Source organism: Photobacterium sanctipauli (assembly GCF_003026495.1).
GTDB lineage: Bacteria > Pseudomonadota > Gammaproteobacteria > Enterobacterales > Vibrionaceae > Photobacterium > Photobacterium sanctipauli.
Genome location: NZ_PYMA01000003.1, coordinates 1 through 57,671 on the forward strand (window position 1 = coordinate 1; position 57,671 = coordinate 57,671).

Here is a 57,671-nt window from a genome sequence, read left to right on the forward strand (position 1 = left end):
CAACGGCAATCTACTACTGTAAGCCTGATTACTTCCTCGTACGGTTTCACCACTCAGTGCCCTGTTCCCAGTTTACCAAGCGGGAATACCCCGGTAGCTAGCCGGCTTGTGTACCATGAAAAAAAAACATCTGTTCATCACAGACTTAAAACGTACTTCTTCCCTTCGCAACGCAGTGCGCTTTTGGCAACGCTGCGCTCCACCAGACATGATGCTGATGGTCTGCCCGGTTTTGTCCTCCACACCATTACTGGGCTTCGCTGGCCGGGCCTTACTCACTACTACGGATTCATCTGCCACCTCACACCAACATCATTCTTGAATCACTTCTTGAATGATGCTTCCAAGTTGCCTTGGACTTGATGCCAGGCTTCCCCAGTTATTGCACTGGCTCCCTGTAAGGTATTCCACCCTCAAGCACACCGTTGGTCTGACTAAGTATCGGGCTTCGCGATATTTTGCACGCTTACCCACCAACAGTGCCGAAGCAGGTTACGGTTAGTTGTGTACACCTTACTTCCTATGGCTTCCTTCAGACCCTACCGTTGGCCAATAACGCCCTTGCCATTCGGATTATCTTCCCCTTAGTCGGGGCGATTCAGGTTTCTTTCAACCTGACGGGTTTGCCAGCTTTGCTGGGCAAACAAAAAAGCCCCGTCATTTCTGACGAGGCTTCGTTGTAATGGCGGAGCGGACGGGACTCGAACCCGCGACCCCCGGCGTGACAGGCCGGTATTCTAACCAACTGAACTACCGCTCCAATTCTGTATAAAAGCAGTATGCATACTGCTGTTTAGAATGTGGCGGAGAGATAGGGATTTGAACCCTAGATACGCTACAAACGTATGCCGGTTTTCAAGACCGGTGCTTTCAACCACTCAGCCATCTCTCCGTAAGTGCGAGGAATATTACCGATCAGTACCAAGGCTGTAAAGCAATATTTCAAGCAAAACAGCTCAAATGCTCACTTTTCAACCTTTACTGTCATAATTTCAATATTTATAATTTTTTGCTGACTCTTTTCAGATGCTTAACCACTTCACACTGACAAAAATTGATAACTAGCGCACATTTTTACCTTCTTCCCCAACGTCTTCTAACTAGTCATAAATCAACAAAATAAATTACACCTGGCAAATTTGGACATCAAAAGCACTGCTCAAGATGATAAAGACAAAATAATAAACCAAAACACAATCACACGTTGAACGTCATAACGACAATTGTTGCCTTCACATAAGTGATGAGTTGAGTATAGTGAATTTATGCTCACTAAGTAATCACACAAAGATTTGCTCTCTGTGAAGCAGCATGAAGTGCCGCTGCTTAATGAGTTAGGAATTAGTCTACAGTCAATTTTCTTACAAGGAGTTTATTATGGCTAAACGAGTATCAAACAAGCGCATCAAAGAAATTCTAGACAATGCAAAATCTAAAAAATAACTCTTAAAGCCTCCGCTTAGGAGGCTTTCTTTTTTGCCTCTAGTAATTTTTGCTACTCCTCCCACAATTACAATCCAAGTACCTGCCAAAGCGCTACCTTCATCTAAGCTGCACTATAGTTTAACCAACTACTATCCTCATCGAATAAGGTGACATCATGGCACGTATTTTTCTCGTATTACTACCCTTTCTGCTATTTCCGCTGAAAAGTATGGCTAAGCCTACTGATATTGATGGATTAGAAGTGGTCAGTAGCCCGTATACCGTTGAGCAAACAGTCGAAAACTTAGTCAAGGTACTGGAAGAGAACAACATGTCGATTTTTGGCCGTATCAATCACGCCAAAGCAGCGCAGGAAGTCGAAATTGATTTAAGGCCAACCGAACTCGTTATTTTTGGTAATCCAAAGGTCGGTTCAAAGCTTATGCAGTGCCAGCAAAGTATGGGCATTGACCTACCGCTGAAGGTACTTGTTTTCGAAGATGAGGACGGCAAAGTATGGCTAAGCTATAACGCGCCAAGCTACCTAGAACAGCGCCATAAGCTTGTTGGCTGCAACGCTTTAGGTAAAAAAATTGCCACCAGCCTGGCTGAATTCTCTGAACAAGCTACCAAGAAATAACAAAAAAGCTGGTGCATTTAGAATGTACCAGCTCTCTCCTACTCTTTAGGCTTTTACTCTTTAGGCTAACTTCAATTTTCCGACAGCTTAAAGCCCTTTTCGATACTGTGCTTTTGTTGTTGGCGATAGCACCGTCGAAAGTTGCTCAGTATTCGCTTGTGGCTCGGTAATCGCCAACTTAAATGCTTCAACCAAGTCTGCTTTGCTCACTGATACTTTCGTTTCAGTTTTGATATCGCGTAAATCAATGAACATGCCATCAAACAGCGCTGGAAGATCCCGCACTACATCCGTATTCAAGAAATTCTCTTGGCTATAGAGGGCATTGTGATCACCGCGCTGTTTATCAACGACAAATGACGACGCTTTCATACTCAGGATAGAGGCTGATTTATCACATTTTCTTAAGCACTTGTCATCAAAGCGCTTCTTCTTACAACCAATCGTTTGATGGAACAAGCATTGGCGGCTCGTAAGCAACATAATTGGATGGTAGATACTGTAGAAAAGCTCAAAACCCTCAGGTTTCCCCAGGCGCTTCATCTGCTTCTTATTAATTTCATTAGAAACGAATGCACCGATACAGTTAAACTCTTCTTTAAGGCATTGCAAGCTATATGAGTTGGTTACGTTCATTTGTGGGCCAGCAATCCAACGAATACCAAGTTCATTGGCGGCAAAACCAATACCGCTATTGTTGGTGACAATACACGCTGGCTGCACTGTTTGTAAGAATTCAATTGCAGCCTGATAGTTATCACTAATAAGAATGGCAGGGAACCATGGGATCAGTGTGTCATTAGCCTCAAACAGCGAGATCATTTTCGCCAAATTCGCTTTCATTGCTTCAGGCAACTGGAAGTACAGATTGGTCCCCGCCGATTGTGCAAGGCTTAGATCTGTCTCATTGGCAATCAATACGTTCAAGCTGGGTGCTTTTTCTAACGCCCCCATACTAGCCTGAAGCTTAGGTAGCTCTATTGGCTCAACTAACGGCTTAGAGCCATTTAGCACAAAGGCTATTTGGTCTTTTAAAGCTGTTTGCTCTTTATAGGGAATGTATAAGCCATCAGTAAGGCCGTTTAAATCAACATTAACGATCTTATGGTCGGCATTACCCAAACCAAGTGCCCATTTCTCGAGGGTCGCTTTCTCAAGCTGTAGCTTATGATGCTTTACCAATACCTGCTGGCTGCTAAAGCTAACGGTTCGATGTGGTAGCGCTAAGTCGACGACCAACGGCTCCCCTTCTGTACCGCGAACACTCACTGACACGGCATGAATATCAGTATCAAGATCTTTCGTCTTCGCTTCTACATCCTGAATAATGACGGTTTTGTCATCATAGAGCTTTTTCTTAACTTGCTTATATTGCTCAGGTGTCGTGCAACTGTAGATCTTAGAGAAATGAGTAGCGGAGTAGTCACGCGGGTTGTCGATAAACATCCCTTTGTTGATATCCCCTTGCAAATAAGCATTGGAGAAATCGCGGTTAAATACCGTATACAAACCCGTAGTATCAGTCAGAACCTGTCCCGAATCGCAAAAACTATCAATCTGCTTGCGCCAGCTGTCGACGACAGTATGCACATAGTGGGCCTTCTTAATCCTTCCTTCGACTTTTAAGGAATACACACCAGCATCAGCCAATGCCGCCATATCTGAGTAAGCAGAGTTATCCTTCATGTTTAACGGATAATCTTTTCCGGCATCCGTGGTGTGATATTGATCGCGGCATGGCTGGCTACAACGGCCCCGGTTACCTGAATTGCCGTTATGGACCGAGCTGATATAACAAAGCCCAGAGAAGCCGATACAGTACGAGCCATGCACAAACACTTCCATCAGCACATCATGCTGATGACCAAATTGGGCAAGGTGCTTGATCTCATGAATGTTCAACTCACGTGACAAGTTAACGCGACTTGCCGTTAACTGCTTCAAGAACTGGATTTGCCCTTCATTGTGGGTATTTGTCTGGGTAGAAGCATGGACATCGAGCGTTGGGAAGTGCTTTTTCAAGATATAAAACAAGCCCAGATCCTGCACGATTACACCGTCAACCTTGGTATTGACCAACTTGTTAAGCAAGCGGATCAATGCAGGGACCTCACTCTCAAGAATAATAATATTCAGGGTTAGGAAGATTTTGCAGTCATATTGATGGGCAAGTTTGATGATCCCATTCAACTTCTCGAAAGTAAGATTGGTTGCTCGGTTTCGGGCATTGAAGTTGTCCAATCCGCAATAAATAGCATCGGCCCCAGCAACAATTGCCGCCTTGATCGACTCAATATCACCACCCGGTGCTAACAGCTCGAATTGATTTTTGTTCACAGCAATACCCACTTACCCATGCTTCGTCAAAGGGGGCGTATTCTACGTGGTTCAACTTTATTTTTCCATACGGTTTATAAGGCTAATCGGGTTTGAGGCAGAGGTTAATATTGAGACAGTTCCTAACAACACAGTAATTATTTGTTTTAAGAAACTAAGACAGAAAATCATACCTAGTATTTTCTTGAACCACGTTATGGGGAACCGGAGAAGTAATATATGGTTAGGTATAATAAAAAATTACCAGTCATTGGCGCCCTATTAGGGCTCGCAGTGGCAGGTGGTGCCCAAGCTTCATCAAAATATTTACTCCCACCAGTGCAAACCAATGACATGTTTGCACTGGAAAAAGACTGTGACTGTGTCTTGAGGATCACGCCTGATAAGTACATCTCAGTAGAAATCAAAGAAGATGATATTATCTACGCGATTAAGAAAGACACCTATGATGAACTGGAAGATATCTCTTTTGGTAGTAAAGCCATTGTTGCGTTAGATGACGGTACATTGCTATTTACCGTTGGTGATGGAGTGACAATGGGTGATGATAATGATTTTGACTCCAGATCCTATGTAATGAAGCGCAACCCGTACGGTAAGCTTTCAGTGTTATTGTCTAACTACGACATCCTCAATTTAACTTATGAAACTGCATCCTCACTAGAAGGCCTCGTTCAAGGCGGTGATGGTTATTTTTATACCGGTGACGATATTAGCGACAGCATTATTCGCATTGACCCTTATAGTGGCTACGCTAAGATTTTCATTGAACAAGAAGATATAGATAAATTGGGCGAAGATTTCCAATTTGATGTGCAGCCAGCTATGGCAGCTGATAACCGCTACCTCTATCTAGCATCAGACGACTCACCGAACCTTGTTTTTAAGGTTGATTATACTTTTGGTAAGCCAGAAATTTTTGCCGCAGGCCCAAACGTCGACCCGTTTAACTTATCAAAAGAAAACTACATTTATCTAGTAAATGACTATAAAAACCCACCGCGTGGCTATGATAGCTACTATGGTTTGAAAGGTTACGATTACCCTAAAAAGCCAACCAACATTTCTGGTAAGTTCAAGATCAACATCGATAAGTACAAATATTACAATCACGAATACAGTTATTCACATACCATTTCAACGGACCCATTACAGTGGGATGCCAGCCCTTACGACGTTGCCGCTGCTATCAAAAAAGCAATTGGCGTAAAAGTTGAAGTCACTGGTGTTGGTACTATTGGTAAACCTTGGGAGTTTAATTTACCTGATGGTTTCAAATTCACTGGTGTTACCGAGTACTATTTGGAAGGCGCTAGCATTGAAACAATCTCTAACAATAGTACCGGTGGAGATGATAAAGAAGCTATTGAGTCACAAAACCATATTGAGGCACTTAGTACCAGTAAGAAATATGGCAAATTATCCGTACGCTTTGAAGCGCGAATCACAAGCGGCTCTGACAGTGAAACTGAAGACTTAGGTACAATTTCATGGTACGTAGGTGATAGCCCAGCCAAAATTAAAGAGCTGTTAGTAAAATATACCCACCTAACCGAAAAAGATGTCCATGTGTCAGGTACAGGGTCATCCTATAACCCATGGGTATTCTCATTTAAGGGTGGCTTTGAAAACACCAGAATCGCCTTAAAAAACGGTTCATACGGTCATGATGATACTATTGACTCGGACTATATACTGGTAGGTACGATCCAAAATGCCCGCGCTTTTGATGACCCAGATGGTTTCATGACGAGAAAGTATAATGGCGTTATCACCGTTCAAGATGACTCGAATGGCCACTTCATCTATGACATCAGCCTGCTCGGAGAAGTGAGCAAAGTGCTTTCAGAGTGGGACTTTGTTAGCTTAAACAAAGGCAGTGTCGACATTGAAGGAGGGATTGCTTATGACCAAGACAAGAACCTCTTCATCAGTAGCCATGGTGATAGTGATTCAAATGATTTTGGTAAAGATCAGGATGCCAGTATCTTCAAATACAGTAAAAACGGCAGCCTATCTATTTGGATAGATGCAGAGGACATTGCTAAGGTCACTTACGGTGACGAAGGATCAATAGAGGTTGAAGGAATTGCTTTTGAGCGTAAGCGACAAAGTAAATCTAACAGCCGTTATAAGCCTGAACCTTCACCTTCTCCGTCATTTCCATCATCATGGTTTTGATAGGATAAATTAACCAAGCAACCAATGTTAGTTGAAGCGTCTTATGGCGCTTCACTTTTTTAATCATACTCGAAGCATTGCTGCTTCAACCAACGCCCCAAGGTTTTAATTTCAAACTGCTTCGCCCTCGATTTTTTATAAACAAAATACATATCATCACCGGTCGGTAAATCATGCATCGGAATACGCACCAAGTTTTGTTGGTGGTCTTGGTCGTTAAGAAAATAGTCATTCAAGAACGCGATGCCCTGATGGTATTTTACCGCCTCTGCAGCAAGCACCATGTGGCTGAAGTGGCTGATCTTCACATCACTTGGCAAGCTAAACCCGCCTCGCTCGCACCATTTGACCCAGTCTTTCGCTTCATCACCTTGCTTAAAAATAGAGTGTACCGACAACAGTGGTTGCTCCCATAAAGCCTCTGGCAAGGGTTTGTCTTCTATTTTCTGCCATACTTTTTGGCTACAAAACGGGTACAGCAGCTCTTTGTATAAGAAATCGCTGACATAATTTTTCTTTGGCGGATAAGCAGTAATAAAGCAGTCTGCAACTTGATCGGAGAACTCGGGTTCATCGGCAAACATACTCAGCGTCAGATCGATTTCGGGGTGTTGTTGGCGCAGATTTTCAAGCCGGGGGACCAACCATTTCACTGCCAATGAACTGTACATTGCCAATCGAATCTTACCGCTTTCACCTTCGCGAATTTGCTGGCTGGCTTGCGCTATGTTCTGAAGCGAATGGGACACTTCCTCGTAATAGCGCTCGCCCATTGGGGTCAACGACAAACGCCTTCCCTGCCGTACAAATAAAGTTTCACCTAAATATTCTTCGAGCAAGCGCACCTGATGGCTCACCGCACTTTGAGTGACATTCAGTGCCATAGCCGCCTGAGAAAAGCTGTTTAAGCGGGCGACCGACTCGAAACATTGCACGGCTCGCAATGGTGGTAATTTCATTATTAGCTCAGCTCATACTTAATGAATATTTATCATTATATATGAAGGTTATTTATAGATTAAGCTTACCCCATCACAACTCACCACTTTCTTTTTGCACTAACACTGAACACGCGTCAGTCAATGACAGGAGCTTCGTCATGCCTTCAATGTCTGTTGGAATGGCAATGGGTTTACTCATTGTCGGCAACATTATTGCGGTTTTCTCTGATGCCTTAATTAAAACCTTGGGTGAAGACACGGCCGTATTTCAATTCGTCTTTTTTAGGCAATTGACTGCGGTATTGATCCTCTTGCCCTTTTGCTATGGCGTGAGTAAAAAGAGTTTCACCGACGGACTTAAATGGCATGCCTTGCGTGCGCATATCTGGCTACTAGGTGCGATCTTCATGGTGTTTGCCATCAATGCAATGCCATTGGCGACGGCCAACGCCATTTTCTATGCAGCACCACTGATGATGCTGCCCTTGGCGTTAGTGTTTTTCAAAGAGCAACTCACCCGCTACTCCATTGCTGCTGGCGTATTGGGCTTTCTTGGTGTGCTAGTGATTATTCGTCCAACCGAGGTCGACTGGGCAGCCATTGCAGCGCTAATCGTGGCACTCACCATTGCGAGCAATAACTTATTGATCCGCAAGTTGCCAAAGCATCAAACCGTGGCACAAACGCTGTTATTAACCAACTTGGCAGGCATTCCGGCCTCACTTGGGCTGGCGCTATGGGAAGGTCGCGAGTGGGATTGGTCACCGCTAGTCACGGCAGCTGGCTCAAGCAGCTTTATTTTAATTTATGCGGCGATATGTGTCATTGCATACCGCTCGGCAGAAAGTAATAAAATAGCCAGTGCCGAATATAGCGGCCTGCTTGGCGCCGTCGGTGTTGGCTTGGTATGGTTTGGGGAAATGCCTGACTTAGCCATGATCATTGGCACAGCCATGATTGTACTCCCGCTTATATGGCTGGCTCGAATTGAAAAAAGAAAAGCAGCATCGAATACAGAATTAACGGAATAACCTATGTCAGCTTTTGTGCTTTCTCAAATAATAATCGGCATCGCAGTCTGCTTCGATCTGGTCTCCTTCCAGTTCAAAGAAAAGAAAAACATCATCAAGTGTTTTGTTTGTGCGGTGACCTTAATTGGTATCCACTTTGCCCTACTCGAACAATGGACAGGGGCCGGCTTGATGGCATTAGGCGCGCTGCGCTACATCACCAGCCTCTATACCACGTCGAAGAGAATGGCACTGCTGTTTTGTATTAGCACCTTGGTGATCACCTTCTTCACTTATGCAGGTATTGCCAGCATCATTAGCTGTACAGCAGCCTTGGTTCAAAACATCGCCGCATTCAGCAAGAATGACCAACGTCTCCGCCAGTTAATGATTGTTGGTACCAGCTTGTGGCTTGCCCACAATATTGTGATTGGCTCTCCCACCGCTGTGGCGCTTGAGGCATTGTTCCTGTCAAGCAACTTGATTGGCTATTACCGCTACTACATTAAACCTAAATCTGAGCAGGCCAACCCTGCTTAAGCTAAGCAACGCTGAAGTTTGGAGATGGTGAGTGCAGCCATACAACAAGGGGGCTAACCAGCCCCCTTGTATTATTCTGCTACCTTCGCCAATGGCTGTTTTTCTTTCAGTTTGTCTAGCAACACCGAAATCGGAACGATTGGCCCCATCATGTTCACCCTTAGGTTGTCATTGCCCGATGAATAGTGCAATTCGGAAGAGTCTGACGACGAGTAATTGTATTTGTAGTTAAACTTCCCGGTTGCCATGTGCAACAGATCAAAGTCTTTGCGATGGCAGGAAATATAGGCACGCCAATACATCGCATCCAAGATCTCACTTGGTTGATCGGCTCTGATGATGAAGCGCCAACTGCCATCTTCACCATAAAAATCGAGCGGGAATGTGTTTTTTATTTTTCTTTTACTAAACAATGTAAACAATCCAGTTAGCCAGCCAGATATACCCGTGTCATTTGGGCATAGCGTCGATTATGCAAGGATTAAATAAGAATGGAAGATGTTCAGAGCAAAAACGAATAATTTTGACATAACTGTACAAATTTCGACGGAATGATTTATTAAACCCTAATCAAGTGCTCTAACACATCCACTTCTTATAAAACTGAAGTCTGCCTAATCATGATCTCGTGTTTACCAGGACTCAGTGTATAACCGCCCTTGTGTCAGTATAATGACCAAGGTTGAAATCAATAAGGGCTTGACGTGTCTCATCAAATACTCTCTAAACAACTTCCCAAAGGCGAACCCGTTTGTATTGATACCATCGGTAGTGGTTCTTCGGCCTTCAGCCATCCACATCGGCATGACTACTATGAGATTGTTTGGGCATTGGAAGGCGAAGGCACCCATAATATTGATTTCGTCCAATACCCTTTAAACCAAGGCCAAGTTTACTTTATCTCTCCCGGCCAGGTGCATAGCGATGCCCAAACCAACGGCAAGGTCTGCTTTATCACCTTCCAGCCTGATTTTATTGAACATAATTATCGGGGCCAGTTAACCATCGACCGGACTTTCTACCACAATAAAACCTCAGCCTCGATGGTCAATTTGGATCAACAGGGTGAAACCGATCTTACCCATATCACCCAAATCATGGCTCGGGCCCTTAATGAGAAAGACCCCGATTGGGATCTTGTTGGCTCGATGCTCAGTGGCTTTTTACACTATTCACAGCGCTACATACCCCAAGAGCAACAAACCCAATCTTTGATTCAACAGCGCATGTACGCCCTGTACGTGCTCATTGATAACCACTATGCCGACGAGAAGAAAACAGATTTCTACGCCAAGCACTTATCGGTATCTAACAAGCGAGCAAATGAGATTGCACGGCAACATTGTGGCAAAACGATTTCAAGGTTGGTACATGACAGAGTCATGCTTGAAGCAAGACGCGATTTAGCCTTTACCACAAAAACAGTAAAACAGATCGCCCATGATCTCGGCTATGACGACGTGGCCTATTTTTGCCGCTTCTTTCGCAAAATGGCCGATGAATCGCCATTAGACTTTCGTCAACGCGTGTTCAAATAGTCCTATCATTTGGTCAGTTAATCCATTTCGATTTCAATGTCAGTACCAGATAATACCCACCTAACCGAATAATAATGAATAAACATGCTATGCCGTCAGGTTAGCGACATAGCGAGGTGGAACATGGCAACAACACATATCGATCTTCATTACACCCCGATCAAACGGTGCTTCAAACATTATTTATTACCCGCTATTACCGGCTTGATCATCAAATCGCTCTTTATTATGGGCGACACCATCATGATAGGCCGTGGTACCGGCCCCGATGGTTTGGGCGCTGTCGCCCTCACTATTCCTTTCTTCTCGTTCTTTACCGCCATTGCCATGATGCTGGGTATCGGTGGTTCAGCAATGATGGCGATCCAATTTGGTAAAGGACGCTTTGAAGAGGGGCAAACCTTATTTGTTCAATCGCTATTGCTAACGCTCATCCTGGCGGGTGGCTTATCAATGGCTGGCCTCTACTGGCTTGATGAGATGTTGGCGCTAATGGGTGCCCAAGGTAACACCGCGGCATTAACGGGCGACTTCCTCAGCATCATGCTGCAGTTTTTCATTATTTACGCGCTAGGCTGGGTACTTTCTTGCTTTATTCGAAATGACGGCAACCCTCGCCTAGCCATGTATGCAATGGCTGGTAGTGCGCTCCTTAACCTTGTGCTGGACTACTTCTTCATTTTCCACTTTGGTTGGGGGATCAAAGGGGCTGCCTATGCGACAGGCATTGCCCAATCACTGATGCTGCTGTTTTTGCTGACCCACTTTTTCAATCCGCGCAGCAAGCTAAAGCTCTCGCTTCGTGGTTTGGGACTCAGCAAAGCACCGAAGATTCTCTCGATCGGATTACCGATTTTCTTCATCGAATCTTCCATGGCTGCCACTACCCTTATCTACAATGTAGTGCTACTTGATTTAGGGGGAGAGCTGTACCTGAATGCGTTTAGTATCGTGATGAACGTCGGTATCTTCGTGATGTTTATTCTGGTTGGTATTGGCCAGGCATGCCAGCCCATTATCAGCTTTAACCATGGAGCAGAATCAGTCGAGCGAGTGCGTGAAACATTATTTATCGGCTTGAGATTTGCCGTAATCACTGGTGTGGTGGCGGTCATTTTATCCCAGTTGTTCTCTAAACAAATCTCAGGGCTCTTTACGGTAGATAACCCAGAGCTAGTGATGCTATCTGCCAGTGCTTTGGTATTCTATTTCTTGGCATTCCCATTCATGGCTATCAACTTGGTCACAGCAACCATGTTTCAATCCATTGGTAGCCCGGCAAACGCCAATATTATTTCACTATGCCGCGGTTTTTTGTTCGTGGTTATCGGTTTGTTTGCCCTGCCGAAGGTACTACCGGAATCTGGCGTTTGGCTAAGTCCACTATTTGCAGAAACACTGGCAGCCCTCATTAGCGTGGTATTGTTGGCTCGTTTGCTCAAGCAGATGAAAAACCAAACACCTGCTGTTGTCGAACAAACATAGCGATTGCTCCCTACTAAGATCTCATGAAATAGAAGCAAGAAAGCCGCACTGTTAAAACAATGCGGCTTTCTTTTTCATGGGGTGGTATTAGCTGAAGCCTAAATTAGCTTTGAGCAACTAGCTCTTCTTTTTCTTGCTGGCTTGGTGCAATGAGCTTATAAGACATGATACCGATAACCATACACTTAATGATCATCATTTGAGTGTTACCGAAGTAAGCACCAAGGCCGACGAAGCCAGAAATTAGCATCAGCGTGCGGTATTTCTTCAGCGTAGTCATGTAAAGCGCCGCAACAATCAAGCCCAGATCCATAAACTGAAGCGCTACAGGCAACGTTGGGTCAGCAATGAAACCAGTAACGGCCACATACACAATGTATAGGATCGCAGCAGCCATAATTGCAGCAAGCGTATTTACCACAACCTTGGCAGCTTTTGTAAAATCGTTCACGTAACGGTAGGTATTAATCGCAGCGACTGAAAGGTTCAAGATCAGCTTCGGCCACCAACCCATCAGAATCGACCAGATGATATCGTTCGCTGCAGAACCAAAGGCTGCAAAACGGGTAAACTTCATGCTGTTAAACACAGTGATGGAGATGTAGAACGCGACAGAGGTCCATCCTAACACTTCAGTAATTAGCTCTAGCAAAACAATATCTCTTCTATATTACGTTTATCGTACAGTTAAGGGTGATGGTCAATATGAAACACCAATCACTAATTATTTTCCAGCCCATTCCATTAGTAGAGACCAGAAAACGTAGCGGATAATATCGTAACAATGAAAGATTATGCAAAGCACATATGTAAGGAAAGCTTATAAATGTGAAGACAAACTAGTATGGTGATACAAACTGGGTAAGATGTAAGCGAAGATAGGCAGTATCACTTATATAAACGAAAAAGCGATGCCAATGGCACCGCTAGTTGGCTCAATATTGATAGAGAATGATATCAAATCAACACTTACCGCAGGCGTTTTCTTTCTCTTGGTAATCCATCACATTGCCGTGAGCATCAAGGGATAAGTCACAGCACTCCTGAAACATGTTATGCATTTTTTCTCTGCTTTTTTGCACCCGTGACTTAAGGGTTGAGTACTTGATGCCTTTCTCTTGGGCGTATTCTTTTTGTGACTGACCATTAATTTCGATGGCAATCAGCATATCAGCGTCTTCTTCAGGCAACGCTTGCAGCATAGGCACGACACACTCAGACAGCTCCTGATGGATGGTCACGTCATCTTCTTTGTACCAAAGATCGTCTTCATTCAAATCTTTGGCTCTCGCCTTCTTACGGTAGAAATCAATGATCGAGTTGTTAGCGATCTGAAACAGCCAAGGTTTTACCTTGCTGCGCTCTTTTAAGTTCCCCAAGTTATGGTGCGTTTTTATTAAGATATCTTGTAGCAGATCGTCAACATCATCACGATCTGACACTTTTGAATGCAAAAACGCTTTCAAACTCGAACGGTACTCATTCCATACAACTTCAACATTCATGTTTTTTCTCTGATCTCTTATACGACAATAAGCCACTAAACTTAGTGGCTTATCAATTGTGCTTATTGGCTATATAACAGCTTAGTCAATCAAGGTAATAGAATCTAAAATTCCCTTACCACTGTGAATACCACCCTCGTTTTCCTTTGCTGGCTTACTGCGCACCAAATACCCAGCATAACCACCCAGTTCCGTGACGGGCTCACCATTAAAATAAGCCGTAAATAAGCCAATCTCGCTGACAAGATCATCCACCTGAGTCAACTCACCATCACGTACAGCCAACGTTGGGCGATCGCGCTCATGTGGATACAAACGCTGCATTAGCGCCCATGCGTCATACTCTTCCGGCTTAAGTTGAGCAAGCCGCCCACTGATGTCTTCGCCAAAGACACAATGGCCACCACCTTCGCCTTGGTTCTTCAATACCCACTCGTGCTTGTCAGCTTCCGAGTTAAACCAGTCTATGGTCTCGCTGTTAATTGCTCGCATATCGGCCAACACACTTTTCACCAACTTCGCTTCTTCGATGCTTAGCCCCCAACGCGCGAACTCGTGCTCAGGCATCATGGTTAAAAGCATCTGCATCGTTTTACTGGTTGCCAGTTGTTGGCTTATGGTCGCATTCAATGCCACCTTATGCTGTTCTATGAACACGCGAGTTTGGCTTAACGTATGGCAACAGATCTCTTCACGTAGTTGTGGCGCACAATAATCTTCATACTGGTAACCGGCACGAAGATAAACCACATCAACCGCACCAATACCTTTTAGCATCAAACGGTTAGCTTCACCACTATAAAGCTGATTAGCAAGTTGATCAAAGGTGCGCCTTACTGTTCTCACTCCCTGACGCTGAAATTCAACTTCAAGCAGGTGTTGGTCATAAACATTATCTTCGTTCTTTTGAACCACCATGAGAAACGTTGGCTGCCCACCATCGTTAAATTCAGCTTGGATCTTCCTTGCTGCAACGGCAATGCCATACGCCAATTGCTCAAGGCCACGGTTCTCGGCTGGTGTCGCATTTGATTCTTCAATCCAATCAGCATAAGTCTCAGGCCACTGGTTCTGCATATATTGGTGCAACTGGGCAGCACGCTGACCAAATGGCCCCATGCCCGCGGCAATACCATTGAACTCGATAACTTTCGCCCCTTGTTGGCGATCGTCCATATAGTCGGTGCGCATCAACAACAATGGCTGACGTGCAGCGGGTAATGCCTTTTCTTCGCAATGATCATCACATTGACTAATCCCGTGCACTTGCTGATGCAAAGACATCAACCGGCCAAAGAAAGGATCCGCCTGTGCCATTTCCTTCAATGACGACTGCAAAAAACCGTGATCCTCAGAAACATGGCTGATCAATTTAGTGATGACGGGGGTGACTTTGAGCAGGTGCTGATAAACATCTCGCTTCATCGACATTGGTGCAATGCTAAATGGACAATGCCTTGCCGTGCCATCTGAGTTTTTGATAGCCACACCATGCATGATCGCCCATTCGCAGGCTTCATCGCTGATCTGCTTATCAAGCCATTGCCCTTCAACGGATTGCAAAACTTGAGTATTTTTTTCTGATGTCATAATCGTGCCTTTATTCGATGAAGGATCAAGCGGCTGATGCGGCTGCCAAGCCAAGGTTGATATTTTCATGTGCGTTTTCTTCTTTCGTCTTCTGAGCAAGGTACAGCTCTCGGTAATCGCCTGGCTGAGAAACAAGTTCATCGTGAATACCACTTTGAACAACCTTGCCCTTGCTCATTACCAGAATTTGATCGGCGTTTTGTACCGTAGACAAACGGTGTGCCACAGCAATAACTGTTCGGCCTCGTTGAATATTCGCCAATGCCGCCTTCACCGCTTCCTCCGTTTCACTGTCGATATTGGCGGTTGCTTCATCCAGTAGGAAAATTTGCGGATCATGCGCTAAGGCACGTGCCAAAGCCAATAACTGGCGCTCACCCGTCGACAGTGATGAGCCCCCATAGCCCGGCTGGTGATCATAGCCATCAGATAATCGTTCAATAAATTTTGCCGCTTTTACTTGCTCGGCAGCAACTTTTACCTTGGCCTTATCTGCATTACGGTGCGACAAGTCGATATTCTCCAATATAGAACCGCTGAAGATATAAGGATCTTGTGAAACTAGGCCAAACAAACGGCGCAACTGGGCGTCGGGCATGGCCTGAATAGGTTTACCACCAACTAAGATTTCCCCTTGCTGGTGTTGATAAAAGCGCATAAGTAAGTTGATCACTGAGCTTTTACCGCTACCACTATGGCCGACTATGGCTGTAAATTTGCCCCCCTCCGCTTTGAAGCTGACTTCTGACAAGGCTTTATGGCCTTCATCATAGGTCAGGCTGACATTGCGAAACTCAATGTCTTTTTGGCAAGTTAAATCAGCAAAGGCTGACGGCTGGGCGTGTTGGCCTTCTTTATCATCCAGCAATTCAAAAATACGCTTTGAAGACACTGTCGCCACCTGCAGTTTACGCAATTCCATAGACAACTGACGAAACGGGTCAAAGAAGCGTTCAATATAGTTCAAGAACGCATACAAGGTACCGATCTCAACCGCAGTACTTAACGAAGCACTCGCAAACCACGCCACAATTCCGATAGCGGTAACGGAGCCCACCAAACGTGTAAACGGTGCCAGCATCAAGCTGTCGATGGCAATGGAACGGGTTCGAAACTTAAACCAGCTATTGTTATTTCTCTCAAATTTATCTTGGAACGCCTTTTCCTGCTGGAAGGCTTGAATCAAAGCCATTCCTTGTAGCGACTCGCTGATATTGTTGTTGATATTACTGATCTGTCCCCGAATACCATCAAATATCGGCATTGAGACCTTACGGTACCAATGCATGGTCAACAGTAGCACTGGGATCAGCGCCAAGCTCAGTAGCATCAAGCGCCAATCAAGTAATGCTATCGCGATGAAAATACCGGTGATGCGTAAGCTACCCTGGATAATCGTCGGCATGGTTGACACAAACATGTCACGTAGCGACTCGGTATCGTTGGTGATATACGAAACCAGCTTTCCCGATGGCAGCTTATCAAAGGTACGGATTGGAAAGTTAAGGACATGCTCAAACAATTCCTTGCGCACATCATTGACCACCAGCAACGCACCATGACGAAATGTCAGCGCTTGAAAGTACTGAAATACTGCCTGAATAACATAAAAGCCAAGTACTAACCCACTCAATAACCCTAGGTGTACCCAATCAAACTGCTGCGGTACGATCACCTCATCCAAAATCGTTTTCACAAGCCATGGGATCGCCATCTCGGCGGCAATCGCAATGCCTAGCATGACAAACGCAGCCAAGAAACGCGCCTTATGAGGTAATGAATACGTCACTAAACGGCGAAAGGTTGACTGCCCAGATAATGGAGCTTCATGACGATTAAGCATAACTTTCCCCTAGCAATTCGTTTTCCTCACCAGCTAATGGCTCTGTTACTGAAGAAACCACTCGCGCCGAGCCGAGTTGGCTTTGGCGATTAAAGACTTGGGCGTACCAGCCTGGTTGATTCATTAGTGCTCTATGGCTGCCTCTTTCTGTGATCTTGCCTTGTTCAAGCACCACAATATGATCCGCTTCGATCAAATTCGGGAGTCGCTGGGTGATCAACAACATGGTTTTATCGCCGTAGTGGGCTTTCAAGTTCTGTCTGACTTTGGCTTCAGTTCGCATATCCAGCGCACTGAATGGATCATCGAGGAGTAAAATATCGGCATCTGTCAGCAAGGCTCTTGCCAGTGTCAATCGTTGCCTCTGTCCACCCGACAAGTTCGAACCGTTCTCCGTCAACTGGGTATTGAACCCATCGATCATGGCTTCAATTTCATCTTTAATGCTTGCCATTTCAGCAACGTGCTTAATCTCTTGCTCGGTGGCATTTGGCTTTGCCATAGCAATATTTTCCGCAATGGTGCCCGAGAACAAGAATGGTTTCTGCGGTACCCAAGCCATACGGCTACGCAACGATTCAAACGTCAGCTGCTCAATCGGAATGCCGGAAATAGTGATAGTCGATTGGGCATCATCAAGCCCATACTGCCTCATCAGTAGTGTGATTAAGGTACTTTTGCCGCCGCCAGTTGGACCCGTTACCCCAACCAAACCACCAGAAGGCAATTGCAGCGAGATATTCTCAAGTGCGTTGTACTCTGACTGCGGGTAAGCAAAACGTTCAATGTTGAACTCCACGTCCGCTTTAGCTGCGCTTGGCAACGTCTGCTCGCCTTCAGTGACTTCAGGCTTTTCAGCAAACAGCTTTTCCAATCGACGCCACGACGTACTACCACGCTGGAAGATGTTGAACTGCCAACCAAACTGCAAGAACGGTCCAAGCAGTTGCGCCAAATAAAGGGTAAAGCTTGTAAATAAACCGACTGTGATTTGGCCTTTGCTGATCAACCATGCACCGTAAGCAATGGTGATAACAAATGATGAGCCGTAAATAAGTTGGATCGTCGGACCGAAAAGCGAGTCGATTTTAGCAACTGACAAGTTTGCCTCGAACGTATCATCCAGTGTTTGACCAAAACGCTGTTGCTGGCGCTGGTTGATCCCATGCGATCGCACAGCACGGATCCCAGACACGGTTTCCCGTGCCTCTTCGTTTAAGTTTGAAAATGCGGCTTGGGCACGGCCAAAGCGCTTCTGCATTCCCGTGCCGTATTTATGGGTGATATACACCAACAGAGGAAACGGTAGCAATGCCACAGCGGTAAGTTCGCCGCTGACAACAAACACCATACCGAATATCACAGTCAGACCCGCGATTAACGAATCAACCATGGTCATGACCCCACCACCCGCAGCCATTTCCACAGCGTTAAGATCGTTGGTGGCATGTGCCATCAAGTCACCACTGCTGTGGCGCGAATAAAACGATGGTGATAACGCACTAAAGTGCCAAAACAGCTCGCGGCGAATAACACGGGTGATCGCAACAGATGCGCCATAGAGTTGGCTATGCCAAACATAGCGCAAACCATACATAGCGATAGCCGCACCGAAGATACCCACCAAGTGCAATACCAGAAACTCAGTCGTTAACGTATCAGCACTGATCGCATCAACAATGCGACCAATTAACCAAGGTGGCGCGAGGTTTAAAATAGCAACAACTTGAAGCCCAATGAACGCAATAATATAGCGGTGGGCAAACATCTTGATGTAGCTCCGCAATCTCCAAAGAATATCCATTAATTTTTGTACCTAGTCACAGCCGCAATGCACGGTATTTTTTTCATTTAAGAATTGGTCAAAACTCATTTCAGCCTCTGCTTCCAATGCGCGCCGCGTGAATAGCGAATCATTCGCAATCTCATTAAGCTGGATATTGTAATGATCGTCCAGTGGCTCAGCCTTGTGGTAAATCATGTGTTGGCGAGACAAATTCAATATATGTTGACGATAGCTTGCCTGTTGTGACTTCATGTCGGCTAAGATCTGAGCAGAAGGCGTGAGCTTACTCTCTTCGAATTTGGCTCTTTCTATCTCAAGGCTTTGCCGATAGGCGTTGGCTCCCAAGTTCACATCAAGCATGCTCACATCAAACATGCTCGCATCAAACATGGCTGCAACCGGCTTCATCGACGCCAGTAGTGCTAACCCCATTTCACGCAATCCCTGTTCGCCCGTTAACGTTGGCAAAAGTAAGCCCGGTTTTCTGCCCTGTGTGGCTACCAGCTGCTGTCGCTGTTGTATTAGATGCTGCTCATCGCTCGTTAGCTCTGGGCTTGGTGCCAATGCACAATATGTCAGGAACATATCTAGGAAGTGGCTCTGTGATTCACTAAGCCCAACAGGTAAATATGGGTTGTTATCCACGCTTCTCAGCTCGATATATTTCACCCCATCACGGCAAAGCGCATCCAATGGACGGAGATCCTTGCTGACAATCTTCGGGCGCACCGACCCATACAGCTCATTCTCAAGTTGAAGCACTGAGGTATTAAGCTGCTGCCCTTCACCAAACTGCAGATAGCGCTCACTTGGCAGTGATAAAATTCGGCATAGGCCATTGAGATAGTCGGATTTATTGTTGTAGCTCAATGGATAGCGTGACTGCTCATCATTGGTATAGCCCAAATTACTCAAGCGGAGCGATGTTGCCCATGGCAGATAAAACGTGTCTTTATCCAAACTGTTTAGCGAATGCGCTTTACCGACTAGGTAGCTTACATCGACTGCCGGTGAAGCCCCAAACAAGTAAGGGATCACCCAGCCATGGCGCATAACATTACGAATAAGGTGGAAGTAACGGTCTGAAATGAACTCATCCAACCCTAATGTACTTTTCTCATGAACATGCAAAGCTTGCCAGAAGCTATCAGGCAGCGAAAAGTTATAGTGGATACCTGAAATGGTCTGCATTCGCTTACCATAACGGTTGGCTAGCCCTTCACGGTAAAGCATCTTCATCCGCCCAGCGTTCGAACTGCCGTAATTGGCTATCGCAATCTTGTCATCTTCCGGCAAGACCGGCGGCATGCTGCCAGACCAAATCACTTCCCCTTCCGCTAAGTTATCGGCGACAAAGCGATGCAAAGACGACAAAAAGCCAAAAGTCTCAGCTTTATCGGTAACCGCAGGGGTAACTAACTCCACTTGAGCTTCGGCAAAATCCGTTGTGATATAGGGATGTGTAAGCGCTGCCCCCAGTGCTTTAGGGTGCGCTTTCTGAGACAGGTCGCCTTGAGGTGTTGTTCGAATGAACTCACGCTCTACCCCACGACGTATACCTGATAAGGACGCAATAATCTGGCTATTCTGTAGCGAAGAGGCCAATACCGCCTCCTCTTGATTCATCTCTGCTTGCTGCATCTTCACTATTTTTCTATCAACACTAGAAAACAAAAGCGATGGTGTGAACACTCACGCCATCGCCCATGATGTTTGTTCCAATGCCTATAAGACGAAGAGAGACAGAAAAAGACGATATTTTTTTAAATTATTTCTTATTTATTATTAATACACTGAAAAATAAATGATTTTTAAGATCGCTCGAATACTATCGTCTTGTTGTTGTACATAAATATCCGCTTTTCAATATGGTACTGGACAGCCCTTGCGAGGGTGAGTGATTCGATATCCATGCCTTTTTTCGCCAAATCATCAGGATAATGGGTATGGTCGACCATGCTCATTTCTTGGGTAATAATCGGCCCTTCATCCAATTCGTCACTCACATAATGCGCGGTTGCCCCTACCAGCTTTACCCCTTTTGCATAAGCTTGATGATAAGGCTTTGCCCCTTTAAAACCGGGCAAGAGGGAATGGTGGATATTAATGGCCCTACCAGACCACCTCGCGCACATCTCGTTTGAGAGCACTTGCATGTACCTCGCCAGTACCAGCAGCTCACAGTCCACACTGTCTAATACCGCTTGCACCAGCTGCTCTTGCTGAGGCTTGGTTTCAGCGGTGATAGGAAAATGGTGATAGGGGATCTTATGCCAATCTGCCAACGGTTTTAGGTCCGGATGGTTGGAAATGACCGCCTTGATATCGACAGCAAGTCCGCCAGTGCGGTATCGATAGAGCAAGTCGTTGATACAGTGGTCATACTTAGAGACCATAATGACAACACTGGGCTTATAGTCAGAAGGAGTTAACTCCCATTCCATGCCAAATTTTTCAGCTCGCTTTGAAAATGCCGCTTCAAATGCTTCACGCTCTAGTGCGCCATTATTCTCGCGCCGAAACACGGCTCGAATAAAAAACCTCTGGCTTAACACATCATCAAACGAGTTCAGCTCTGTGATATAGAAATCAAACTCAAACAAAAACCGCGTGACAACATCCACCGTCCCAACCTGACTAGGACAATTTGCGGTCAAGATATACGTTGCTATCCCTTTTTGCATATTCAGCCCCCTATTTTCAGTGTGTTTTAGCCCTATCACAACCAATCAGATAATAGTTTTCCCCAAGCCGACATAAGCCCAATCCACATAATATTCCATTTATATCCAGATACTTGTGATAACCCATTAGCAAATCAACTCGTAGCAACAAGAAAATCTAATGTGCTCGGGATCAATTTAGATGTGATTGGCTGCATAAGTTGTCTTTATTAATGATAGTATCAGCACCGATTTACAATTTGTTACAAATTGAAACTCTTATAAAATCCATAAACAAAGAGATGTAGTTATGTGGAATAGACTCAATAAGTCGATGATGGTTTGCCAAATGATGTTTGGCCTGTCTTTTTACGGCGTGATGGTAATTCTTACCCGTTTCTTCTTAGAAAACTTAGGCTACAGCGAAGCTGATACGATGATGGTGGTGGGTGCCTTTTCATCAATCGGCCCGTTGTTTGCGATTGCCGGCGGTTTCATTGCCGACAAATTCTTGGGCGCCTACCGCTCACTAACCATTAGCTACTGTGGTTTTGCAGTCGGCTATGTCCTGCTAGTACTTGGCGCATCGACCCTCAATGTACCGATGAGCCTTGTGGGTATTGCGCTGGCAAGTTACTCCCGTGGTTTGATGTCCCCTTCCTACCCTAGCCTTTATAAGCGCACTTTTGCTACCGAGGAAGACTTCGAAAACGGCTACCCAGTGAACTACTCCGTGAATAACGTTGGCGCATTCCTCGGCCAATACCTGTTCCCTATGTTTGTGTTGGTATTGGGCTTTAACGGCAGCTTCTCGCTATCCGCAGCCATGGCCTTCGTTGCATTTGTGATACTGGTTGTTTCCCGTAAGCAACTACTTACTGTGGCGGCAGAAATGGACCAAGTACCAGTAAGTGTCAAAAACTGGCTTGCCTTCATTGCTATTTCAATCTCAATGATCGGCCTTGTATTCTTCATGTTTTCAAACATGGATATTGGTCAGAACATCGTTTACGCCATTGGTGCCGCGGCCATCGGTTACTTTATCTCGCTAATGATCAAGGCAAAAAAATCAGATGCCTTGAAAATGGGCACCATCTTGATCATGACAGCCCTTACCACAGCCTTCTTTGTTTACTATGGCCAGATGATGACATCCATGACCATGGTAACCATCAACACCATGCGCGGTGATCTGTTTGGCTTCATCCCTATTGCCCCAGAAGCATCGATGGCGATGAACCCACTTTGGTGTATTGTTGGCGGCCCGCTCATTGCGATGACTTTCTCATCACTAGAAAAACGCAACATCAACTTCTCGACGGCAACCAAAGTTGGCTTTGCCTTCGTATTAACGGCCATCGCGTTCGGTATTTTAACCCTAGCGGTCATGTCAGTAGGCCCAGACGTGGTGATCCGCCCCGAAGTCTTTCTGGCAATTCACTTCTTCCAGGCACTGGCTGAAGTTATCGTGGGCAGTATGGTGGTTGCTTTCATTCTATCGGTCGCACCGAAGCACATCGAGAACTTCTCAGTGAGCCTATTCTCAGTAGCGATTGCACTAAGCGGTATCGTTGGCGCCGTGTTCTCAACCTCGATTGCACTTGAAAAAGGCCAAGAAATTACTCAGGAAATTGTCCAAACCGTCTATGGCGACTACTTCAGCATGCTAACCATGTTGGCGGTGGTAATGGTATTGGTTGCCCTACTCGCTTCTCGCGTCATTACGAAAATGCTTAAGACGAGCGAAAAGGCACAAGACGACATGGTGCTATCACAAGCAGAAAGCTAAAATATTCAGCAAGATCGCACTTAGTATCAAGCCTTCGCTCGCGGAGGCTTTTTTCGTTTTGGTAAATTTAGACAAGTAGCGCCCAAGCCATAACAGCCTTCAATCAATTTATTTTGAATGGGAAAGTGAGGGGAAAAGCTCAAGGCGAGCAACAAACGTTCAAAACCAGCAAGATTGGTGAAGTTTCAAGCAGGAATGCTGTTTCTCTGCATATAATCTTTTCAAAGGTATCACAGAAAAAAATTAAATATTAGTCTTGCTAATTAAGTTTCTGAGCCTATAATGCTGAAAACCGGAGCGTCTGCCAACGCTCCGGTTTTTTTGTGCCTGCTTATCGGTGATCAACCTGCTATCTGCCAATAGCCTGAAAGCCGCTAAGCAAAATTCGATAAGATTAAGGAAATACCAATGCGTATCGAACAAGACTTGAAGTTAGGTTTTAAAGATGTACTGTTTCGTCCAAAACGTTCAACCCTAAAAAGCCGTTCTCAAGTTGAATTAACCCGCGATTTTACATTCAAGCACAGCGGTCGTCAATGGTCTGGTGTACCTATTATTGCAGCTAACATGGATTCGGTAGGTAGCTTCGAAATGACTGCTGCCCTAGCGAAGCACGGTGTGATGACTGCCGTTCACAAACACTATACTGTGGCTGACTGGGCTGAGTTCGTAAAAAACAACGACGCGAGCGTTCTTAACAACGCAATGGTATCGACTGGTACTTCTGAAGCTGACTTCCAGAAAACCAAAGACATCATGGCGCTTTCTGAAGACCTTATCTTCATCTGTATCGACATCGCAAACGGCTATTCTGAGCACCTAGTGCAATACGTACAGAAAGTACGTGCTGAGTTCCCTAACAAGGTGATCAGTGCAGGTAACGTCGTAACTGGCGACATGGTAGAAGAGCTTATCCTAGCGGGTGCTGACATCGTTAAAGTTGGTATCGGCCCAGGCTCTGTATGTACTACCCGTGTTAAGACTGGTGTAGGCTACCCTCAGCTTTCAGCTATCATCGAATGTGCTGACGCAGCACACGGCCTAGGTGGTCGCATCATCGGTGACGGTGGTTGTGCGTGTGCGGGTGACGTTGCTAAAGCATTCGGTGGCGGCGCAGACTTCGTAATGCTTGGCGGTATGCTAGCAGGTCACGAAGAGAGCAACGGTGAAGTCATCGAACAAGACGGCAAAACCTTCATGAAGTTCTACGGCATGTCATCTCAGAGCGCGATGGACAAGCACTCTGGCGGTGTAGCTAAGTACCGTGCTGCTGAAGGTAAAACCGTACTATTGCCATTCCGTGGTCCAGTAGAAAACACCATCCAAGACATCATGGGTGGCGTACGCTCTACTTGTACCTACGTGGGTGCAGCGAAGCTTAAAGAGCTAACTAAGCGTACTACTTTCATCCGCGTACAAGAGCAAGAAAACAATGTTTTCGGTAAAGAGTAATTAGGTATTCGATAAAGAATAACCTATAGCTTTCAATTGCTAACTATTTCAAAGGCCACCCTCGGGTGGCCTTTTGCTATTTCGAAACATGACTTTATTGCTGGCTTTGACTTATGTAGTCTTTCAATCGCTCAAGATTCACAGGAATAATTGAAGAATTGTCCTCCCCTTTCTTCACTAACCCTTCTTTAATGAGTTCATGAATAATTCGGGTATAGGCCCTGTCTGTACAGCCAAAGCGCTGAGCCTCTTGATACATATACACATGGTTTAGCGATCGGGTTTCAGAAGTCCAGCGATTGACGATATCTTTGATGATATTGAACTTCAGCGGGTACAAAGAACGCTCAATCGCAATGTTCATCGACGACTGGTACATATTAGCCATGCGGTGGTTCATCCAAAATGAGATAGTCGCATCTTGCAGCAAGATGTCAGCAAACCGTTCCTTGGGGATCACAACCAACTCCGTGGTTGCCGTTGCCACCACATCAAATGAGCATGGATTGCCCGAAAAAAATTCGATCTCGCCAAAAAAGTTATCTTCGAGGTAATAGTCACCCAAGCTTAGCGTTTTGCCATTAAGCGCCGTATGTAACAGTATAAACTGGGCGGCAGCAGACCAATACACCTCGGTGACATCGTGCTCTTGCCTAATGATATAGTCGCCCTTGTGCCGAACTATGCGCTGAAAGCTCTCTTTTTCAATGAGCTGACGAAACCTTTCTGGCCCTTTGCTCAAAATTTCAGACATATCCATTTTGTGTAAACTGTGTCCAACCAATCAAATAATAAAATAAATCTTGTTATACCCGACAATTGTCGTGCTACTAACCCCAAGCTATTCTTTAAGCTATTGTTCATAAGTTCAGGGAGTTAGTGCTTCCTGCAATAATGCGTATACTCATACTGTTTAACCGCAATTTGGGAAACGCTGCATTTTCCCAGATTATACATTGTTAGGACAACACGAATGAATTACTTCGACCTGCCAAAAATTGATCTTCATTGCCACCTCGATGGCAGCGTCAGACCACAGACTGTTATCGATCTGGCCAAACAGCAAGGTATCACGCTACCAAGTTACGATGTTGAAGAGATCAACGCATTGATGGTGGCACCTGAAACTTGCCCTAACCTACCAGAGTACCTGAGCCGCTTTGACCTACCAGTATCGGTAATGCAAACGGCGGAAAGTTTAGAGCGTATTTCCTTCGAACTTTTTGAAGATGCCGCCAAAGAAAATGTGAAGTACCTAGAAGTGCGTTTCGCCCCTCAGCTTCATATCCAAAAAGGCCTGACGTATGAGCAAATCATCGCCAGTGCGGTAAAGGGCATGAAAAAAGCTGAAGCGCAATATGATATTAAAGGTAACTACATCCTTTCGATGGTGAAGTTCCTTCCTTCTGACACCATCATTCCTGTGATTGATGCGGGTGTTAGTTTGCTAAATAACGGTGTGGTTGCCTTTGACCTTGCCGGTAGTGAGCTAGATGGCTTCAGCCACGACTATGCCACTTACGCCCAATATGCAAAAGAAAAAGGCTTTAGAGTAACCATTCACGCGGGTGAGCAAGGTAATGGACAAAACGTCTATGACGCCATTTCAATCCTAGGTGCAGAGCGCATTGGCCATGGTGTTGCTATCAAAGATCATGAAAAAGCTTACAACCTGGTGAAGCAAGATGATGTTGCGCTTGAAACCTGTCCAAGCAGCAATGTTCAGACTAAGGCGATCAGTGAGCTGGCGCTTCACCCAATCAAAGCGTTTTACAAAGACGGCATTCCTGTCACCATCAATACAGACAACCGCACAGTATCAAACACCACCATGACCAAAGAAGTACGTAAAGTTATGGAGCAGTTTGAGCTAAGCGTTGAAGATTACTACCAGATCTACAAGATCAGTGTTCAACACGCCTTTGCCTCTGATGACGTCAAACAAGCATTGATGCAATTTGCTAAGTAATTTACTGATTGCTTTCAATCGCTAGGCATTTTCTAGGCCACCTTTGGGTGGCCTTTTTTACCCTTCAAGCACTGGAAAATTGCCCACACACGTCTACAGTAATGTCTAGTACTATCACCTTATGGCTATGCCATATAAGCCGACATTATGAACACCCAACATGATACGCTTGCCAACCAAATTCAGGGACGAGTGATCGTGCCTGATGACGCTGATTATGATGAAGCCCGCCAAGTCTGGAACGCAATGATCGATAAACGTCCGGCGGTTATCGTCAAATGCAGCGACGCTTCCGATGTACTTACTACCCTCAACTACGCCAAAACAAACAACCTCGAAGTGACTATACGTGGTGCCGGGCACAACATTGCGGGTAACGCCATTTGCGATAACGGGATCATGATAGATCTTTCTGACATGAAGGCTGTCTGCGTTGATCCTGATACCAACCATGCCCATGTCCAACCGGGGGCCACCTTAGGTGACTTAGATGCCGCTACTCAGGCGCACGGGCTCGCCACACCTGTAGGCATTAACTCAACCACCGGGATTTCAGGGCTCACGCTCGGTGGCGGTTTTGGCTGGCTCACCCGCAAGTACGGCATGACAATCGATAATTTAGTTTCTGCCCAAGTGATTACTGCTGATGGACGTCAACTTACCGCTTCTAACTCCGAAAATAGCGACCTGTTCTGGGCCATCCGTGGTGGCGGGGGGAATTTCGGTATCATTACCGAGTTTGAATTTCAGCTTCACCCTGTTGGACCTGAAGTGCTAGCAGGCTTGATTGTCTTCCCGTTTGATCAAGCCAAGCAAGTATTGGAACAATACCGCGAGTTTACCAAAACGGCACCTGAAGACTTGAACGTTTGGATCGTCATGCGCCAAGCGCCTCCGCTCCCCTTCTTACCTGAAGAGGTTCATGGCAAAGAGGTCATTGTTCTGGCCATATTTTATATCGGCGATCTTGCCAAAGGAGAAGCATTACTTGATCCACTACGCCAGTTTGGCACGCCGCATGGTGAACATGTTGGTGCGCAACCCTATACCGCTTGGCAGCAAGCATTCGACCCGCTCCTTACTGAAGGAATGCGAAACTACTGGAAGTCACACAACTTCACCGAGCTCCACGATGATGCGCTAGATCTGCTACTGCAATACGCGGGCAACCTTCCTTCGCCACATTGTGAGATATTTGTCGGCCAGCTGGCTGGCGCAGCCAACAATGTCGCCTCCGATGCCATGGCATACAGTAGCCGGGACGCGAAGTTCGTATTAAATGTGCATGCCCGATGGGAAACCCCGGCAGAAGACGAAGGTGCCATCAACTGGGCCAGAGATTTCTTTAAAGCAACGACCCCTTATGCCTCAGCCGGTGCTTACGTGAACTTCATGACCGCAGAAGAAGGCAATCGTGTCACCGCTGCATATGACAGCAATTACCAGCAGTTGGTGGACATCAAGCGGAAGTATGACCCAGACAACCTCTTCCATCACAATCAAAATATAAAACCATAATCCTCACCGAAGGCCGTCAATATGACGGCCTTTTAGTTAAGTTTAAAATTACTCCAATAAGTTTTTATCCAGGCCGGTAGTATTCACGCGAATTATTGCTTTTAAGCCATACATACAAAGTAGTATAATTACTCTAAAAAGCATAATATGCGGATTTAGAATAATGAAAAACAAAGGTTTTACGCTATTAGAAATGGTCGTGGTGATCGTCATTTTAGGCATTCTTGCAGTGACAGCCGCACCTCGGTTCCTTAATCTTCAGGATGATGCTCGCGTTGCCGTGTTAGAAAGCCTGTCAGGCACTATCCTTTCTAGCGCCGAGACTGCCTTTGGCAAGATGGCGATCCACGGTTTGGAGTCCTATGACTATGTCACCAACCAAGATCTGAACAACCAAAGCGGTATATCTACAGACCTGCCCTTCCCTGGTTGCGAGCAAGGTGCTTCAACATACTGTGTTTTCCGCTACGGCTACCCTGATGCTGATCCATTGACCATCGGTCACCTTGTCGATGGTATCTACGATGGCACTAACCGTGACTACGACTTTATCTCTCTTTATGGCTACGATGGTGATGAGGACTCGTCATATATCGCCCACAAAGACAATGTTATCCGAATTGGCAACAGTGACCGCCTAATCAACAAGAGCTGCTATGTAAAATACACCCCAGCGAAGTTTGATGGCGACAGTCCAAAAACAGCGGTTATTCCGTGTGCGTGATAGCTTATTCGCACATTAGCCATCAAAAAAGGCCACTTACGTGGCCTTTGCTATCAATTACAACTAGCTAAATTTATATACGCTACTTTTTACCATTGGTAAAAAAGTCGTTATATAACATATACAAGTGAGCAGCACTCCAAGAGAAGTTTGGCGCACCTTGCTGCTCACCGTTTAATGGGTTGTAGTTCTCACGGATCGGACCATCTTGCACTAGACCATCAGCATGCTTGAAAAAAGCATCAGCCATGGCAATGGCATCATCTCGGTACCCGTACCTATCCATACCTTTCAGGCCAAAATAGAACTGATCGACCCACACACGGCCACGCCAATAAATATCAGGACCAAATGCAGGGCTACTCAATGCCGCTGTGCCCAAAGGAACATGCGTATTGAACTCATTGGGATCTTTCATCACTTTTACTACTGCATCAGCATGTTTTTGCGTCGCGGCGCCATTGAATAGTGGTGACCAACCTTCCGGTCCTTTGCCACGCTCAACAATAGGCTTACCCGCACAGCCATTGGATAATGGCTTATCTTCGATACGAATGTCGTAATAGAAACCAGTTGCTTCATCAAACATACAAGTGTTGATGTAATCCGCTAGGTGCTCTGCTTTAGCTCTAAACTCCTTAGCATCTTTTTCTTTACCCAGTATCTCTGCCATTTGTGCAAGGTACTGGTTATCGCTGAACATGTAACTTGCTTGGTCAACCGATTCTTGCAACAGGGAGTAGCCCAATAGGGTGCCATCTTCAGCACGGTTTTGCGCAAAAGCTACATCCCAATCACTGCGCTCACCACCGCTGGCTACATACTTAGCCAATTGCTCTTGGTCGATAAAGCCGAATACCGCCGCGTCATCACGTCCAGACTCCCATGAAGCAGCGGTCTGGGCAGGGATCTCAATATGATCGTATTTACCGCTCTTAATGATCTGATCATATTTGTCTAAACCAGCGTGAGAAGATTCTTCCCCTTTGTAGGTAACGGTAAACAGCATCTCTCCTTCTGGTGTATTGTGAGCTTTATCACGAGCCGCTCCATACTCAGGAACACCATTACCATTGTGGTCTCGGTTACGAAGCCACCAGTTATGATAAGCCACCAGCTTTGGATACATTTCCTCTAGCCATGCCTCGTCACCCGTCGTTTTATAAAGCTCCCACACCGACCATGCAGCCAAGCTTGGCTTGGTATTTCGCTCATTCCAATTTCCACCGTCACCACCACGCTCTGGGCTTAAGTTATAAGCCAAGAGATCAGGCACATAGCCTGCATCCCATGGGCGGACTGGATCATTTTCTTGGATTTGATAAGCGAACATCGCACGTATATTGTCTTTGGCTACGCCTGGATTAAAATGCGCCATCGCATAAGCTTGTTTCCATGTATCCCAAGGCCAAGTTTGATTACCAGAGAACCAACGCGCCGTAACAGATGGCGTAACAGAGTCATACTTCATGACACCAGCCACACCACGCCAGTTACCATTTAGGGTTTCAATCGACTTAACTGCTACACGCTCTTGATCGTCGGTCGCTGTAGGGTTGGTTAATCCCTTTTCCAAGTATTGTTCCCAGCGTTGTTCTGAAGCCGTTAAATACTTCACGGGATTCTCAAGAATATCAGCAATTTTTGCTTGTTCTGCTTTATTCTCTTCTGCGGTCAACACGTGAGTGTAGGTGGTATAGATCGTAGTTGATCCGCTGATCTCTGCTGTTGATTCAAACTGGTAGCCATCAACCGTTGTTTTTAACGGTACAGATTTATGGATTTGATATTCCGACGCACCAGACGTTAGCAAATCCCACGTCGAGCGGACCTTGCCAAAAGTGACTTTCAAACCGTCATCGCTTGCGACAATTTTACGATTATAATCCGGATACATCTCATCGATGGTTTTATCCGTTTGTGGCTTTGATTCTTTGGCATGGTATTTTTCTAGCAGCTCACCGTCCCATACCAAAGTTAACGAGCTATCTGAAGTAATTACAGTCTCTAGCAAAGAAGTACGGTTTGAGGCAAAACGCAGCGTCATCTTCACTGTCACATCGTCTGACTGGAGGTTCTGTACCAACGCACCGGGAATGCTATAGGCCTCCATTGTAAACTCAACTTTCTCACCATCTTTAAAGACAGTTAGACGGTCAAAGTTATTTGCCATGAAGTTGATGTATTCTTCGGTCAACAACGCAGTACCAGGAAAGCCCCCCATTCCGTCATCATTATCTGGCAGCAAGTGACCGTGCCACGCCCCTGCATCAAAGAACGGGTTGAAGCGTTGGTGATCATCAAAATCATAATCACGCATATATTCCGGTGAGCCGGTACGATCGATAACATTCTTAAACTCATTGGCTTGCAACGGTTGAGAGTCCGTTGCTGCAACCACACTTCCGCTAACGGTAAGTATTCCACCAACAGTGAGCGCAATGATTGTTTTATTTAGTTTCATATTTAATTCCTTTACTCTTACCAATAGAAGTACTGCATCACAAAGAGTTGGTCATCTTCGTTGTTGGTGTCGTTGCCCAAATTAAATTTAGTATCCAACGCTGTGGCATAGCGGCCATTGCCGTATTCCCACCACACGCCAGCATTAATAAATGAAGTAATGTTGTCTTCTTCACCATCAACCTGATGATTGGCATAGTTATAGCCTGCGGATAAGTAAAGCCCTTCTGAGGCTTCATAAAATGCACTCACCATCAAGCCGTCTTCACTGCCACGTTGTTCAGCTGTCGTCTCGGTGTCGTAACCTTTTTGGGTATCGTGCCAGATACGTGCACCTATATTTTTATACTGAGCACCTAAGATATAGAGCTCGCCAAAGCCATCTGTAACTTCAGCACCACCCAGCAAAGTCAGATCATCTTGTACATCGTACTGAACATAACCATTCAGGTGAGTAGGGCGAATAAATTGTGACTCAGCAAAGTTATCGTATTTACCAAAATCAAACAGGCGATCTTCAGTCGTGAAGTCAGACTCTGGTGCAGCCGAGATACTGTAGCGGAACTTACCTAATTCATTTCTGACTTTAAGGCCAATATGAACATCACCTACATCTTCAGGGTTTAAGCCATACTCAACCGTCGAATCTCCCCACCATTCGATATCATCGAGTGAAGAGTCCATTCGCCCGAGCATGATCTCTGTGCCGCCATCTGTTCGATAGCCACCATAAAAGCGATTGAAGCCCCCTTCAAAACCACGTACGCCATGGCCGAAAACCCAAGTTTCTCCCGTTGATGAATCAACAGGTACAGTCCAGCCTTCAAAATAGGCCAAGCCAAACCAGTTTCCGTGTTCAACAGCGAGTCCCGCTTCGATATATGTACCATCGCTATAGCGGCCTTTATCTTCCCCTTCTAATTTAATATGTCCGCCAACACCCAGTTCGCCATAAAAGTCGAACTTAGGTCCCGGCTCAGAAAAATCATGGTCTCCACTGTGACTAGTAGGAGTTGTCTGTTCAGCATATATGCCTTGGGCAGCAAGTATTGTGGTGGCAATAATAGCCACTTTAGTCATTTTGCGTTTCATGTTGATACATCTACGTCGTTATTAGAATTGATTTAAATAAGCTCCAGCTTCTTTTTTTCTCGCTGTTACTCGAATTGATAATAACGACAAAGTAAAAGTTAACCACAAAATAAATCATTTTTTGTGATCCTGTTTTAGTAAAGCTTTACCTAAACTATAAAACAAAGCACATAGCAGATTTATATAAAACGTTAAAAACGAACACATTAAACCATTGATTAATAACAATATAAAGTACATCCAACCAATTGCTACTCGCTTAACATCACTCACACTGGTAACAACCACGGATAAAACTCACAACATTAAGTAAAATGTTTACTTTGTCGTGAAGTGACATTTTCACCCACAGGAAAATAATGTATTTACCATAAACCAATAAAATAAAAGCACTTTTTAGTGACAAAAGACGATATAACCTAGTCATTGCTTCCAAATTAAAGAGCAACATCTTCAAATAACTTTATATAAATAAGGATTTTTCATGAACAAGCTTCACAAAAAAACCGAGAACAGTTTCCTGCCCTCGGTTTCTATTTTTTATATACGCACTCTGACGTATAAATTACGCCTTAATGGCTCAACCTTAGTTGTTATCAATTAATTCATTGAAGTATTCAACTTGCTCTTGGGTCGTTAGGCTTTCTGTATTTGAACCTAGCGTCCAAATGAAGAAGCCACCATAACCATTTGCTTTTTGCCATTGCGTACGCTTGATGTTGTTCTCGCGGGTTTCAACAAAACGGCCATCCGGTCCCCATTGACTGTTAATGGTATTACCTAGCACAACCTTGGTTTTATCACCAACATGCTGAGCGTAGTTCGCCATGGCAACGTCATACTTGAAATCCTTACCCGCGTCATAAGCCATTACGTTGAAGAAATCGAACGTATCGCGCGTGTTTTGTAGTAACGAGATAACTTCACCATGGTGAGCTGAGCGATCGGGTTCTACAAACGAGCAGTTCTCGAACACAGATGGGTTTGAACACTCAACGGGATCAGCACCAACATGGTAGGTCGTTAATGACAACAGCTTGCTGTTACCAATCTTCTCACGTAGTAGTGCCACCAGCGCTTCTAGATTACGGTTATCTTGCTCTGAAATACGTACTGTTCGCTCAAAGTCGAAGTCGATGCCGTCAATCGTTGCATAACCTGCTAACTGGTAGGCACTGTAATCACAGTCACCTGCCCAATCAAACGCAAGACACTCACCCACCATTTCCTCTGGCTTAAGGTTCTTTTTGTACACCGGGTAAGGCGTATTTAAGATGGTCAGCAACTCTTCAACAATGGCTTCACGCTGGGCTTCTGTCCCCATATGAGTCCACATGCTGTCATAGGTTGCACCACCCATGGCGATCATCATCGCCTTGTGCGGTTGCTCATGCTTGAGTTGGGTCCACGATAGGTACTGCGGTGCGATCCAGTGGGAATCATAGTCAGGAGTGATCATGTCATCAGACACAGTAACCTTACCTGATGCATCCCACTTACCAAATGATAGGAAGTAACCATCACCCTTGGAGTTTTGTAGCTCCTCGATATCCGTAATTCCCCACGATGTTAGGTAGGTAATCGAACGGTCTGGGTTATCACCAAGTTCAGGTGATGAGGCCGATTCCTTAACTTCAATTTGTGATGGTGCTGAGGTTTGCTGCTGCCCTTCCGAGTTGAAGGCAATTGCCGTGATCACATGCTCACCCACTTGGGCACCATTCCACTGATACTCAAACGGCGCTTGCGACACCTCTTCCAACACTTCGCCATTTAGCAAGAACTGTACTTTAGTGATATGACCTTCAAAGGATTTCGCTTCCGCCGCCAAACGGATACTGCGGCCTTGGTAGAAAGTCGAGCCATTAGTTGGCGCAGTCAGGCTGACAACAACATCCAGATCTGTCACCGCTAAAGTGATCGGAGATGTTTCAGAAGACCCCTCTTGATCGTTGTGCGCCACCGCAGTCAGGTTATAGACACCCTCAGTTTGTGCAGGAACAACAATGTGGTATTCACTGCCATTTGTTGGCTCTGTTGATGAGGCAACAACCTCATCATTCAGCTCAACGTCCACGCGAGTGACGGTTGCTTCATCATCCGCCGCGTTGACGATAACAGGAATCGCCTCACCTGGGCGGAATCGATCACCATTGCCCGGTGAAACAAGGTCTACTTCAGGTACTGGTGTAGGGTCACATTCACCATCCTCATTCCACGCATCTTTCCAAGCATCAGGGTAGTCAGGATGACCCGTACCCGGCGCCCATACAGGATCGCCACACCACCCAAAGACCTTACAGGTGTAAATAAACCCAACATTGGTGACCTGATCACCCACTTGATAAGGAGTGCCGTCTTGGTATTGTGGAACGTCACCACACTGGTTGCCAGAGTCTTTCGTGACGGTAATGTTGACTTTTGCATTGCCTGTCAACGATTGTTCATCGGTAGCAACTGCCTCAAGTTCTACACTACCGGTCACACTTGGCTGCCAATCACATGAAAAATCAGTGGTCGTAGTCGCGTCAATCACACACACTTCTTGGTTATTGGCAGTGACCTTAATTGATGCCAAATCATCATCAGCATCTGTTGCGTTCAGTAAGATATTGACCGTTTCTGACTGTTTGAACGATTCACCATTTTCAGGTGTCAAAAAGTCCACTTCAGGTGGTTGAAACTCGTTCGAGTCATTGAAAATTTCCACGGAAGCACTGTCTGCTTTCAGCCTTTCACCCGCTTCATCAAACAAAATGACTTCAATTAAGCCGGTACCAAGCTGAGATGGTGTCCAAGCCATTGCATAGTCAGTTTGATCTTCCTGAACTGGCTGAGAGCCGACTTTTTCATTAAATGCCCAAAACTCAATTTGATGAGCATCGTCGCCTTCAACACTGGCAACAATGTCAATTTGCTGGTCGAGTTCAAGCCTGTCACCATCACGTGGCGACAATAATGAAATGTCACCGTTAGGCGGTAACTCCCCTCCCTCACCATTAAATGTCACGCTCTGTTCAAATGCTTCAAGGTCGGCAACCATGCCGCCAAAGCTGACAGAGATAATAAAGTCATCCCCCGGCGATAAAATGGAGTTAGCCCAGTCTTGTTGCGGAAATTCAAAAGTGAGCGTGTGCAACACTTTTCCATCTGACGTTGGTGTATGAACAAGGCTCAATGTTGGGTACGCCAGTGCTGCTGATGACCAATTAATGTCGCTGGCGGCCGTGTCTAATACGAACGCTAAAGTCGATTGGTGAACATCAACTTGTTCAGTATCCGCATTGGCAACATTGATACGATACGTACTCCAATGCTGTCCCTCGCTCTGCGGAGTGACACCGATATCAACGTTACTCGCGATAGCCATCCCCATCGGAGATAGCATTAGCCCTGCTGCAATCAATGCACCAGTGACCTTATTAACACGTTTAGTAAATAATGGTAAACGCATGGTTTTTCCCTACTATTATTTTATTAGGATTGGGTTATGTTTCGAAGAGAAAGCCAACTGACAGTGATCCAATAAACAACTGAGCCGTGAAATTAAATTTGAGATTGAAATGGGTATACAAAATATACTTACTCGTCTAATTCACAAGTCAGCATAGATAACTTTCAACACCTCTAAGAAACCAAGACATAATATCCAAGTTTCTAGACACATAAAGTAGATTGCATTGGAGTAAGATCACACAACTGAAAACTTATTTGAATTTTAAGGCATAAATAATTTCAAATAACTTCCCACTTTTTAAATTAAGCCCTCTTGTTTCATATAACCCATTGATAAATAAGAACCACACATAAAACACAACAGGTCAGACCTTAAAGTTCACAGCCCATAAAATTAACAAATATTATTTAGAACAAGGATCACACTAACCATAAGATATTCAGTTAACCTCTGGTCACCATCAATTTTTCGCATTAATAAAACCAATTAACCAAGCACGGTTTATAAAAATATCATCATTTAATATATTTCACCATGAGCATAGCAATATTACTTTTGATAACATTCACCGCTCAGCTCAGCTTAATTTTCATTATCATTGCCCATTAAATAGCCTTTCGCTTAAATCCCTTTTCTTAATAATTGATAGGTTTCACCTACTGAATCTATTCGCCATATCCATTTCAGCTTTTCCCCTGCACTCGGTAGTCTATTCCGGTAACGAAATTCTGAGGTCAATATGTCTGTACAAAACCAACCTGAAGCAAATCAATTTTCTAACCAAAGCCCAAACAGTTGCCAGCGCGCATTGATTGTGGAAGGTGGTGCAATGCGTGGGATCTTCGCCAGCGGCGTTCTTGATGCGTTCATGGCGCAAGATTTCAAACCCTATGATTTTGCCATTGGCGTTTCTGCTGGCGCATCCAATCTGGTCGGTTACTTAGCGGATTCCCCCAAGCGTAGCTATCACGTCATTACTGAGCTAGCAACCAGCAAAGATTTTTATAACCCAACCCGTTTTGTTAAAGGCGGTGATTTAGTCGATGTTGAATGGTTATGGCATCAATCGAACCAACAATTTCCGGTGGATAAGAAAAAGTTTTATTCTTCAATGCCATTTTGGGCCGCCGTTACCAACATTGAAACGGGGAAAGCGGATTATTACCGCATTGATGAGCACAACGCTGACAATGCCATGGTGGCAACAGCTGCCCTGCCTATCGCCTTTAAATCCACGCCCTGCTTTTCTGGCGGGTGCTTTACCGATGGCGGTGTTGCCGATTCAATTCCTGTAAAAGAGGCCTATCGACGCGGGGCGCGTGATATTACGGTAATTCTGTCTCACCCCCTGAATTACCAGAAGAGCGAATCGAAAACACCTTGGCTTGTTAAAAAGCTACTCGCGAGAACGCCCGGCTTAGCAGATGCCATGCTTGAGCGAAGTAAAACCTATAACGAAGCGTTGGCATTTATTCGCAATCCACCCAGCGATGCAACCATCAAGGTTATTGCCCCGCCAGAAGACTTCCCGGTTAAACGCCTTACAATGAAGAAAGCCCTGCTAAACCAAGGCTATGAAATGGGAATCAACGCCGGTCGTGACCATATCAATAACCTTAACGGCTTTGCTGGACTTACCGACGAAAATTGTCACTTCTGTATTTAGTTTTCGGCAACAAACACGTACATGTCACCACGGCAGTAGTTAACGCTGTATTCCATCACCTGCCCGGTGACATCGTAGGCTGCTTGCTTGATAACAAGCACAGGTACGGTTGATTTCAACCCGAGATGCTCAAGGAACTCATCGGTAGGAAGCTGGGCGCTAACCCTGCTCTTGGTTCGGGTCAGGGTGATATTTTGGCTTTGGAAGTATTCATACAACGACATCTGAATGTCATCGGCATCGCCAATCAAATGGGCCGGGACGTAAGACTCTTCGATAGAAACCGGCTGATCATCAATGTAGCGAATACGCTTTAGCAAAAAGACTTCGTCGCCGGCACTGATATCCAGTTGGCTGGCGACATCATCATTGCATGGCACCACTTCTTTTTTGATCCACAAGGTATCAGGCCGCTTACCCTTCAACACCACTTGCTGGGAAAAGCCCTTTGGCTCTTTCAATGAATATTCAAGGGTATCGCTTACCATGGTGCCACATCCCCGAGAACGAACAATTACGCCATCTTTATCAAGCACATCAAGGGCTTTGCGCACGGTGATGCGAGAAATACCAAGCATTTCGCTCAGCTCACGCTCGGTCGGAAGAAAGTCGCCTCCCACCAAAAGTTTTTGCTGAATCGCCTGTTTTACTGACTCAGCAACTTTCACGTACAGCGGCGATTTATCCTTTTGCTCTAAACGCGCTTTAATCAGCTTAATCAAGTTATTGTAATCGTTCATCTATTCATGCTTTGTTGGGTACTGGCTTGATTATACCCAAGCGGATTGGCTGTAGCCATAGGGCAAGGCCAACAGTAATAGCCATTAGCACGGCACAAATCTGATAGGCAAAGGCATAACTGCCCGTGCTATCGACAACCACTGCCGCAAGTACAGGGCCGATGAAACCACCTGCTCCCCACGCGGTATACAACACCCCGTAGTTGGCACCGTAGTTTTTCAAACCGTAGAAACTCGCCATAATCGAAGGGAAAACCGCCAGCAAAGCACCATAGCCAATACCCGCCGCACCCGCGCCGAGGATCAACCAGAAACTGTTATCGTAACCGGCAAAAAACAGCATGTTGACCCCTTGCAAGGCAAACGCCAACGTCAAGGTTCGTACTCCGCCGATTTTATCTGACAGCAAGCCTGTCGCAAGGCGCCCGCCTGAATTGAATAATGCCAGTGCCACCACCAAATAGGCAGCATCTGAAATACCAGCCTGCACTGAGGCTATCGACGTGATATTGGCGATCACCATTAAGCCCGCCGCCGAAGAGAAGGCATACATCAACCACAGAACATAAAACTCACGCTTTTTCACCATCTCTTGCCATGGCACATCTTTGGCTGGTTTCACCGCAGACGATTGAGCCGTATTACCTGTTTCATTAGTTTGACCGTCCGCTGTTGATTCACCTTCCCCATTCATACCCGGTGTAAATCCTTTCGGTGGATTATCAATAGTGCACGCCAGCGGATATGCGATAACAAGCAGGGCAATACCTAAAATTAAGAAACTTTGGCTGATACCATACTGCGCGATCAAGAAGGTCACCAGTGGCGCCAAGTAAATCGACGCTAAGCCAAACGCGGTCGCAATAATGCCATTAACCATGCCTTTTTTGGAAGGGTGAAACCACTTCATGGCAACAGGGTTTAGACAAGCATAGCCAAAACCGATACCGCAGCCGGTCAACACGCCAAACGTAATGCTCAGAACAACGGGCGATAAGGTAATTGACGATAGCAACATCCCCACACCAGCCAGCAATGTGCCTGCCATCAAAACTTTGCGCGGCCCGATCTTGTCTTGGATAACACCCGCAAACAGCACTGCAAACGACAACACCACGATCGACAAGGTATAGGGAAACGATGCCTGCGCATTGCTCCAGCCCTGCTCAACCACCAGCGCATTCTTAAACACGCTCCACGCGTACAAAATACCGATACACAAATTTATGCCGCAACTCGCCATCAATATACGAACGGCTTTTGTTTTTAAATTCATAGCTCAATCAATTTAGTTCAATCAATTTATTCGTTATCAGAAGACACAACTGCCCCGGCGATGGAATGTTTAAACCCAGGTAAAGTAGTTACACCCAATTGCCTCTTCAAATAAGGAACATTTATTAGGAAGGAAAATAAGAGAAGCAAGGCGCTTGCTTCTCTATCTGATTTATTGCTTATCTGCTGGTTATTTACCCTGCTTGGCATTAACCAAGGCTAGGTGAATGCCATGTATCACTTCGGGTATAGCTCCGGGTATAAGCCCGCTATTAATAACGCTTCAAGTAATCAGCCATTTCATTCTGGCTCGGTGCACAATCACCGCCTTGGTGACTAACCACAAACGATGCGACAGCATTACCCAATAGCACGGCATCCGGTAGTTCCCAACCCGCGGCTAATCCAGCCAAAACGCCACCAGCATGGGAGTCTCCTGCCCCAATGGTATCAACCACATTGGCTTTAAACGGAGATACATTGCCCGACGCATTGGCATCGGCAAACAAGGCACCATCGCTATCGATGCGAAGGATCAGCGGGCATTGGTATTTGTCAAACCAGCTTTCACAGAACGCCTGAGCGGATGTCATGCCAAGCACTTCCGCTTCTTGGCGGTTAAGCGAAACAATTGGCTTTAGGGCCAGCAAACGTGAGAACAGCTGTGGCGGTATGTCGGCGATACGCGGGCCGAAATCAACAAAGACATCAACGGTCGATGGCTGAGATTCCAGCCAAGCAACCAATGTTTTACCCGACTCCGAAGCCAGCTGGTAGCCCGACATGTACACCAAGGCATCATCGGCTAGCTCAATACCGGCAAGCAAGTTCTCGTCCCAGTCGTTTTCAACGCCGCTTACTGATATAAACGTACGCTCACCGTCTGGTTCAACCAAGGCCATACACCAACCGTTATCACCACGCTCGTTGCGGAAATCGCTGACAATCCCCTTCTCTGCAATGGTGGTTTCGATTAGGCTTGCCCAATTACCTTTACCGATTGGCAATGCGTTCAATGACTCAATCCCCAATCGCTTCAAGGTGATCGCGATGTTAAGCGCGCAACCACCAACATGAATACCTTTTTCCGCAACTTCAATATCGCCGCCACGGCTTGGCAGCATTGGGGTATCCACCACAATATCAACCACTGCGGCACCGACTACGCAAACTTGGCGTTGGTTGCTCAGGGTCGGAACTAATTGCAATAGGGCGTTATGAGGCATACTCACTCTCCTTGGCCGCACGAAGCTCAGTAAAGGCTTTACTGTACTTGGTGAAGTCCAATTGGTTGGCGGCATCTAGCTGCGCTTTGAGATCTTTATCAATGCTGTCGATGCCATTGATTGCACCACAAATAGCCGTTGCCATCGCACCGATAGTATCGGTATCACCACCAAGGTTGGCACACAAGATCGCACAACGGTTAGGATCTGTTTTGGCCAACTCAACCATGGCAATCGCCGCAGGTACAGACTCAATCGTACTCGTGCCAGTACCGACCAAGTCGTAAATCTTCTGCATTGTGGTCTCAACACCATTGTTCTCGCGAGCAACAGCCAGTGCCAGCTCAATGCGCGAACCCATAGACGCGCTGAAGGTCGTAATGTTCTTGTTCTGCGCAGCATTGGCAATAGCTGGTAGTTGGTCGCTGATATTCTGCCAGCTCTCACCGTCTACCGCTTTTGATACTGCCCATGCAATCGCTGTTGCGCCAGCAATCGCCACGTCAGACTTATGCGTTGGGCTTGAAGCCAACCACACCTGTTCTATGAAGTCATCCAACGAGCAGGTTGGCACCAAGCAACCCAGCGGCGACACACGCATCGCTGCACCATTGGTAACACCGTTGTTTTCTAGCTCATCGATTGGCGTACCTTCTTTAATTGCACGCATCGCCGCTTTCGAAGAAGGGCCAAACACATTCTTGTTAAAGGCATCGAAGCCATCTGCCCAGGTCATCACGTTACGCGCAATCACTTCAGGCACAATCTTACCTTCACATTCGATAATAGCATCGGCCAGTGCCAGAGCCATCGAGGTATCGTCGGTGAAATGGCAAGCTTCAAAGTAGCAAGCCGCATTGTTTTCTGCCGGTCCTGGCAGGAAGCGGTCAATCCAGCCAAAGTGTGCTTTCACACGGGTACGAGGCCATAGTTCAGATGGCATACCCATCGAGTCCCCCAAAGCCTGACCGTAAAAAGCACCAAGAATTCGATTTTCTGTATTGTTGTTCATTCTGACTACACCTAAAAAAACTAAATTGGAATCACACCCGCCCAAGACAGTGCTTGAACTGCTCAATGCATCTTAAACGGGTGGAAAGGGTTAACTCATTGCCTGCAAGCGTTATACATGGAAGCTATTTGGATAGCTCAATGGCTACGCTTTAGCGGGCTTTTGCGCTGAATCGTTGTTCTCGTCTTTCACTTCGATTTCGCTGATTTCACCATCAGACTCGCGGAAGAAGAACATGAATAGGACAAGGATGAAGGCAATCATGATGGCACCGAAGCCCCACATTCCCGACCAGTTGAAGGTCAGTCCGTTTACTGGCTCTTCGTAAGCGAACATCTTTTCCATCATTACGCCACCTAGGCGGTAACCCAATAGGCTACCTAAGCCCTGACAACATAGGGTGATAAGGCCCTGCGCTGCGGTACGCATATGCTTTGGTGCTTTCTTATCTACATAGATATAAGCGGTAACGAAGTAGAAGTCGTAGCTCACACCGTGTAGCAAGATACCGGCAAACAATAGCGAGTATAGGTACCACTGCTCTGCACTACCGTAGACAAAGAAGCCGTAACGGATTGCCGCAGTGAACAGACCAAGCATTAATACCTTTTTAATACCATAACGTTTGGTAAAGAAAGGCAGTGCCAGCATAAAGAAGATTTCAGAGAACTGGCCAAGGGTCATCCAACCCGTCGCGTTGCTCATACCCACTTCAGTTAGGTAGCCGTTGGCGAAAATGTAGTAGAACGCCAGTGGCAAGCTGAACATGAATGAACAAACAAAGAACGCCAGGAAGTTTTTGTCACGCAGCAACACCAGTGCATCCAAGCCAAGCATCACTTTCAGGCTTAGCTTGCCCGTACTCTTTGGTGGCGTATTAGGTAGAGAAAGTGCAAACACACCCAGTAGCGCAGAACTTGCTGCTGTTACTAGAAGAGGAATATTCGTTGCTGAGATATCGCCGTAGCCCAACCAACCCGGTAGGAAGCCACACACGATACCCGATGCGATCCAGCCGATAGTACCCAGTACGCGGATACGCGGGAAGTCACGCTCAACGTCTTCAACGTGTGAGAACGCGATGCTGTTGGTCAGGGCAATTGTCGGCATGTAGGTTAGCGAGTAAGCCAGCAATAATGGGAAGAAGCTAGAAAACTCGGTTTGCTGGGCCGCTAAGTACATTAAGCCTGCACCCGCCAAGAGCATGACGGATAACACTTTCTGTGCGGGGAAGAACCTGTCTGTGATAGAACCAACCAAGATTGGCGATAGAATGGCCGCAATCGCAGTACACGCGTAAGACCATGCAATTTCAGTTGGCGTGAAGCCATTCGTATTCAAGAACTGCCACAGTGGAACAAACCATGCTCCCCAGATAAACCATTCGATGAACATCATGAATGACAGCTTTGTATTCGTTTTAGTCATCATTATTTCCTTAAGTAGTAGGGCAAGACCAAATCTATAGCTAAAGTAATACCAAAACAATACCAAGGTGTTCAAAAGGTGATCAGGGCGATACTTTTACTATCAGGGCTATCAATATTCAATGACTTAGATCCAACCAAATGATGACTCCTTAATTGTAGGTATTAGCCGCCAAGCTTTCCTCTTGGCCAAAAACAAAAAAAGGAGCCCTCGGGCTCCTTTCAGTTGGTCTTAAATGGTCTTACTAGCTGTTATCTGCCTTTAGGCTTGTCTTAACACGATAGTCTGGGCCGATTTCATCGGCTGACAACACTTTCAGCTTAGACACATCAGCCCCTACCCCTTCAAATTGGTAGAAACCGTTCACCATTTTGTAGCTCGGTTTTTCAGCCAAAATGCCTTTTGGTAGTGAATAAAAGCCATGTGTTGAGCCGTAATACACTTCGTTGCTGTAAGAAGGGCTCGTCAAGGCCGCTTGCGGATCAGCACGGAGTGACTGCAGCGCTTCGTCAAGGTTGAACACAACGTTGTCGTTAAAGCTGATCTTATCGCCGGTGAAGATCGTGTCCACGCTGCTGTTATCAAACAAACTCACGCGATGGCCTTGGTTACCGTGAACCATGCCAAACTCGACATCAACCATGGTGTTATTCGCCACAGAGACGTTCTTAGGCGTCCACTGCTTGTTTAGCTCTTTGCCTTTTACTGACTGATCAAGCACTTCGCCGTCTTTGACATTGATAATACCGGTATTGATAACGACACCACCGCGCACATCAGCATTACCTGCAATCTGGCCACCAGCACCGCGTAGGCCCATGAAGTAGTTATTACGCACGATGTGGTTTTCGTCGTAGATACGAATACCGCCAGTATCTTGTTTCAAGTTACCCAGTACAACGTTGTTTTCGACAATGTTGCCCTTACCGTGACGCAAGGAAATCATCGAAGCACTTTCAAAGATGGTGTTACCCGCAATCAGGTTTTCTCCCGACTTAACCGAGATCAGCTCTCGCTCACCATCTGAGTCAACCAATAGGTTATTGATAAACTGTGTGCGTGAAGGCCACTGGCTACTCTTCGAATCACCAATGCGGATAGCTTCCCAGCTGTTACCGTTGTATCGGATAGCCTCTTTGATATCTAGCTCGTTGTAGCGGTTCTTCTTCTGAGAGTAGAAAATGTTCTCGGCGATAAGGTGGTTATCGGCCTTGTCATCGATATTTTTCTGGATACCAATCAAGGTGCCGCGCTTGTGCTTACCTTCAAAACGGTTGTTGACTACCTTGCCATCTTTGCCCCATAGCGATACCCAAAGGTAGCGAGGGTATTCACTGCGACGCTCGTCCGGCTCGTAGGCGTAATCTTCATTGAAGTAATAGAAGGTCGAATTTTGCAACGTGTTACGCATCCCTTCTAAGCGAACACCACCAAAGCGCTCGGCAGGGCCACCTTCGGTGAAAACCAAGCTATCGAGCGTGATGTCATCACCTTGGGTTACCAACTGCACAAGCCCAGTCAGCAGCACAGTACCCGCTTCTTCCGCCTTGACCGTGACATCATTGGCTGTGATTTCAACCACGCCAAGGTTGGCATAACGGCCTGCAGGAATCGTAATTGTTTCGCCATCTTTGGCATTCACCAATTGCTGCTTCAATTGTTCGGCAGCTTCAGCACTCACTTGAGCAATATCAGAAGCATCAACCAGAGTACGAGAAGTGGCGGCTACAAGTTGTTCGCTGCTCAGTGCTTCAAGGTTGGATGATGCAAGAGTAGAGCTGGCAGCAATAGCATTGGTGTTGGTATTTGAGGCGTTGTTATCGGCTGATACATGGAAAGCGGCTAAAGAAAGTGTTGCAGCTAACGCCGCAGCAATCGGAGTTAATTTTTTCATGTCATTATTATCCTTGCTCTGGGCTAACGCTATGCCCTAGCCCAGAGCGTTACGGTTTATATTATTTCTGACGATCCATTAGCTTTATAAAGCCGTGGCATTAAAGTTTCGGGTAAATCAGGTATGCATCACGCTCAGCCCATACCTGTGACAGGTTGTTCAGTTCTGCATTCTCGAAACCGATTTCTTTAATGACTTCGTCATAGTGGTCAGTACCCCAAGCCAAGTCCGCCTTACGGTACACCGTTAGCATGCGATAGGTTTGGAAACGGCCTTTCTTCACGTCATTATCTTCGTGCGGCCAATCTTCAGCTTTCTGGAACTGAGCGACATAATCGATAGCAGACTTGATGTTGCGACCTTTGTAGTCGTGGTTCCAGATATCGATACCCATCTTGTCACCCAGCTGGGCAAGATAAGCCATCGCATCCAAGTTGAAGTAGCTGTAGTGATAACCTCGGGTACGTGCCAACTCTTCCGGCTGCGAGCCTTTGCTATCTAGCTGCTCACGAATACGCCACTTGGTATTAGCCACTGCCATTTTGGCAATGTCGTCTTTACCTAGGTAGTAGGCGATACCGGCAATTTGGGCTTGCATCCAAGTACCGTGGTTATTCCCCGCATATTGCTCCGCAGTGCCTTGCTCTGAAGTAATGAGCCAGTTCAAGAACTCGCCTAGCCATGCACGCATCGCCTTATTATCTTCTTCAGTCCAGTGCTCTGACGCTTCAAGCAGAGACAGTGCATCAACCAAGCGGTCAGAGAAACTGCGTGAATCAATCATGCCGCTGCGACGCTGGTCATCGACACCTGGTACCGCTTGTGCGTAACGCAGGTTCGGATTCATGCGCGTTTCAGGGTTAATGAACCAATGGCGAAGCATCTTAGCCGCATGCTCTGCGTATTTCTCGTCACCAGAGAAGTAATAAGCCACACCTAGCGCACGCACTGAGCGAGTGAACAAGCCGATCCGCACCGAGTCAGTCGCATCTGTTTTCGAGTCTGGGTTCGTTTTACCGTCATGACGGATCCACGGCAGGCCATCTTCGGTATCCGGATTCGGCCACCAGTATGGGCTGATCGAGAAGTAATCGTGCCTATCGCCACTTGGAGGTAGCAAAGTCTTGTCCGTTACTGATAGCAAACCCACAGCGATGGCTGATTCCGCTTCTTCAAGCAAGCGTGCATAGCTTGCCTGAGCTTCTTCGGTTGCCGTATCGTTGTGGATACGCGCTTTGCTTTCTGCAATCAATTCAGCATCGAAAAAGACGGTATTTGGTAGCGCATCGCTGGCATATAGTGGCGCTGCAAACAGGGTGCTTGCCAGTGCCATCCCGCCGATAAATTTCTTCAACATTTTGAAAATCCTATAATCCAAAGATGCGTTACTTAGATTCTGCAGCCAGGTCAGCTTTCTCAACTGAATCATCAACCGCTTTAACCAGTAGCAAACCAACTGCAAGTACAATCACACCACACAGTACGAAGATGAATCGTCCCCATAGTGGGTTTGGCAGTACGAACATCGTCATCACACCCACACCCGCAACAGCGATGAGCGAACCAAGCATGCGACGCTGTTTGTTATCCAGCTTCTTCTGCGCTGTAGATTCAGCAACCAACGGGGTAGATAGGTTTTCGAAGAACTTATCAACATTCTTCTGACGCTCTTCAGATAGCGGCTTGTAGAACAATGTGGTCAGTACGAAGAAACCAGCCGTGAATACCAAGTGGGCAATCAGACCGATAGCCACTTTCAAGTCAGACCATTCGCGGCCCGTTAGCGGCTCTAGGTTGAACCAGCCCTGTACCATGTCAGCCGTGATAACGAAACCAACGAAGTAAGAAACAATACCACCGACAACTAGCGTACCCCAGCCAGCCCAGTCAGGCGTTTTCTTGATGAAGAAGCCACAGAATGCAGGGATAGTCATTGGGAAGCCAATCAGCGCACCCACATACATCATGGTGTCGAACAAGCTCAGGCCTTTCAGCGAGTTGATGAACAACGCAACCAAGATGATGGCAATACCAAAGAAAGTCGAAGTTAGCTTAGAAACAACCACTAGCTCTTTCTCTGTCGCGTTTGGACGCAGAATTGGCTCGTAGAAGTTCTTAACGAAGATACCCGAGTTACGGTTCAGACCTGAGTCCATTGAAGACATAGTTGCAGCGAACATTGCCGCAATTAGCAGACCCACCATGCCGACAGGCATGTACTCTTGTACGAAGTATAGGTAAGCAAAATCACCCGCTTTTGAACCTGCATCCGGGTATTGTGCCGCTAGATCAACACCTTGACCTGCGATGAACCACGAAGGCATGAACCAGATTAGTGGGCCTACCGTCATGAGGATACACGCTAGCAGCGCTGCTTTTTTCGCATTCTTTGAATCTTTAGCAGCTAGGTAACGGTATGAGTTCAGCATGTTGTTGGTGATGCTGAACTGTTTGAAGAAGATGAAGAATGCCCACACACCAAAGATACTTAGGTAGTTCAGGTTGTTACCAGAAACGAACGAGGCGCCTTCTTGAACCGGGAAGTTATTGACGATTTCGCCAACACCACCGCCCTGAATAATCGCCACAACAGCACAGGTCATGGTCACCGCCATGATGATAACCATCTGCATAAAGTCAGACGCGATTACCGCCCACGAACCGCCAGTTACAGACATCACCAATACAACCAAGCCGGTTGCAACAATGGTAGTTGTCATGTCGAAGCCAAAGATGCCTGACGCAATAATAGCTAGGCCATTTAGCCAGATACCTGCTGAGATAACACTGTTAGGCATCCCCGACCAGGTGAACACCTGCTCGTTAAACTTACCAAAGCGCATTCGAATAGCTTCAATTACCGTCACCACACGCAGCTGGCGGAATTTAGGCGCAAAGTATAGGTAGTTCATTAGGTAGCCGAATGCGTTGGCTAGGAAAATAATGGCAACAGCAAAGCCATCTGCATATGCCTTACCAGCAGCTCCCGTAAATGTCCAAGCACTAAACTGGGTCATAAATGCGGTAGCACCAACCATCCACCACAACATACTACCGCCCCCACGGAAGTAATCACTAGTCGTACTTGTAAACGTGCGGAACATCCACCCTATTGCAATTAGAAACAGGAAATAAATCCCGACGATGAGCGTATTGAGATCCATCGTTATTGTCCTTTGTGTTTTTAATGTCTGCGCTAATCATAAGAAAGGCAAAAACAAACTTGTACTACAATAAGCTTTATTCGTGACAAAGATCCCGATCATTTCAATCAAAAAGTAACACAAATTAATTAATCCAATAAAAATCAATCACTTAAAATGAATCACAAAAGATTTTAAAATTTAAACTCCAATTGCAAGATAATCCACATGTATTATTTTATTTGATCAAGTTCACGTTATAAAAAACGCATCAAATAACACTCAAGTAAATAAAACCAATATAAGTGATTGTTTTTTAACGATACAACAAAATAGTGTGCAAGACATCACAAACGACGGTGATCACATAATTCCAAAGCCTGACTACAAACCCAATAATTACTTCAATATTATTGTATTACTTTTTAGAAACACAGTTAGGAAAACACCTTATGTTTAAACACTCTCGCCTAATGGTAGTTATTGGCTCTGTACTTATTGCCGGCCAAGTAAGTGCCGCTTCGATTGATTTACGTCACGAATACAAAGGTAAGTCTGGCGACCATGCAACTCGTGTTAAAATCAACGAGAGCATCGGCAACCTATATTTCAGTGGTGAAATGAAGTTTAAAGGTGCAGATGGCAAGTTCATGGAAGACCTGCAAAACAATGGTTGGGAATTTGACTGGGGATATCGCTACCGCATCAATAACTGGACAATCCAGCCAGGTATGCCAATCGAAGGCCGCAGAGACGGCATGACTGTTAAGCCACAACTTCGCGCAACCTATGCATTTGAAAGCGTAGAAGGTTTAACACTAAGTGGCCGTTACCGTCATGATTTTAAAATGTACAGTGATGATCGCGATACTGATAAACGCCATCGTGTAACCGGTAACATTGGTTACAAAATCAATGACTGGCAGTTCGGCCTTGAAATGAACTACTACAAAGCGGAAGGCTACGACCTGTTTGACAACAAAGACACCAACTACGAGAACAACATTAGCATTCGCTACCGTCCAGGTGACTGGAGCCCATACGTCGAGTTTGGTGATGTGAGCATGTCATCGAAGACAGACGAGCGTGAACTACGTAGCCGTATTGGTATTACTTACAGCTTCTAAGTCCAGCATTGATAATAGAGGTATTTTAATACCCTTTTACACCTTATAGATGTGCTATTGCAGCAGTTAGCAGTGGCAGCGTGAGTATGAAGACTTACGCTGCCGCTTAAACACCCCTTCATTATTGTAATAATAGTCACGGATTACCTTCATAAATGCTTGCCTGTCTCCACGGCTATATTGATAACTGATTGAAGGCATTACCTTGAAAATGCTTTTTTGCATCCCACTAAGGTAGTGGTTATATTACGGGTCAAACTAAATTCGATTGCGATGAAAAAATACATCGTAATAATAATCCTTCTCAAAAAGACCACTTAAAATCGGCTTTTTCACGGTATTAGAAAAAACTTTTTCGAGAATACACACCAGAGAAGGTATACTATAGTCATATCGTCATACATAAACAGAAACAACCAAGGATTCCCATGTCTTCTAGCTTTACCGCTATAGCGGGTTCGAAACGCAGCCTTCATGTTCAAGTTGCCCGTGAAATTGCTCGTCGCATTCTTTCAGGCCAACTAGAGCAAGGGCAAGTGATCCCTGGTGAAATGACGCTTTGTGAACAATTTGGTATTAGCCGTACTGCCCTACGTGAAGCGGTGAAACTACTGACGTCCAAAGGCTTGCTTGAATCAAAGCCAAAAATTGGTACTAAGGTTGTTGACCGCATTAACTGGAACTTCCTTGACCCTCAGCTTCTAGAGTGGATGGACGGTTTGCAAAACTCAGAGGTCTTCTTCCATCAGTTCCTTGGCCTTCGCAAAGCCATTGAACCAGAAGCCTGTGCCCTAGCAGCCCGTAATGCAACAGCTGAACAACGTATTGAGCTATCAGAAACTTTCCAGCAAATGTCTGAAATTGCAGATAGCTTTGACCAAAGTCGCTGGGCAGAAGTCGACATGCGCTTCCACCGCCTGATTTTCCTTTCAACAGGCAATGACTTCTACCTACCTTTCGGTAATGTACTTGCGACCATTTTCATGAGCTTCATTCACCACTCATCTAAAGATGGCGGTGTATGTATCAATGAGCACCGTGCAATTTATGACGCCATCATGGCGGGTAATGCCGATAAAGCACGCCTTGCTTCGCAGCAGCTACTTCAAGAAGAGAAACACCGTTTACCTTCAGAAGTTGCCTAATTGCTATATTGAGCACCGATAAAAAAGGCGTTGAAGATAGACTTCAACGCCTTTTTCATATCCAAACGTGTGTCGCTTATTCGATAGTTGGCAGACTTACTCTGCCATGTCCATCTCGTTGTGGATCAACACTACGCACTGCGAGGCAAACAGCATCTTCGGGCCAAGGCTGATCTTTTCTGCCCCCAACCGCTTCAAGCTATTAAAGCTCTTTTTCGGCATCGGCATGTGATCCGTTAGCAAGAAGCAGGCATTCTCTGCAAATTCAACATCACGAATAGAGTCGCCCTTCTTATCCATCATGTACAGTTGATAGTCTTCAGCCAACTCTTTTACCAAAGCTTCAAAACTAATGGTACGTACATTGATGCCAGGCTCAACATCCAGCGACTGCTCTTTGCCCATAAACTGGGATTTGTCCAACGCCTTCGTGATCTTATCGAACCAAGCCTGCTCATGGAATCCACCAATCTCAACCAACTCATTCGCGGTAAATCGAATCGTACGGGAGTAATCCTTGGTGCTTTCTAGCACGAGGTACACTTCAACATCACTTCGATGAGACTGGGCAACAAAAATGGCATTCATTAATGTATGAGCCAAGATTTCAGTGTGAGCACTCTGGCCAACAGCAGCCATAAAAGGCTCACTTTCCGTTGGCGCCGATCTTGCTCTCAATACAAATGCACGCATAGTTAAAATTCCAATATATCATCTGGGTAGAATCGAAAATTGGCGTGATTATCCCAGTTTTATTCCTAGATGTAACGAGAATTCCACTGTTCGCCTTATGCGTATATTTACTTTGCTCAAATCCACAGCAACCTTACAAACACCTTTGGTTATTTGCCAGCTTACTGACAATAATTGCTTAGCGAATATTTCCCCTCTTATTTATAGACAGCTTGAATAACATGCGATATTAAAATTGGATGTATCTCAATGCATAGAAAATCTTACATTTTAGTATTACAAATTATACCCTTCCCGCATTATTATACCCACCCTGTTTTATATGCTAAATGATTAAATAAGGTGAAGCATGCTTAGCTCAATTAAAGGTCAAACAGTGATTGTTACCGGCGGGAGTAAGGGGATCGGTAAAGGGATAGCCCGCGTCTTCGCACGCCAAGGTGCCAATGTCGTCATCGTTGCCCGTGGTGAACAGGCTGCTCAACAAACCGTAAGTGAATTGCGTGAGCAAGGGGCACAGGCCGAGTATTACCTTGCAGATGTTAGTGACTGGGGTGAAATGCAAAAAATGGCCGAATACGTTCGCGAGCAGTATGGGCGTATTGATATTCTTTGCGCTAATGCGGGTATTTTCCCTCAGGCAAACCTTGCCGACATGGATCCTGAAAACTGGGACATGGTCATGGATACTAACCTCAAGAGCCTTTTCTTAGGTGTTAAGGCCGTTACCCCTTACATGAAAGAACAAGGTAAAGGGCGAATCGTTGTTACCTCTTCCATTACCGGCCCGATTACCGGCTTCCCAGGTTGGTCGCACTATGGTGCATCGAAAGCTGGACAACTCGGCTTCGTAAAAACGGCAGCCATTGAGCTGGCGCGTTCTGGGATTACTATCAATGCCGTAATGCCTGGCAATATCTATACCGAAGGCTTGCAAGATCTCGGACAAGACTACCTTGATACCATGGCAGCCTCTATCCCGCTCAACCGTTTAGGTGATGTCGAAGACATTGGCAATACAGCCTTATTCTTCGCTTCAGACGAAGCTGGCTACATTACAGGGCAAACGATCGTCGTTGACGGCGGGCAGATCCTGCCAGAATCACTCGAAGCCTTAGAAGGCATTTAATAGCAAAACCTTTGATACTACGCTATCTGGTACGACGCTATACAAGCACTTGTTTTGGTGTATAAAAAGAAAAAAGGATCTGACAAAGTCAGATCCTTTTAATGTTCAGTAACTTCAAGTTTACTGACATTCACACAGACAAGTTAATTATACTGCCCCATTGCTTGTATTACAATAAGATAATTATCTTATTTAGCTAATTCATTGCTAAGCTGCTGTTAGCTTCGGGCGATGTTTTAAGCCAACCCCTGATGCAACGATCAAGGCACCAATAAATACAAACGCCCCGCGATCAACCATGTCATTTGGCAATATCGCCAGCGCCATCACGGCTACACCTAGCCCCTTAGATAGCCAGCCAAGATATGTACCTTGGCGGTAATCCACATCGGCTTGCTCATCACGCGAAATAGGACTCTGCATGTTCAAACGCATCTGGTTCACTTCCTGCAGTCGTGATTCAGTTTGCTGTTCTTCTTTATAGAAGAAACGGGTCAGCACAAAGAAGCCACCAGTTACAATCACCTGCGCTAACACCGCGACGACCACTGTCAGATCCACCGCTTCACGGGCGGTAAAACTATCGGCATTAAACAAAGGCAGCAACCAATTCGGGTTAAAAGCAAACTGCATGAAGCAAGATACGCCCAAGCCGACAACTAATGTTGCCCAACCAGACCAATCAGGTGTTCGCGTTACTACTACGGCCAATAATGCAGGAATAGCCAATGGTATTTGCAGCAAGGCACCAAACAACATCATCAAGTCGAAGAAGCTGTATTCCTGCATAGAGGCAAACAGCAGCGCAGCCAGCACCGCCAGTACACCGTTGAAGACAGTACTTACCTTACCCACCCACATTTGCTGCTGGTCAGTCGCCTGAGGGTTGATCACCGACTGGTAGACATTGCGCACAAATATGCCGGCGTTGCGATTTAGCGCCGTTGTCATAGGTGCAATTGTCGCCGCTATCATCGCTGCTAACACTAACCCCAACACGCCAGCAGGCATGGAATGATCAATGAAGTAGAGATAAGCCGCACTATTGGCATCGCTACCCAAGTTTGGATAAATAACGGATAAATCAACGCCCGTGGTTGCCGTTACCCAAGGCGGAATGAACCACATCACAGGCCCGACAATGAACAGTAATCCTGTGACAAATGCCGCTTTACGTGCCTCTTTCTCATTTACCGTCACCAAAAAGCGGTAACAACTCATGGCATTGTTAGTGCTAATAGATTGCTTGGTCATAACAATGACGACCCACAATACGAATATTTGCCAATAGCTAATATCGTTACCCATGATGCTTTCTGCCGGGAAATCGCTTGCTAACTGAGCAGGGCCACCCGCCGACACCAGTGCATAAGCACCAACTATCAAGGTTATCGACATCAATAAGATAAGCTGTACCACATTGGTTGCCGAGACAGTCCAAGAGCCGCCACTTACCGCAATAAGGGTCACTATCACCCCTACCCCAATGATGGTCACCTTTAAATCGATGCCAAATACGGCAGCAACAAACAACGCCAAGCCGTTAAGCCAAATTGCCGCCGACAGCGTGGTAAGCGGAAATTGAAGCCAAGTAAATATTTGCTCGCAAGCCTTACCAAAACGCAAGCGGATCACCTGCATCGCAGTATCAACACGAAGCTTGCGATAACGAGCGGCAAAGAACCATGCCGCAATAAAAAAACCGAGCGCATTACCCCAGAACAAGAAAAGTACCGGCAGCCCATCCTCAAACGCCTTGGCTGCCGCGCCCGTAAACGTCCATGCTGAAAACTGTGTCATGAATGCGGTTGCCCCCGCCATCCACCACATCATGGCACCACCACCACGAATAAAACCCGATGAGCTACGGGAAAAACGCTTGAAGATCAGCGCTGCTATCAAAATAAAAACGAAATAACCGGAAACTACTAATAAATCTATAGCTTGCATAACACTCCTCCCACTTTCACATGGGCTCTAAATGTAAAAAAGCCGGGATACCCCGGCTTTTTAATCAAAAGGTAATTACAGTTGGGCGTATGGACCTTCCCAGCTATAAGCCTCTCCATTGAAGGTCACGCTATGCGCTTCGTCTTGCTTTCCAGCTGTTTGGTTTGATACAGCGAAAGTCAGGGCTTGGCCATCAATCAGGTGAAGGCGAACAACCGATGCCACAGCATCCATACCCAGCGCTTCAACAGAAGCCACTTTACCGCGAGCATCAACAGAGGCTTCAATTGATTCATTAAAGTAGCCATGCGTTTCTAGCACATTAGCGAACAGGTGCGATTTACCCTTCTGGCGCAGTACGAATGCTGGCTCAGAGCGTAGGTTGAAATCTGGATCGTTTGCACCAGTACGAGCAAAGATCACCTCACCGCCATTGGTCGCACTGCTAACCAAGCTGTAGTACGCGTTGCCGTGTAACCAACTCACCAGAGAGCCATTTTGGACCTTGCCTTGAGCCAGCTGCCACAAGTGCTGGTAACCGTTATCTGGCCCCATCGCTTTTAGGCTCGTGTTTGCATCATAGTCAAAGTCAGTGCGGATGATTTGGCCCTTGTGGTGGACAGGGAAGTCATACTCGTGCTCATCTTCGGTGATCAGGCGGTATAAATCGATAACCAATGGGTTTTCGATACCATCAACCTTCGCTACCAACACACTGCGCTGCATATCAACACCTTGGTAGTATTCACGCACGATGCCGCTCATACCTTGGAATTCAGCGTTATCTGTCTTGAAAAAGTGCAGCTCACCATAACGAGATTCTGCCAGTGCCGTATTGAACTCATTCTGAGTCTTGCGATCAACCACAACAGTATTGTGGGCGATAGTTTGCTTACAGTAGCTCTTGTTCTCAGGGATGTAACGACCACCGAACTTAGGCTCAATGTTCACCCAGCGACCAAAGCCGTAATCGTGAAGTGCTTCCTGACCCTTGTTGAACACGCTTAGGTGCAAACCGTCATAGTGGCCATGATCCAGTGCCGAGTGATACTGGTGATCACTACCGTGCTGACCAAACCATAGTAGCGCCATGGTGTCTTCGTTGTTGGTATCACGGTGGCGCAAGATAGTCAGGCCACCCTTGTCGCCATTAGGACCATCAGTCACAAACAAGCTACCCCAGTTAAATGCCGGGATTGATGCTTCTTTCGCAACGGCATCAGACAGCTTCTTGCCTGAAATGTGTACCCAAACATCTTGTTGATGGGCAGCCATTGCCAATAGATTGGCATCTTCATCGTAGCGGCCAAAACATGCGCTGGTGCCAATCAAAACACCCTCATCGTTGATGTCCATCGTTTTAGATGAGTCATTTAGCGCTGGCAACGTACCATCCGGGAAGGCTGTCGACATCACGGCATAAGTAGTGGTTTTAATCACGCTGTCTTTGTGCGCAAAGATTCCCACTTCTGGCTGGCGACGCTCGATAGCCTCTGCAAACAGATGAATTGGGCGCAACGAGAAACGGTGGTAATAAGGGCCTTCCATGTAGTAGCCGTCTGGCGAGAATAGCTGAGAAAGTTGGGCCAGGAAGCCACCGCTTACGCTATCGCCTTTAAGGCCGTAAAGTGCCTTATCCACCAACGCTTGATTTTGGATCGCGTAGCCACAAATACCCACGCCCGCTACAGCCCATAGGCCGTGGTTGTGAATAATATCGAAATCGTGGGCGTAGGTATCAACGAACATATCAGCCATGATCTGGAATAGATCGTTTTCGATCAGCTTACGCTCTTCGTCATTTAGCGTGTGGTGAATACAGCTGTACGCACAAGAAGCGTATAGCATCCACATGTTCTCATTCAGCGTTTGGTGGAAGATACGACCAGGGTGGTTGCTATCAAGGCTCACATTCAACTCAAGGCTTGGGTACACTTTCGCGTAAGCCACCAGCAAGTTACGAATGTAATCGCGGTATGCCTGGTTTTCTGTGATCAGGAATAAGCGGCCAGCTATATCCATGTGAATGTAGTTTTGCTTATGGCGGTTGTGCTCGTAACCGCCACCTTCACCGTGGCCCGGAACCTCAATGCCAACTTCAGCCATGTAAGCTTCTAGCTTCTCAATATCACGCGCCAGCGCTTTACCCATTAGGGTATCTTTGCCTAGGTCTTCGCGTAGAAGTGCAGCTTCTTCAAAGCTAATTAGTAGTGGCTTATATGTCATTATTTCGTCTCCTGCTTAACAGCAAGGCATCCTTTCCAGCTATATGTTGTGTCATTAATTTCAATTTGGTGTTCAGTGGTTTCTGTCACGTTCGGCTGGTTGCTAACCATCACTGTTAGACAAGCATTGTCGCCGGTAACTCGAACAACTGAACCAATTTCGTTGTGGCCTAGCACTTCAATACAGTGCAATTTACCGCGGGCATCCACTGAGGCTTCTACCGCCTCATTAAAGTAACCATGGGTTTCAAGTGCTGAGGCAAATAGCATGTCTTTGCCGGTCGTGCGCATAATGAAGCTGGTTTCGTGGCGTAGATTGAACTGAGGATCATTGGCCCCAGTCTGAGTGAAAATCACTTCGCTATCAGCCGCGGCACAAGCGCCATGCCAAGTGTAATAACTGTTACCTTGCACCCAACTCACCAATGCCGACCCTTTTACTTCGCCACGGGCTAAATTCCATAAATACTGATAACCAAAATTACCACCCAGCGGGTGTAGCTCGGTGTTGGTTTTGTAATCAAAGTTAGTACGGATGATCTGGCCTTGATACTGGTGTGAATAATCATACTGGTGAGCACCTTCACTGGTCAGGCGATACAGATCGATCAACACAGGGTTTTCCAGCAAATCCGTTTTCAGCATCATTACCGTGCGCTGCATACCGGTATCGGGGTAATGCTGGTTTGCGAATGCGCTCATGGCTTGCAACTCTGTACCTTCACCAATAAAGAAGTGCGGTGTGCCATGAACGATGTCAGCACGCTCTATATCAAAGTTGTTCTGGCATTGTTCATCAACCGTCACTGCGTTGTGGCTGATTGTCTGGCGTGCATATGACTTGTTCTCGTCAAGGTAGCGGCCGCCAAACTTCGGCTCAATATTTACCCAACGCGCAAAGCCATATTCACGCAGCACTTCCTGGCCGCGGTTAAAGAACGAGATCCCCAAAGTATCGAAATGGCCATGATCCATACCGTGTTGGCCATAGTTCATCGCCAACTGGTAAATATCTTTGTCTTTACCTTGCATACGCAAGAAGCCCTGCGCGCCACGATCGCCCTTCTCGC

The 57,671-nt window shown here is 46.0% G+C and carries 41 protein-coding genes and 2 tRNA genes (1 of these 43 running past the window's edge); 15 read left to right on the forward strand and 28 right to left on the reverse strand.

The window, feature by feature from the left end; genetic code table 11:
- Positions 1 to 683: 683 nt before the first annotated feature.
- Positions 684 to 760, reverse strand: a tRNA-Asp gene (locus tag C9I98_RS06320).
- Positions 761 to 801: 41 nt separating this feature from the next.
- Positions 802 to 892 (reverse strand) — tRNA-Ser (locus tag C9I98_RS06325).
- 708 nt (positions 893 to 1,600) lie between these two features.
- Between C9I98_RS06325 and C9I98_RS06330 the strand changes: the two genes are divergently transcribed.
- Positions 1,601 to 2,065, forward strand: a complete 465-nt coding sequence (locus C9I98_RS06330) for a DUF302 domain-containing protein (RefSeq protein ID WP_211318307.1) — start codon at positions 1,601 to 1,603, stop codon at positions 2,063 to 2,065.
- A gap of 87 nt (positions 2,066 to 2,152) precedes the next feature.
- On the opposite strand, the gene C9I98_RS06335 is transcribed toward C9I98_RS06330, so the two are convergent.
- The gene (locus C9I98_RS06335) at positions 2,153 to 4,402 is read right to left on the reverse strand and encodes a peptidase U32 family protein (protein ID WP_081878973.1); all 2,250 of its coding nucleotides are present in this window, start codon (positions 4,400 to 4,402) and stop codon (positions 2,153 to 2,155) included.
- Positions 4,403 to 4,621: 219 nt separating this feature from the next.
- On the opposite strand from C9I98_RS06335, the gene C9I98_RS06340 reads away from it, so the two are divergent.
- Positions 4,622 to 6,583 (forward strand): hypothetical protein, encoded by a 1,962-nt coding sequence (locus tag C9I98_RS06340; protein WP_107271740.1) that lies wholly within the window; start codon positions 4,622 to 4,624, stop codon positions 6,581 to 6,583.
- 59 nt (positions 6,584 to 6,642) lie between these two features.
- Here the strand turns inward: C9I98_RS06340 and C9I98_RS06345 are convergent, their stop codons facing one another.
- Positions 6,643 to 7,542 (reverse strand): LysR family transcriptional regulator, encoded by a 900-nt coding sequence (locus C9I98_RS06345; protein ID WP_107271741.1) that lies wholly within the window; start codon positions 7,540 to 7,542, stop codon positions 6,643 to 6,645.
- Positions 7,543 to 7,682: 140 nt separating this feature from the next.
- Here C9I98_RS06345 and C9I98_RS06350 point away from each other — a divergent pair, with 140 nt between their 5' ends.
- Both C9I98_RS06350 and C9I98_RS06355 read left to right on the forward strand, forming a co-directional pair.
- Complete coding sequence (locus C9I98_RS06350; protein WP_036825874.1) at positions 7,683 to 8,555, forward strand: DMT family transporter; 873 nt, start codon at positions 7,683 to 7,685, stop codon at positions 8,553 to 8,555.
- Between the two features lie 3 nt (positions 8,556 to 8,558).
- Positions 8,559 to 9,074 carry a YgjV family protein gene (locus C9I98_RS06355; RefSeq protein ID WP_036825877.1) on the forward strand — a complete coding sequence of 172 codons (516 nt, stop codon included), beginning with the start codon at positions 8,559 to 8,561 and terminating at the stop codon, positions 9,072 to 9,074.
- Between the two features lie 71 nt (positions 9,075 to 9,145).
- On the opposite strand, the gene C9I98_RS06360 is transcribed toward C9I98_RS06355, so the two are convergent.
- A complete protein-coding gene (locus tag C9I98_RS06360) occupies positions 9,146 to 9,487 on the reverse strand; it encodes a hypothetical protein (RefSeq protein WP_036825880.1) in 342 nt (113 codons plus the stop codon).
- Positions 9,488 to 9,778: 291 nt separating this feature from the next.
- On the opposite strand from C9I98_RS06360, the gene C9I98_RS06365 reads away from it, so the two are divergent.
- Both C9I98_RS06365 and C9I98_RS06370 read left to right on the forward strand, forming a co-directional pair.
- A complete protein-coding gene (locus C9I98_RS06365; protein ID WP_051902398.1) occupies positions 9,779 to 10,612 on the forward strand; it encodes a helix-turn-helix domain-containing protein in 834 nt (277 codons plus the stop codon).
- Positions 10,613 to 10,735: 123 nt separating this feature from the next.
- Positions 10,736 to 12,097 carry an MATE family efflux transporter gene (locus C9I98_RS06370; protein WP_036825883.1) on the forward strand — a complete coding sequence of 454 codons (1,362 nt, stop codon included), beginning with the start codon at positions 10,736 to 10,738 and terminating at the stop codon, positions 12,095 to 12,097.
- 103 nt (positions 12,098 to 12,200) lie between these two features.
- On the opposite strand, the gene C9I98_RS06375 is transcribed toward C9I98_RS06370, so the two are convergent.
- The 7 genes from C9I98_RS06375 to purU all read right to left on the reverse strand — a co-directional run bounded on the left by C9I98_RS06375 (position 12,201) and on the right by purU (position 21,505).
- Positions 12,201 to 12,749: a hypothetical protein gene (locus C9I98_RS06375; protein ID WP_107271742.1), complete on the reverse strand. Its 549-nt coding sequence runs from the start codon at positions 12,747 to 12,749 to the stop codon at positions 12,201 to 12,203.
- Between the two features lie 310 nt (positions 12,750 to 13,059).
- Positions 13,060 to 13,602 (reverse strand): RNA polymerase sigma factor SigZ, encoded by a 543-nt coding sequence (sigZ, locus tag C9I98_RS06380; protein WP_036831041.1) that lies wholly within the window; start codon positions 13,600 to 13,602, stop codon positions 13,060 to 13,062.
- A gap of 81 nt (positions 13,603 to 13,683) precedes the next feature.
- On the reverse strand, positions 13,684 to 15,192 hold the full coding sequence (locus C9I98_RS06385; protein ID WP_036831046.1) for a glutathione synthase: 1,509 nt from the start codon (positions 15,190 to 15,192) through the stop codon (positions 13,684 to 13,686).
- 25 nt (positions 15,193 to 15,217) lie between these two features.
- Positions 15,218 to 17,035, reverse strand: a complete 1,818-nt coding sequence (locus C9I98_RS06390) for an ABC transporter ATP-binding protein (RefSeq protein ID WP_051902646.1) — start codon at positions 17,033 to 17,035, stop codon at positions 15,218 to 15,220.
- Positions 17,028 to 18,839 (reverse strand): ABC transporter ATP-binding protein, encoded by a 1,812-nt coding sequence (locus C9I98_RS06395; protein WP_036831042.1) that lies wholly within the window; start codon positions 18,837 to 18,839, stop codon positions 17,028 to 17,030. The genes C9I98_RS06390 and C9I98_RS06395 overlap by 8 nt, the downstream gene beginning before the upstream one ends.
- Before the next feature lie 12 nt (positions 18,840 to 18,851).
- On the reverse strand, positions 18,852 to 20,462 hold the full coding sequence (gshA, locus tag C9I98_RS06400; protein WP_081879133.1) for a glutamate--cysteine ligase: 1,611 nt from the start codon (positions 20,460 to 20,462) through the stop codon (positions 18,852 to 18,854).
- A 170-nt stretch (positions 20,463 to 20,632) separates the two neighbouring features.
- Positions 20,633 to 21,505 carry a formyltetrahydrofolate deformylase gene (gene purU / locus C9I98_RS06405; RefSeq protein WP_107271743.1) on the reverse strand — a complete coding sequence of 291 codons (873 nt, stop codon included), beginning with the start codon at positions 21,503 to 21,505 and terminating at the stop codon, positions 20,633 to 20,635.
- Between the two features lie 289 nt (positions 21,506 to 21,794).
- Here purU and C9I98_RS06410 point away from each other — a divergent pair, with 289 nt between their 5' ends.
- Entirely contained in the window at positions 21,795 to 23,273 is a 1,479-nt protein-coding gene (locus C9I98_RS06410; RefSeq protein WP_036819452.1) for a peptide MFS transporter, read from the forward strand.
- 408 nt (positions 23,274 to 23,681) lie between these two features.
- Positions 23,682 to 24,725: a GMP reductase gene (locus tag C9I98_RS06415; RefSeq protein ID WP_036819457.1), complete on the forward strand. Its 1,044-nt coding sequence runs from the start codon at positions 23,682 to 23,684 to the stop codon at positions 24,723 to 24,725.
- 94 nt (positions 24,726 to 24,819) lie between these two features.
- Here C9I98_RS06415 and C9I98_RS06420 read toward each other — a convergent pair whose 3' ends face one another.
- On the reverse strand, positions 24,820 to 25,479 hold the full coding sequence (locus C9I98_RS06420) for a Crp/Fnr family transcriptional regulator (protein WP_245907102.1): 660 nt from the start codon (positions 25,477 to 25,479) through the stop codon (positions 24,820 to 24,822).
- Between the two features lie 219 nt (positions 25,480 to 25,698).
- Between C9I98_RS06420 and add the strand changes: the two genes are divergently transcribed.
- The 3 genes from add to C9I98_RS27000 all read left to right on the forward strand — a co-directional run bounded on the left by add (position 25,699) and on the right by C9I98_RS27000 (position 28,936).
- A complete protein-coding gene (gene add, locus C9I98_RS06425) occupies positions 25,699 to 26,694 on the forward strand; it encodes an adenosine deaminase (protein ID WP_036819463.1) in 996 nt (331 codons plus the stop codon).
- A 147-nt stretch (positions 26,695 to 26,841) separates the two neighbouring features.
- A complete protein-coding gene (locus C9I98_RS06430; protein ID WP_107271744.1) occupies positions 26,842 to 28,212 on the forward strand; it encodes an FAD-binding oxidoreductase in 1,371 nt (456 codons plus the stop codon).
- Positions 28,213 to 28,375: 163 nt separating this feature from the next.
- Complete coding sequence (locus tag C9I98_RS27000) at positions 28,376 to 28,936, forward strand: type II secretion system protein (RefSeq protein ID WP_036823899.1); 561 nt, start codon at positions 28,376 to 28,378, stop codon at positions 28,934 to 28,936.
- Positions 28,937 to 29,018: 82 nt separating this feature from the next.
- Here C9I98_RS27000 and ygjK read toward each other — a convergent pair whose 3' ends face one another.
- The 3 genes from ygjK to C9I98_RS06450 all read right to left on the reverse strand — a co-directional run bounded on the left by ygjK (position 29,019) and on the right by C9I98_RS06450 (position 35,945).
- Positions 29,019 to 31,400, reverse strand: coding sequence for an alpha-glucosidase (gene ygjK, locus C9I98_RS06440; RefSeq protein WP_036823898.1), 2,382 nt, complete (start codon positions 31,398 to 31,400; stop codon positions 29,019 to 29,021).
- A 17-nt stretch (positions 31,401 to 31,417) separates the two neighbouring features.
- On the reverse strand, positions 31,418 to 32,491 hold the full coding sequence (gene ygjJ / locus C9I98_RS06445) for a protein YgjJ (protein WP_036823897.1): 1,074 nt from the start codon (positions 32,489 to 32,491) through the stop codon (positions 31,418 to 31,420).
- 586 nt (positions 32,492 to 33,077) lie between these two features.
- Entirely contained in the window at positions 33,078 to 35,945 is a 2,868-nt protein-coding gene (locus C9I98_RS06450) for an Ig-like domain-containing protein (RefSeq protein WP_036820300.1), read from the reverse strand.
- Positions 35,946 to 36,687: 742 nt separating this feature from the next.
- Here C9I98_RS06450 and C9I98_RS06455 point away from each other — a divergent pair.
- Positions 36,688 to 37,614, forward strand: a complete 927-nt coding sequence (locus C9I98_RS06455) for a patatin-like phospholipase family protein (RefSeq protein WP_107271745.1) — start codon at positions 36,688 to 36,690, stop codon at positions 37,612 to 37,614.
- Here the strand turns inward: C9I98_RS06455 and C9I98_RS06460 are convergent.
- The 8 genes from C9I98_RS06460 to C9I98_RS06495 all read right to left on the reverse strand — a co-directional run bounded on the left by C9I98_RS06460 (position 37,611) and on the right by C9I98_RS06495 (position 48,353).
- Entirely contained in the window at positions 37,611 to 38,354 is a 744-nt protein-coding gene (locus C9I98_RS06460; RefSeq protein WP_036825250.1) for a GntR family transcriptional regulator, read from the reverse strand. The genes C9I98_RS06455 and C9I98_RS06460 overlap by 4 nt on opposite strands.
- Positions 38,355 to 38,358: 4 nt before the next feature.
- Positions 38,359 to 39,630, reverse strand: coding sequence for an L-lactate MFS transporter (locus C9I98_RS06465; protein ID WP_107271746.1), 1,272 nt, complete (start codon positions 39,628 to 39,630; stop codon positions 38,359 to 38,361).
- A 271-nt stretch (positions 39,631 to 39,901) separates the two neighbouring features.
- Complete coding sequence (locus C9I98_RS06470) at positions 39,902 to 40,855, reverse strand: PfkB family carbohydrate kinase (protein ID WP_036817909.1); 954 nt, start codon at positions 40,853 to 40,855, stop codon at positions 39,902 to 39,904.
- Complete coding sequence (locus C9I98_RS06475) at positions 40,845 to 41,867, reverse strand: ADP-ribosylglycohydrolase family protein (protein WP_036817908.1); 1,023 nt, start codon at positions 41,865 to 41,867, stop codon at positions 40,845 to 40,847. The genes C9I98_RS06470 and C9I98_RS06475 overlap by 11 nt, the downstream gene beginning before the upstream one ends.
- Before the next feature lie 144 nt (positions 41,868 to 42,011).
- Positions 42,012 to 43,295 carry a nucleoside permease gene (locus tag C9I98_RS06480; protein WP_036817907.1) on the reverse strand — a complete coding sequence of 428 codons (1,284 nt, stop codon included), beginning with the start codon at positions 43,293 to 43,295 and terminating at the stop codon, positions 42,012 to 42,014.
- Positions 43,296 to 43,539: 244 nt separating this feature from the next.
- Positions 43,540 to 45,189: a polysaccharide lyase 6 family protein gene (locus C9I98_RS06485; protein ID WP_036817905.1), complete on the reverse strand. Its 1,650-nt coding sequence runs from the start codon at positions 45,187 to 45,189 to the stop codon at positions 43,540 to 43,542.
- Positions 45,190 to 45,289: 100 nt separating this feature from the next.
- Positions 45,290 to 46,546 carry an alginate lyase family protein gene (locus C9I98_RS06490; RefSeq protein ID WP_036817901.1) on the reverse strand — a complete coding sequence of 419 codons (1,257 nt, stop codon included), beginning with the start codon at positions 46,544 to 46,546 and terminating at the stop codon, positions 45,290 to 45,292.
- 28 nt (positions 46,547 to 46,574) lie between these two features.
- On the reverse strand, positions 46,575 to 48,353 hold the full coding sequence (locus tag C9I98_RS06495) for a sodium:solute symporter family protein (RefSeq protein ID WP_107271747.1): 1,779 nt from the start codon (positions 48,351 to 48,353) through the stop codon (positions 46,575 to 46,577).
- A 431-nt stretch (positions 48,354 to 48,784) separates the two neighbouring features.
- Between C9I98_RS06495 and C9I98_RS06500 the strand changes: the two genes are divergently transcribed.
- The gene (locus C9I98_RS06500) at positions 48,785 to 49,459 is read left to right on the forward strand and encodes an oligogalacturonate-specific porin KdgM family protein (protein ID WP_107271748.1); all 675 of its coding nucleotides are present in this window, start codon (positions 48,785 to 48,787) and stop codon (positions 49,457 to 49,459) included.
- Positions 49,460 to 49,887: 428 nt separating this feature from the next.
- Positions 49,888 to 50,604, forward strand: coding sequence for a FadR/GntR family transcriptional regulator (locus C9I98_RS06505; RefSeq protein ID WP_036825336.1), 717 nt, complete (start codon positions 49,888 to 49,890; stop codon positions 50,602 to 50,604).
- Between the two features lie 96 nt (positions 50,605 to 50,700).
- On the opposite strand, the gene trmY is transcribed toward C9I98_RS06505, so the two are convergent.
- Positions 50,701 to 51,297, reverse strand: a complete 597-nt coding sequence (gene trmY / locus C9I98_RS06510) for a tRNA (pseudouridine(54)-N(1))-methyltransferase TrmY (protein ID WP_036825334.1) — start codon at positions 51,295 to 51,297, stop codon at positions 50,701 to 50,703.
- Between the two features lie 349 nt (positions 51,298 to 51,646).
- Here trmY and fabG point away from each other — a divergent pair, with 349 nt between their 5' ends.
- Positions 51,647 to 52,426 carry a 3-oxoacyl-ACP reductase FabG gene (gene fabG / locus C9I98_RS06515; RefSeq protein WP_107271749.1) on the forward strand — a complete coding sequence of 260 codons (780 nt, stop codon included), beginning with the start codon at positions 51,647 to 51,649 and terminating at the stop codon, positions 52,424 to 52,426.
- Between the two features lie 207 nt (positions 52,427 to 52,633).
- Here fabG and C9I98_RS06520 read toward each other — a convergent pair whose 3' ends face one another.
- From C9I98_RS06520 to C9I98_RS06530, 3 genes are all read right to left on the reverse strand, one after another.
- Positions 52,634 to 54,376: a sodium:solute symporter family transporter gene (locus tag C9I98_RS06520; protein WP_036831805.1), complete on the reverse strand. Its 1,743-nt coding sequence runs from the start codon at positions 54,374 to 54,376 to the stop codon at positions 52,634 to 52,636.
- 75 nt (positions 54,377 to 54,451) lie between these two features.
- Positions 54,452 to 56,602 (reverse strand): heparinase II/III domain-containing protein, encoded by a 2,151-nt coding sequence (locus tag C9I98_RS06525; protein ID WP_107271750.1) that lies wholly within the window; start codon positions 56,600 to 56,602, stop codon positions 54,452 to 54,454.
- Positions 56,602 to 57,671, reverse strand: the final stretch of a protein-coding gene (locus tag C9I98_RS06530; protein ID WP_036831808.1) for a heparinase II/III domain-containing protein. Its footprint extends 1,072 nt past the window's final position; only the last 1,070 of its 2,142 coding nucleotides appear in the window; its start codon lies beyond the right edge, outside the window — the gene reads right to left on this strand; the stop codon is at positions 56,602 to 56,604. Before C9I98_RS06530 ends, C9I98_RS06525 begins: the two co-directional genes overlap by 1 nt.

Excerpts from the sequence above, each read along its gene's own strand:
- C9I98_RS06330 (WP_211318307.1), top strand. The coding sequence starts at position 1,601 with ATGGCACGTATTTTTCTCGTATTACTACCCTTTCTGCTATTTCCGCTG.
- C9I98_RS06340 (WP_107271740.1), top strand. The coding sequence starts at position 4,622 with ATGGTTAGGTATAATAAAAAATTACCAGTCATTGGCGCCCTATTAGGG.
- C9I98_RS06345 (WP_107271741.1), bottom strand. The coding sequence starts at position 7,542 with ATGAAATTACCACCATTGCGAGCCGTGCAATGTTTCGAGTCGGTCGCC.
- C9I98_RS06350 (WP_036825874.1), top strand. The coding sequence starts at position 7,683 with ATGCCTTCAATGTCTGTTGGAATGGCAATGGGTTTACTCATTGTCGGC.
- C9I98_RS06355 (WP_036825877.1), top strand. The coding sequence starts at position 8,559 with ATGTCAGCTTTTGTGCTTTCTCAAATAATAATCGGCATCGCAGTCTGC.
- C9I98_RS06370 (WP_036825883.1), top strand. The coding sequence starts at position 10,736 with ATGGCAACAACACATATCGATCTTCATTACACCCCGATCAAACGGTGC.
- sigZ (WP_036831041.1), bottom strand. The coding sequence starts at position 13,602 with ATGAATGTTGAAGTTGTATGGAATGAGTACCGTTCGAGTTTGAAAGCG.
- C9I98_RS06385 (WP_036831046.1), bottom strand. The coding sequence starts at position 15,192 with ATGACATCAGAAAAAAATACTCAAGTTTTGCAATCCGTTGAAGGGCAA.
- C9I98_RS06390 (WP_051902646.1), bottom strand. The coding sequence starts at position 17,035 with ATGCTTAATCGTCATGAAGCTCCATTATCTGGGCAGTCAACCTTTCGC.
- C9I98_RS06395 (WP_036831042.1), bottom strand. The coding sequence starts at position 18,839 with ATGGATATTCTTTGGAGATTGCGGAGCTACATCAAGATGTTTGCCCAC.
- gshA (WP_081879133.1), bottom strand. The coding sequence starts at position 20,462 with ATGCAGCAAGCAGAGATGAATCAAGAGGAGGCGGTATTGGCCTCTTCG.
- purU (WP_107271743.1), bottom strand. The coding sequence starts at position 21,505 with ATGCAAAAAGGGATAGCAACGTATATCTTGACCGCAAATTGTCCTAGT.
- C9I98_RS06410 (WP_036819452.1), top strand. The coding sequence starts at position 21,795 with ATGTGGAATAGACTCAATAAGTCGATGATGGTTTGCCAAATGATGTTT.
- C9I98_RS06415 (WP_036819457.1), top strand. The coding sequence starts at position 23,682 with ATGCGTATCGAACAAGACTTGAAGTTAGGTTTTAAAGATGTACTGTTT.
- C9I98_RS06420 (WP_245907102.1), bottom strand. The coding sequence starts at position 25,479 with ATGTCTGAAATTTTGAGCAAAGGGCCAGAAAGGTTTCGTCAGCTCATT.
- add (WP_036819463.1), top strand. The coding sequence starts at position 25,699 with ATGAATTACTTCGACCTGCCAAAAATTGATCTTCATTGCCACCTCGAT.
- C9I98_RS06430 (WP_107271744.1), top strand. The coding sequence starts at position 26,842 with ATGAACACCCAACATGATACGCTTGCCAACCAAATTCAGGGACGAGTG.
- C9I98_RS27000 (WP_036823899.1), top strand. The coding sequence starts at position 28,376 with ATGAAAAACAAAGGTTTTACGCTATTAGAAATGGTCGTGGTGATCGTC.
- ygjK (WP_036823898.1), bottom strand. The coding sequence starts at position 31,400 with ATGAAACTAAATAAAACAATCATTGCGCTCACTGTTGGTGGAATACTT.
- ygjJ (WP_036823897.1), bottom strand. The coding sequence starts at position 32,491 with ATGAAACGCAAAATGACTAAAGTGGCTATTATTGCCACCACAATACTT.
- C9I98_RS06450 (WP_036820300.1), bottom strand. The coding sequence starts at position 35,945 with ATGCGTTTACCATTATTTACTAAACGTGTTAATAAGGTCACTGGTGCA.
- C9I98_RS06455 (WP_107271745.1), top strand. The coding sequence starts at position 36,688 with ATGTCTGTACAAAACCAACCTGAAGCAAATCAATTTTCTAACCAAAGC.
- C9I98_RS06460 (WP_036825250.1), bottom strand. The coding sequence starts at position 38,354 with ATGAACGATTACAATAACTTGATTAAGCTGATTAAAGCGCGTTTAGAG.
- C9I98_RS06465 (WP_107271746.1), bottom strand. The coding sequence starts at position 39,630 with ATGAATTTAAAAACAAAAGCCGTTCGTATATTGATGGCGAGTTGCGGC.
- C9I98_RS06470 (WP_036817909.1), bottom strand. The coding sequence starts at position 40,855 with ATGCCTCATAACGCCCTATTGCAATTAGTTCCGACCCTGAGCAACCAA.
- C9I98_RS06475 (WP_036817908.1), bottom strand. The coding sequence starts at position 41,867 with ATGAACAACAATACAGAAAATCGAATTCTTGGTGCTTTTTACGGTCAG.
- C9I98_RS06480 (WP_036817907.1), bottom strand. The coding sequence starts at position 43,295 with ATGACTAAAACGAATACAAAGCTGTCATTCATGATGTTCATCGAATGG.
- C9I98_RS06485 (WP_036817905.1), bottom strand. The coding sequence starts at position 45,189 with ATGAAAAAATTAACTCCGATTGCTGCGGCGTTAGCTGCAACACTTTCT.
- C9I98_RS06490 (WP_036817901.1), bottom strand. The coding sequence starts at position 46,546 with ATGTTGAAGAAATTTATCGGCGGGATGGCACTGGCAAGCACCCTGTTT.
- C9I98_RS06495 (WP_107271747.1), bottom strand. The coding sequence starts at position 48,353 with ATGGATCTCAATACGCTCATCGTCGGGATTTATTTCCTGTTTCTAATT.
- C9I98_RS06500 (WP_107271748.1), top strand. The coding sequence starts at position 48,785 with ATGTTTAAACACTCTCGCCTAATGGTAGTTATTGGCTCTGTACTTATT.
- C9I98_RS06505 (WP_036825336.1), top strand. The coding sequence starts at position 49,888 with ATGTCTTCTAGCTTTACCGCTATAGCGGGTTCGAAACGCAGCCTTCAT.
- trmY (WP_036825334.1), bottom strand. The coding sequence starts at position 51,297 with ATGCGTGCATTTGTATTGAGAGCAAGATCGGCGCCAACGGAAAGTGAG.
- fabG (WP_107271749.1), top strand. The coding sequence starts at position 51,647 with ATGCTTAGCTCAATTAAAGGTCAAACAGTGATTGTTACCGGCGGGAGT.
- C9I98_RS06520 (WP_036831805.1), bottom strand. The coding sequence starts at position 54,376 with ATGCAAGCTATAGATTTATTAGTAGTTTCCGGTTATTTCGTTTTTATT.
- C9I98_RS06525 (WP_107271750.1), bottom strand. The coding sequence starts at position 56,602 with ATGACATATAAGCCACTACTAATTAGCTTTGAAGAAGCTGCACTTCTA.